This window comes from Streptomyces sp. NBRC 110035 (assembly GCF_000829695.1).
Classification (GTDB): Bacteria; Actinomycetota; Actinomycetes; order Streptomycetales; family Streptomycetaceae; genus Streptomyces.
Window position 1 is genome coordinate 1 of the sequence record NZ_BBNN01000051.1, and the last position, 43,079, is coordinate 43,079.

General features: G+C 71.1%; 41 protein-coding genes, 2 rRNA genes, 4 pseudogenes and 1 riboswitch. Of the genes and pseudogenes, 15 read left to right on the forward strand and 32 right to left on the reverse strand.

What is annotated here, in order from left to right; genetic code table 11:
* Positions 1-466: transposase (locus TU30_RS29935; RefSeq protein ID WP_199816919.1), on the reverse strand; the 466-nt coding region annotated here is incomplete at its 3' end.
* 821 nt (positions 467-1,287) lie between these two features.
* On the opposite strand from TU30_RS29935, the pseudogene TU30_RS34890 reads away from it, so the two are divergent.
* Positions 1,288-1,425: pseudogene (locus tag TU30_RS34890) on the forward strand (undecaprenyl-diphosphatase); the annotation flags it as partial.
* A gap of 110 nt (positions 1,426-1,535) precedes the next feature.
* On the forward strand, positions 1,536-1,715 hold the full coding sequence (locus tag TU30_RS29940) for a hypothetical protein (RefSeq protein ID WP_042176085.1): 180 nt from the start codon (positions 1,536-1,538) through the stop codon (positions 1,713-1,715).
* Positions 1,716-1,763: 48 nt separating this feature from the next.
* On the opposite strand, the gene TU30_RS29945 is transcribed toward TU30_RS29940, so the two are convergent.
* Complete coding sequence (locus TU30_RS29945) at positions 1,764-2,504, reverse strand: SDR family NAD(P)-dependent oxidoreductase (RefSeq protein WP_042176088.1); 741 nt, start codon at positions 2,502-2,504, stop codon at positions 1,764-1,766.
* Positions 2,505-2,668: 164 nt separating this feature from the next.
* On the opposite strand from TU30_RS29945, the gene TU30_RS29950 reads away from it, so the two are divergent.
* Together TU30_RS29950 and lnt are read left to right on the forward strand one after the other, a co-directional pair.
* Entirely contained in the window at positions 2,669-3,157 is a 489-nt protein-coding gene (locus tag TU30_RS29950) for a nuclear transport factor 2 family protein (protein ID WP_042176090.1), read from the forward strand.
* Between the two features lie 79 nt (positions 3,158-3,236).
* Positions 3,237-4,814 carry an apolipoprotein N-acyltransferase gene (gene lnt / locus TU30_RS29955; protein ID WP_042176092.1) on the forward strand — a complete coding sequence of 526 codons (1,578 nt, stop codon included), beginning with the start codon at positions 3,237-3,239 and terminating at the stop codon, positions 4,812-4,814.
* Here the strand turns inward: lnt and TU30_RS29960 are convergent.
* Positions 4,735-5,643, reverse strand: a complete 909-nt coding sequence (locus TU30_RS29960; RefSeq protein ID WP_042176093.1) for a Gfo/Idh/MocA family protein — start codon at positions 5,641-5,643, stop codon at positions 4,735-4,737. The genes lnt and TU30_RS29960 overlap by 80 nt on opposite strands.
* Positions 5,644-5,852: 209 nt before the next feature.
* Here TU30_RS29960 and TU30_RS34895 point away from each other — a divergent pair.
* Positions 5,853-5,924 (forward strand): annotated as a pseudogene (locus TU30_RS34895) (DUF664 domain-containing protein); the annotation flags it as partial.
* Positions 5,925-6,168: 244 nt separating this feature from the next.
* Entirely contained in the window at positions 6,169-6,657 is a 489-nt protein-coding gene (locus TU30_RS29970; protein WP_078878642.1) for a hypothetical protein, read from the forward strand.
* 13 nt (positions 6,658-6,670) lie between these two features.
* Here TU30_RS29970 and TU30_RS29975 read toward each other — a convergent pair whose 3' ends face one another.
* From TU30_RS29975 to fabG, 5 genes are all read right to left on the reverse strand, one after another.
* Positions 6,671-7,201, reverse strand: coding sequence for a hypothetical protein (locus TU30_RS29975; protein ID WP_042176100.1), 531 nt, complete (start codon positions 7,199-7,201; stop codon positions 6,671-6,673).
* A gap of 133 nt (positions 7,202-7,334) precedes the next feature.
* Positions 7,335-8,018 carry a uracil-DNA glycosylase gene (locus TU30_RS29980; RefSeq protein ID WP_042176102.1) on the reverse strand — a complete coding sequence of 228 codons (684 nt, stop codon included), beginning with the start codon at positions 8,016-8,018 and terminating at the stop codon, positions 7,335-7,337.
* Positions 8,019-8,096: 78 nt separating this feature from the next.
* Positions 8,097-9,692, reverse strand: a complete 1,596-nt coding sequence (locus TU30_RS29985; RefSeq protein ID WP_042176104.1) for an ABC transporter substrate-binding protein — start codon at positions 9,690-9,692, stop codon at positions 8,097-8,099.
* A gap of 243 nt (positions 9,693-9,935) precedes the next feature.
* Positions 9,936-10,694, reverse strand: a complete 759-nt coding sequence (locus TU30_RS29990; protein WP_042176106.1) for an SDR family oxidoreductase — start codon at positions 10,692-10,694, stop codon at positions 9,936-9,938.
* Between the two features lie 129 nt (positions 10,695-10,823).
* Complete coding sequence (gene fabG, locus TU30_RS29995) at positions 10,824-11,588, reverse strand: 3-oxoacyl-ACP reductase FabG (RefSeq protein ID WP_042176108.1); 765 nt, start codon at positions 11,586-11,588, stop codon at positions 10,824-10,826.
* A 306-nt stretch (positions 11,589-11,894) separates the two neighbouring features.
* Here fabG and TU30_RS30000 point away from each other — a divergent pair, with 306 nt between their 5' ends.
* Positions 11,895-12,338 carry an excalibur calcium-binding protein gene (locus tag TU30_RS30000; RefSeq protein ID WP_042176110.1) on the forward strand — a complete coding sequence of 148 codons (444 nt, stop codon included), beginning with the start codon at positions 11,895-11,897 and terminating at the stop codon, positions 12,336-12,338.
* A 148-nt stretch (positions 12,339-12,486) separates the two neighbouring features.
* Here the strand turns inward: TU30_RS30000 and TU30_RS30005 are convergent, their stop codons facing one another.
* The 3 genes from TU30_RS30005 to TU30_RS30015 form a co-directional block, all read right to left on the reverse strand.
* A complete protein-coding gene (locus TU30_RS30005; protein ID WP_042176111.1) occupies positions 12,487-12,888 on the reverse strand; it encodes a DUF3037 domain-containing protein in 402 nt (133 codons plus the stop codon).
* Positions 12,885-13,655 (reverse strand): HipA family kinase, encoded by a 771-nt coding sequence (locus TU30_RS30010; RefSeq protein ID WP_042176113.1) that lies wholly within the window; start codon positions 13,653-13,655, stop codon positions 12,885-12,887. The genes TU30_RS30005 and TU30_RS30010 overlap by 4 nt, the downstream gene beginning before the upstream one ends.
* Before the next feature lie 291 nt (positions 13,656-13,946).
* Positions 13,947-14,189 carry a DUF6411 family protein gene (locus TU30_RS30015; protein ID WP_042176115.1) on the reverse strand — a complete coding sequence of 81 codons (243 nt, stop codon included), beginning with the start codon at positions 14,187-14,189 and terminating at the stop codon, positions 13,947-13,949.
* Between the two features lie 336 nt (positions 14,190-14,525).
* Between TU30_RS30015 and TU30_RS30020 the strand changes: the two genes are divergently transcribed.
* Entirely contained in the window at positions 14,526-15,023 is a 498-nt protein-coding gene (locus TU30_RS30020; protein ID WP_042176117.1) for a Rieske (2Fe-2S) protein, read from the forward strand.
* Positions 15,024-15,318: 295 nt separating this feature from the next.
* Positions 15,319-15,786, forward strand: coding sequence for a pyridoxamine 5'-phosphate oxidase family protein (locus TU30_RS30025; RefSeq protein ID WP_042176119.1), 468 nt, complete (start codon positions 15,319-15,321; stop codon positions 15,784-15,786).
* 36 nt (positions 15,787-15,822) lie between these two features.
* On the opposite strand, the gene TU30_RS30030 is transcribed toward TU30_RS30025, so the two are convergent.
* The gene (locus TU30_RS30030; protein ID WP_042176121.1) at positions 15,823-17,160 is read right to left on the reverse strand and encodes an aminotransferase class I/II-fold pyridoxal phosphate-dependent enzyme; all 1,338 of its coding nucleotides are present in this window, start codon (positions 17,158-17,160) and stop codon (positions 15,823-15,825) included.
* A 35-nt stretch (positions 17,161-17,195) separates the two neighbouring features.
* On the opposite strand from TU30_RS30030, the gene TU30_RS30035 reads away from it, so the two are divergent.
* On the forward strand, positions 17,196-17,900 hold the full coding sequence (locus TU30_RS30035) for a pyridoxamine 5'-phosphate oxidase family protein (protein WP_042176123.1): 705 nt from the start codon (positions 17,196-17,198) through the stop codon (positions 17,898-17,900).
* 113 nt (positions 17,901-18,013) lie between these two features.
* Here TU30_RS30035 and TU30_RS30040 read toward each other — a convergent pair.
* The 4 genes and pseudogenes from TU30_RS30040 to TU30_RS34900 form a co-directional block, all read right to left on the reverse strand.
* Positions 18,014-18,965, reverse strand: a pseudogene (locus TU30_RS30040) (DMT family transporter).
* 251 nt (positions 18,966-19,216) lie between these two features.
* Positions 19,217-20,230, reverse strand: a complete 1,014-nt coding sequence (locus TU30_RS30045; protein WP_042176124.1) for a DMT family transporter — start codon at positions 20,228-20,230, stop codon at positions 19,217-19,219.
* A gap of 138 nt (positions 20,231-20,368) precedes the next feature.
* Entirely contained in the window at positions 20,369-20,929 is a 561-nt protein-coding gene (locus tag TU30_RS30050) for a Clp protease N-terminal domain-containing protein (protein WP_158719394.1), read from the reverse strand.
* A gap of 310 nt (positions 20,930-21,239) precedes the next feature.
* Positions 21,240-21,893, reverse strand: a complete 654-nt coding sequence (locus TU30_RS34900; protein WP_176726310.1) for a PadR family transcriptional regulator — start codon at positions 21,891-21,893, stop codon at positions 21,240-21,242.
* A 141-nt stretch (positions 21,894-22,034) separates the two neighbouring features.
* Between TU30_RS34900 and TU30_RS30065 the strand changes: the two genes are divergently transcribed.
* Positions 22,035-22,895: a PhzF family phenazine biosynthesis protein gene (locus TU30_RS30065; protein WP_042176131.1), complete on the forward strand. Its 861-nt coding sequence runs from the start codon at positions 22,035-22,037 to the stop codon at positions 22,893-22,895.
* A 61-nt stretch (positions 22,896-22,956) separates the two neighbouring features.
* Here TU30_RS30065 and TU30_RS30070 read toward each other — a convergent pair whose 3' ends face one another.
* Both TU30_RS30070 and TU30_RS30075 read right to left on the reverse strand, forming a co-directional pair.
* Entirely contained in the window at positions 22,957-23,757 is an 801-nt protein-coding gene (locus TU30_RS30070; RefSeq protein ID WP_042176134.1) for a CPBP family intramembrane glutamic endopeptidase, read from the reverse strand.
* 206 nt (positions 23,758-23,963) lie between these two features.
* On the reverse strand, positions 23,964-25,481 hold the full coding sequence (locus TU30_RS30075) for a glutamate-cysteine ligase family protein (RefSeq protein WP_042176137.1): 1,518 nt from the start codon (positions 25,479-25,481) through the stop codon (positions 23,964-23,966).
* A 556-nt stretch (positions 25,482-26,037) separates the two neighbouring features.
* Between TU30_RS30075 and TU30_RS30080 the strand changes: the two genes are divergently transcribed.
* Both TU30_RS30080 and TU30_RS30085 read left to right on the forward strand, forming a co-directional pair.
* Complete coding sequence (locus TU30_RS30080; protein WP_042176138.1) at positions 26,038-26,622, forward strand: hypothetical protein; 585 nt, start codon at positions 26,038-26,040, stop codon at positions 26,620-26,622.
* Between the two features lie 399 nt (positions 26,623-27,021).
* Positions 27,022-27,228, forward strand: coding sequence for a DUF5999 family protein (locus TU30_RS30085; protein ID WP_042176141.1), 207 nt, complete (start codon positions 27,022-27,024; stop codon positions 27,226-27,228).
* 174 nt (positions 27,229-27,402) lie between these two features.
* Here the strand turns inward: TU30_RS30085 and TU30_RS38455 are convergent.
* A pseudogene (locus TU30_RS38455) lies at positions 27,403-27,513 on the reverse strand (carbohydrate ABC transporter permease); the annotation flags it as partial.
* A gap of 144 nt (positions 27,514-27,657) precedes the next feature.
* On the opposite strand from TU30_RS38455, the gene TU30_RS30090 reads away from it, so the two are divergent.
* Entirely contained in the window at positions 27,658-28,053 is a 396-nt protein-coding gene (locus tag TU30_RS30090; RefSeq protein WP_042176143.1) for a molybdopterin-binding protein, read from the forward strand.
* A gap of 150 nt (positions 28,054-28,203) precedes the next feature.
* Here the strand turns inward: TU30_RS30090 and gcvP are convergent, their stop codons facing one another.
* Positions 28,204-31,089: an aminomethyl-transferring glycine dehydrogenase gene (gene gcvP / locus TU30_RS30095; protein ID WP_042176145.1), complete on the reverse strand. Its 2,886-nt coding sequence runs from the start codon at positions 31,087-31,089 to the stop codon at positions 28,204-28,206.
* Between the two features lie 171 nt (positions 31,090-31,260).
* Positions 31,261-31,357, reverse strand: a riboswitch (glycine riboswitch).
* 120 nt (positions 31,358-31,477) lie between these two features.
* On the opposite strand from gcvP, the gene TU30_RS30100 reads away from it, so the two are divergent.
* Positions 31,478-31,852, forward strand: a complete 375-nt coding sequence (locus tag TU30_RS30100; RefSeq protein ID WP_042176148.1) for a PRC-barrel domain-containing protein — start codon at positions 31,478-31,480, stop codon at positions 31,850-31,852.
* 104 nt (positions 31,853-31,956) lie between these two features.
* Here the strand turns inward: TU30_RS30100 and TU30_RS30105 are convergent, their stop codons facing one another.
* The 12 genes from TU30_RS30105 to TU30_RS30160 form a co-directional block, all read right to left on the reverse strand.
* Complete coding sequence (locus TU30_RS30105; protein WP_078878634.1) at positions 31,957-33,471, reverse strand: DNA polymerase IV; 1,515 nt, start codon at positions 33,469-33,471, stop codon at positions 31,957-31,959.
* Positions 33,472-33,578: 107 nt separating this feature from the next.
* Positions 33,579-34,265 (reverse strand): MerR family transcriptional regulator, encoded by a 687-nt coding sequence (locus TU30_RS30110; RefSeq protein ID WP_078878636.1) that lies wholly within the window; start codon positions 34,263-34,265, stop codon positions 33,579-33,581.
* A 218-nt stretch (positions 34,266-34,483) separates the two neighbouring features.
* Positions 34,484-34,957 (reverse strand): bifunctional nuclease family protein, encoded by a 474-nt coding sequence (locus tag TU30_RS30115; RefSeq protein WP_003988851.1) that lies wholly within the window; start codon positions 34,955-34,957, stop codon positions 34,484-34,486.
* Positions 34,958-35,040: 83 nt separating this feature from the next.
* A complete protein-coding gene (locus TU30_RS30120) occupies positions 35,041-35,772 on the reverse strand; it encodes a MerR family transcriptional regulator (RefSeq protein ID WP_042176153.1) in 732 nt (243 codons plus the stop codon).
* Between the two features lie 46 nt (positions 35,773-35,818).
* The gene (locus tag TU30_RS34905) at positions 35,819-36,766 is read right to left on the reverse strand and encodes an FHA domain-containing protein (protein ID WP_078878638.1); all 948 of its coding nucleotides are present in this window, start codon (positions 36,764-36,766) and stop codon (positions 35,819-35,821) included.
* Positions 36,767-36,827: 61 nt separating this feature from the next.
* On the reverse strand, positions 36,828-37,703 hold the full coding sequence (locus tag TU30_RS30130) for a DUF881 domain-containing protein (protein WP_042176170.1): 876 nt from the start codon (positions 37,701-37,703) through the stop codon (positions 36,828-36,830).
* Positions 37,704-37,831: 128 nt separating this feature from the next.
* The gene (locus TU30_RS30135) at positions 37,832-38,164 is read right to left on the reverse strand and encodes a small basic family protein (protein ID WP_030808725.1); all 333 of its coding nucleotides are present in this window, start codon (positions 38,162-38,164) and stop codon (positions 37,832-37,834) included.
* Positions 38,161-39,009, reverse strand: a complete 849-nt coding sequence (locus tag TU30_RS30140; protein ID WP_042176158.1) for a DUF881 domain-containing protein — start codon at positions 39,007-39,009, stop codon at positions 38,161-38,163. The genes TU30_RS30135 and TU30_RS30140 overlap by 4 nt, the downstream gene beginning before the upstream one ends.
* 179 nt (positions 39,010-39,188) lie before the next feature.
* On the reverse strand, positions 39,189-41,684 hold the full coding sequence (locus TU30_RS30145) for a mannose-1-phosphate guanyltransferase (protein WP_042176160.1): 2,496 nt from the start codon (positions 41,682-41,684) through the stop codon (positions 39,189-39,191).
* A gap of 114 nt (positions 41,685-41,798) precedes the next feature.
* The gene (locus tag TU30_RS30150; protein ID WP_042176162.1) at positions 41,799-42,407 is read right to left on the reverse strand and encodes a CDP-alcohol phosphatidyltransferase family protein; all 609 of its coding nucleotides are present in this window, start codon (positions 42,405-42,407) and stop codon (positions 41,799-41,801) included.
* A 109-nt stretch (positions 42,408-42,516) separates the two neighbouring features.
* Positions 42,517-42,633 (reverse strand): 5S ribosomal RNA (rrf, locus tag TU30_RS30155).
* A gap of 99 nt (positions 42,634-42,732) precedes the next feature.
* Positions 42,733-43,079 (reverse strand): 23S ribosomal RNA (locus tag TU30_RS30160); the annotation flags it as partial.

Sequence of the window (43,079 nt, forward strand, 5' to 3'; positions counted from 1 at the left end):
CCGAGTGCGCGAGGACCAGCACCCCGTCGAGGTCCACGGTCACCGACCCGCCCGCATCGGGAGCCCTGGTCCCGGCCACCTTCCAGACCCGTGCTCGGGCTTCGGCCCGGGCGGCCCGGATCGCCCCCAGAGCCTTCTCGCCGGAGGCGGCGAGAGTGTCGAGGAGACGAGAGACCGTCGGGTCGGAGGCGACCGGCCCGAACACCGCCCGCTCGGCCCGCAGCATCCCGACATCCGCCAGGCAGTCCCCGCCCGCCGCGACCGCCAACGCCACGTCGAGCAGGACCTTGCCCGGATCGTGCACCGCCCGCGGCTTCCGCCACGGCCTCAGCGCCGCCGATATCGCGGTGTCCAGACCGGCCTTGCGGACCGTCTCGACCAGCAGCACCCCGCCGGCCTGGGAGACCACCGCCCGGCCCCCACCCTCGATGCGGACACGCGGGTATGACCCGATACTCTTCTTCACCTGAGAAGTGCTTCTTTCCACGGCACGATCTGGACCCTCGACAAGTCCTATCGTTGCAGGTCAGGAGCACTTCTCGCGTTTTTGGATCACGCTTCGGACAGCCCACCTCGTGAAAGCCCGAGGCTAGCCGACGGCACCGACAACCTGAGGCGACCGTGCACCCGACCACCGGCTACACCGCCCCGTACGGGCACAAGTGCCACAGCAGCGGCGCCCCGGTACGGGATCACCCGGCGGGCAGACGCAGAAACGCGGCCAGCGCCCGCTGGAGCGCGGTGACCGCTGGAGCGCGGTGACCGCTGGAGCGCGGTGACCGCCAGGGCATGCAGGTCACCACCGCACAGCTCTTCGCGTGCCGATCAGCTCATCCGGGGCACCGCTGTCGTCCCAGTCGGCCTCATGCATCCTGCCTTGCCGAAAATCTCATCCGGGCTGGTGAGCGACCGGGGCGCGCACTGCGGCCAGTGCCTTGTTGGACAGTTTGGCCGCGGGTCGGGGGCCGGTTCCCCGCGACCACGAACGCCGGAAAGCGGCTGTACCTGGTTCGTCACGGCGGCAAGGAGTGGCTGGATGAAGATCGACACAGTCGCATCGCCGTGGAGACCCGCATGGGCCGCGAGGTCGCCGGCGTGGATGGTCTCCACTCGCACGTTGCCCTGGCCATGGAGCAGGAGATTGCCGATTCGCTGCAAAGCAGGTGGCTGCGCCGTTCGTGGTCGGCGAGGGAGGGCACTGGAAAGGCGCCATCTCCCACTGCTCTACCATTCGATCTTGAAAAGTGGTGGAAACCAGCAGGTCAAAGCCACTCAGGACACGTCGACATAGTTTCGTTCATGAAATTCATCACCACCAAGAGCTTCATGCCGTTCGTCTGGTACCGCATCGCGCTCGGCGTCGTGATCCTCGTCCTGGTGGCCACGGGCGTCCTCAGCCCGCACGCGGCGGAGTCTGCGCACTGACCCGGTGTCCGCGACCCGGCCGTCCGCGGGGGACGTGAGTGACCGAACCCATAGGTGACGGGTGGCCGTCCGGTAGCGCGCTGTCAGTGCGTGGCCCTAGGCTGTTCGGCATGTCCCCCGATTCCGTGACCCCTGGTTCCGCGCGGTCGGCCGCTGAGGTCAACGAGCGCATCCGAGCACTGTGGCTGCGCGCGGGTGGTTCCCTGTCGGCTCAGGAGCGCGCGGAGTACGAGCTTCTGGTGGTCGAGTGGGCGGCGGCGATCCGCGGCCAGGTCGTCAAGGCGGCCTGAACTCCCGCCGCCGCGTCGGCCCGCCACGCACCGGTGGCGGGCACGCGCTCAGCGCCCGCCCGCCACCCGCAGCACCGCCCCCGTCGCGTACGAGGCGTCCGGCGACATCAGCCAGGCGACGGCCGCGGCGATCTCCTCCGGCTGTCCCGGGCGGCCCAGCGGCACCGCGGCACCGGCCTGCCGGGCCCGGTCCGGGGCGCCCATGGCGGCATGCATCTCCGTGTCGATCACGCCCGGCGCGACCGCGTTGACGCGGATGCCGGCCGGACCGAGCTCCTTGGCGAGTCCCACCGTGAGGGCGTCGACGGCTGCCTTGGTCGCCGCGTAGTGGACGTACTCGCCGGGGCTGCCGAGGGTGGCCGCACCCGACGAGATGTTCACGATGGCACCTTCGCCCCGAGGCGTCATGAGCTGTGCGGCGCGGCGCGAACACAGCAGCGTCCCCGTCAGGTTGACGTCCACGACCCGGCGCAGGGTCGCGGTGCCGACATCGGTGAACCGTCCCAGCGGCCCGGTCACCGCCGCGTTGTTCACCAGCCCCGTCACCGGCCCCAGTTCCCGCTCCGCCGCGTCGAAGAGACGCTCGACGTCCGCCTCGTCGGAGGTGTCCCCCCGTACGGTGACGGCCCGGGCCCCGGCCGCACGTACTCCCTCCGCCACCCGCTCCGCCGCCGAGGCGTCCCGCACGTACCCCACCGCCACGTCGTGCCCCTCCCCCGCGAGCCGCAGGCAGACAGCGGCCCCGATCCCCCGGCCACCACCGGTCACCACAGTGACAAGCCTCTTCACATGAACCTCCGAACAACCGGCCCGTCCCGACAACCGAAGATCCACAGCCTGGCACACCCACGGCCCCGCTCCTACGTGCCGCCGGCGGGATGCACGGATTCACGCCGGGTGAATATCTGCGCGGGGCTCTTGGTTCCGGGCCCCGGATGGCCAACACTGAGCCGATGACGCAGCGTGTGGAGCTTGCGACCGTGCGGGACAGGCTGGCCGTGGACGAGATCGTCACCGAGTACGCGGTGGCGGTCGAGGACGGGGACTGGGAGGCGTACCGAGCGCTGTTCGCCCCGGGCGGGCGGGCCGACTACCGGTCGGCCGGCGGCATCGAGGGCGACGCCGGGGAGGTGGCGGCGTGGCTCGCGGAGAGCCTGCGGGTGTTCCCGGTGCGGCAGCATCTGATCGTGAACCGGCGGGTGCGCTTCGGGGTCTGGGAGCAGGACACCGGTGACACGGCCCGTGTCCAGGCCGACTACGTGAGCCCGATGGGGACGGCCGCCGACGGCGAGGGCGGGCCGGCCGCGCCGGATTTCGTGTGCGGGGGCCGGTATGCGTTCGGGATGCTGCGCACGGATGAGGGCTGGCGGTTGGACGAGCTGATCGTGTGCGAGAAGTGGCGGCGCCTTCCTGCCCGGCCCGCGGCGCCCGTGGTCGGCTGAGCCGGCGCTCCCTGTCCCGGATCCTGTCCGGGACGCACACTGGAGGCACGTACGGGTGGGGAGCGGGTAGGAGGTGCCGGTGAAGACGTTCAGCTCCTGGCTCGCCTCCCCGTGGCGGCGCTCGGCCGCCGCCACGGTCGCGGGCGCCCTGCCCGTACTGGCCTTCCCGGCGCCGTCCCTGTGGTGGTTCGCCTACGTCGCGCTGGTGCCGTGGATCGCGCTGGCGCGCACTGCTCCCACCGGCCGGCGTGCCGCGTTCGACGGATGGTGGGGCGGGTTCGGCTTCATGCTCGCGATGCACCACTGGCTGCTGCCGAACCTGCATGTGTTCACGTTCGTCCTCGCGGCCCTGCTCGGTGCGCTGTGGGCACCCTGGGGGTGGCTGGTGCGGCGACTGCTGGGCGGGGCGCCGCCGCGGGGGCGGGTCGTGGCCGCTCTGGTCGTGCTGCCGTCGGCCTGGCTGGCCGTCGAACTGGTCCGTTCCTGGGAGGCGCTGGGCGGCCCCTGGGGCGTGCTCGGCGCGAGTCAGTGGCAGGTGACGGCGGCGCTGCGGCTGGCGTCGGTCGGCGGGGTGTGGCTGCTCAGCTTCCTGGTGGTGCTCCTGAACGTCGCCGTGGCCGTGCTGCTCACGGTCCGGCGGGCGCGGGTCCCGGCCGTGACCGCTCTGGTCGCCGCGGGCGCGGTCACGGCATCCGTTTGGGCGGGCTCGCCCGTCGCGGAGGCCGACGGACGGGCGAGGATCGCGGTCGTCCAGCCGGGTGTCGTCGCCGGGCCGGACAGTGCGGACCGGCGCTTCGACCGCGAGGTACGGCTCACCCGCCGGCTCGTGGGCCAAGGCGTCGACCTGGTCGTCTGGGGCGAGAGCAGCGTCGGTTTCGACCTCGGTGCCCGGCCCGACCTGGCGCGGCGGCTCGCCGCGCTGTCCCGCACCACGGGCGCCGAGATCCTGGTCAACGTGGACGCGCGGCGCTCCGACCGGCCCGGCATCTACAAGAGTTCGGTGCTGGTCGGCCCCGACGGTCCCACCGGGGACAGATACGACAAGATGCGCCTGGTTCCGTTCGGTGAGTACATCCCGGCCCGCTCCCTGCTGGGGTGGGCGACGTCCGTGGGTGAGGCGGCGGGCGAGGACCGCAGGCGCGGTACCGGGCAGGTGGTGATGGACGCGGGGACCGGGCTGCGCATCGGTCCCATGGTGTGCTTCGAGTCCGCGTTCCCGGACATCAGCCGGAATCTGGCCGAGGACGGTGCCGATGTACTGCTCGCCCAGTCGTCGACGTCGACCTTCCAGCAGAGCTGGGCGCCCGCGCAGCACGCCTCGCTGGCCGCGCTGCGCGCCGCCGAGACCGGACGTCCGATGGTCCACGCGACGCTGACCGGTGTGTCCGCCGTCCACGGCCCGGACGGCGGACGGGCCGGGCCGTGGCTCGGTACGGACACGAGCACCACGCGGGTGTACGACGTCCCGCTCGCCCACGGCACCACGCCCTACGTCCGCTTCGGCGACTGGCCGCTGTACGCGGCGCTGCTGGTCCTGGCCGCGTGGGTGACCACCGAGACCGTACGGAGCGTACGGCTCAGGCGGCGGCCCGCTCCTGGACCTCCCGCACCACACGCTCGCACAGCTCATGGGTCGCCAGCGCGTCCCGGGCACTGAGCGTCCTGCCCTCGCCGACCGCGTCCAGGAAGGCGAGCACCGCCTGCTCGATACCGCGCTGGCGCGCCACCGGCACCCAGTCGCCGCGCCGGCGCACGGTCGGCTGGCCCTTGTGGTCGATCACCTCTGCGAGGTTGACCACCTGCCGCTTGGTGTCCTGGCCGGAGACCTCGAGGATCTCCTCGGCCGAGCCGCTGAGCCTGTTCATCACGCCGAGTGCGGTGAAGCCGTCCCCTGCGAGCTGGAGCACCACGTGGTGCAGCAGCCCGCTCCCGGTGCGGGCCCGCACGGTCACGTCGTCGACCGGGCCGGGCACCAGGAACCGCAGGGTGTCGACGACGTGGATGAAGTCGTCGAGGATCATCGTGCGCGGGTCCTCGGGCAGCCCGATCCGGTTCTTCTGCAGCAGGATCAGCTCCCGCGGGTGATCGGCGCACTGCGCATAGCCGGGGGCGAAGCGCCGGTTGAAGCCGACGGCGAGGCTCGTGCCCCGCTCCTCGGCAAGGGCGACGAGCCGTGCGGAGTCGGCGAGTTCGTAGGCGAGCGGCTTGTCGACGTACGTCGGTACGCCCGCTTCGAGCAGCCGGGTCACGATGTCCGGGTGGACCTGGGTCGGGGCGTGCACGAAGGCGGCGTCGAGGCCTTGCGCGAGCAGGGCGTCGAGATCGGCGTGCCGCTGTCCGGGCGGGAGGTGGAGGCCGTCGGCGACGCGGGCGAGCGTCGCGGGGGTGCGGGTCTGCAGGTGCAGGTCCACGCCGGGCCGGGTGGCGAGCACCGGAAGGTAGGCCTTCTGCGCGATGTCACCGAGTCCGATACAGCCGACCTTCACGGGGTGTTCTCCTCCAGCGGTTGCCTGTCAGGTGCAGGGTCAGGGGCACGGTTCCGGTCACGCACGTCGTCACCGCGGTGACCGTCACGGCTCTGGTCACTGTCGTGGCCCGCCCCGAAGAATACGGCGTCCTCCACCGGCGGACGCCAGGAGGCGACCTCGTCGAAGCTCCGCAGGAGCAGGGACGGGACGGCCTTCGAGAGCGCGGCGAGGAGTACGCGCGTCACAACGGCCACGCCGACCTGCTCCGCGAGCGCCTCGACGGCGCCACCGGCGACTGACGGCGACTGACGGCGACTGACGGCGACTGACGGCGACGCCGAACGCCGGGCCGGCCGGGTGCGCCCGGTGCCGCCCGGCATCAGTGCCGGCCCGTTTCCCTCTCCCCGCTCCGGCCGGGCCGGTCGACCGCACGTAAACCCGACGCACTCCCCTGCCCCCGTACGGGGCCGGAGATCACCCGTGCGGGGCATCCTCCGCCCGTCCACCGGTCCCCGGAGGGCCGGAGACTGCAGAGTGACGTGGGTGCATCGAAAGACGACCGCAGCAACGCTGCTGGTGACCGCGGCGGTCTCCGCCCTCACGGGCTGTGTGACGGTTCAGCGTCCCTCCGAGCCCGGCCAGCCCGCGGGCGCGGCCCGGTTGTCGGAGCCGCGCCCGGACGGCCGGACGCGGGAGGTGGTGCAGGCACCGGCACGCGAGGCCCTGGAGATGATCGCCCCGTCCCGGCCCACCGGACCGCCCGCTTCCGCCTCGCGCCGTGCCGCTCCCACGGCACCCGCACCGGAACGGACCGCGCCGTCCGACGGCCAGAACCCGCGACCGGGTGCCAACGGCCCGGCCGTCGGCACAACCGCACCACCGGCACCCGCCGCGGAGGTCTCCGAGGCCGCGGGGGCCATCCGCGACGACCTCGGCGGGCAGGCGGACGTCTGCGCCCTGGGCAAGGAGTACGGCCGCTGGCCCGCGGACAGTCCTCAGGCGGCCATCTGTGAGAAGACGTACGGGCGTTGACCGCCGCAGCGATCTACGGACGCTGCCGCGGCGGCCCCCACCCCCCGGCCGTCCCGCCCTCCTCGTCCAACCGGATCTCCATGCGCCGGATCGCGGCCCGGACCCTGTCGCCGTAGGAGTCGTCGGCAAGGGCACGGGCGGCTCCGCGGGCCCGGTGGAGGTGGGCTCGGGCGGCGTCGGGGCGGGCGAGCCGGGCGTAGTCGGCGGCGAGGTTGAGGTGCAGGGAGGGATAGAGGGCGCGCACCGCGGGCATGCCCTCGTACCCTGCGGGGCGTTCGGCGGCCGCTTCGCCCTCGGCCTCGTTCGCCGCCGCCAACGCCCTCAGGTCCCACGCGAGTTCGTCCTCGGGGTCGTCCTGGGTGTCGGCCAGGTAATGGGCCAGCGTGCAGCGGTGCAGGGCGTCGCCGTGGGCGCCGATCTCCGCCCACAGCCCGAGGAGACGATGCCGCGCCTCCTCGCGGTCCCCCGCGTGGTGCAGCATCACGACCTGCCCGATCCGCGTCAGCACGGAATCCGGCGCCACCTGCTCCTGTCGGTCCGCCACCACGCCCTCCGCACCGCTCGCCGGATCGTCCCCGCCGACGCTACGGCAGGCGGGGACGATCCGGGTCGAACCGCCTCGCGACGCACCGGACCGCCCCCGCCGGCGGGAACCGGCCCCGACCCGACGGACAGGGTCAGCCCAGGTCCGGGATGGTCCAGTCGATCGGCTCATGGCCCTGCGCGGCCACCGCCTCGTTGATCTGCGTGAACGGACGGGAGCCGAAGAACTTCTTCGCCGACAGCGGTGACGGGTGGGCTCCCTTGACCACCACATGCCGGCTCCCGTCGATCAGCGGCAGCTTCTTCTGCGCGTAGTTCCCCCACAGTACGAACACCGCCGGGTCGGGCCGGTCGGCCACGGCGCGGATCACCGCGTCGGTGAACCTCTCCCAGCCCCGTCCCTTGTGCGAGTTGGCCTCGCCGCCGCGCACCGTGAGCACCGCGTTGAGCAGCAGTACGCCCTGTTCGGCCCACGGCATCAGATAGCCGTTGTCCGGGGTCGGTGTGCCCAGCTCGGCGTGCATCTCCTTGTAGATGTTCCGCAGCGACGGCGGGATCCGCACTCCGGGCCGCACCGAGAAGCACAGGCCGTGTCCCTGCCCCTCGCCGTGGTAGGGGTCCTGACCGAGGATCAGGACCTTCACCTTGTCGTACGGCGTCGCGTCCAGCGCCGCGAAGACCTCCTCGCGGGGCGGATGGACGGGACCCTTCGCCCGCTCCTCCTCGACGAACTCCGTCAGCTCCTTGAAGTAGGGCTGCTGCAGTTCGTCGCCCAGAACCCCGCGCCAGGACTTGGGCAGCATGGCGATGTCGGTCACGTCAACGTCCTCACGATTGCGGTCACTTCCCGGCCTCAGAACCTACAGGCGACCGCTGACAACCGCCCCTCGGACCGGCTACCAGCTGGTCTTGCGGGAGAGCTGCCACAACATCATGATCGTCGACGGGTCCAGCGCCCGCTCCGCGCCCGAGATGTCCCGGCTCGTCGCGACGTACTGCCGGCCCTGCCACAGCGGCAGCAGCCGCGCGTCGTCCACGAGGATCTGCTGGGCCTCCTCGAAGTCCTTCACGACGTTGCCGCGATCGCTCTCCCGGCGGGACCGGGGCAGCAGGACATTGTTGATCTCGTTCGCCTCGTACGGCGTGCCGAGCGCGTTCCGCTCGCCGATGAACGGGGCGATGAAGTTGTCGGCATCCGGGAAGTCGGGGGACCAGCCGCGCCCGAACACCGGGTACTCGCCCTTCTGGTAGCCCTCGACGTACGTCTTCCAGGGGCGGCTCTCGAGAGTGATCTCGAACAGCCCGGAGGCCTCCAGCTGGCGCTCCAGCTCCTTGAACTCCAGCTTGGTCTCGGAGCCGTAGCGGTCCGTGGTGTACCAGAGGGTGAGCGGCACCGGCTCGGTGATGCCCGCCTCGGTGAGGATCCTCCGGGCCTTGTCGACGCTGGGGTCGCCGTAGTCGTCGAAGAAGCCGGTGGTGTGGCCGGTCAGTCCCTTGGGGACCATCGAGTACAGCGGGTCGACGGTGTCCCGGTAGATCTTGTGCGCGATCGCTCCCCGGTCGACGACCTGGGCGATGGCCTGGCGCACCGGCTTCTTGCCGGCCCACGGGTCCTTCGGGTTGAACACCAGGTAGTTGATGCTGGTGCCGACGCCCTCCACCAGCTTGATCTCCTCCTCCTTGGAGGCCTCGCCCTGGAATTTGATGACGTCGTCCGCGGCGAGACCCCGGTAGGTGAGGTCGACCCGGTCCTCCCGCAGCGACTCGACCATCTCGGCGGAGTCCTGGAAGTAGCGGACCGTCACGGCGTTGTTCCGCCGTTCGGCGTAGCCCTTGTACCGCTCGTTGCGGACGAGCCGGGCCTCGTTGCCCTCCTCGTACGACTCGAGGACGTACGGCCCGGAGCCGACGATGCCGGACTCCTCACGCAGGGCCTTGGCCGGGTAGGCCTTCGGGGAGACGATCGACAGGGCCGGGGTGGCGAGCACGAACGGGAACGTCGCGTCGGGCTTGTTGAGGTGGAAGACCACTTCGCGGCCGTTCGGCGCCTGCACCCGTTCGAGGCTGCCCAGCAGACCGGCCGGACCGCCGTTCACGTTGATCCCGCGGATCCGGTCGACGGAGTGCTTGACCGCCTTGGCGTCGAGCGTGCTGCCGTCGGAGAACGTCAGCCCCTCGCGCAGTTCGCAGCGGAACACCTGGTGGGAGCTGTCGGAGAACTCACAGCCCGCGGCGGCGTCCGGCTGGGGCGTGCTCGCGCCGACCGGGTAGCTCAGCAGCGTCTGGTAGATGTTGCGGAACAGCTCCCAGGAACTGTCCCAGGAGGCCGCGGGGTCGAGTGTGCTCGGCGGGCTGGTCGTCCCCACGACGATCGGCACGTCGTCGTCCGGAGTGTCGGACGTCAGCACACCGCACCCGGTGGACAAGGACGACATCGACGCGATGGACGCGATGGACGCCACCCCTCGCAGGCATCGGTTCCGCTTGAACACGCGCACGCTCCTCGATCTGCCGTCCCAAGAGTCGGCAGACGATACCGCGCTGTTTCCGCCCCGGCCCCCCCTTCGTACGCCCGTTGAGATCAACTCGTTGTAGATCATGTGGTTACTCTGCGTTGACTACGTTGTCATCGGTCCACCCGTCTTTGAAAACGCCGGAACGGGCGCCGTTTCGTCAACGGACGCCCGTACCGGAACAATCGTGGCCCGCGCCACATCGGCTCAGCCCACGCCGGCTCAGCCCACGCCGGCGTTCAGGAGGATGCCGCCGTCGACCACCAGGGTCTGGCCGGTGACCCAGTCCGACTGGTCCGAGGTGAGGAACGCGGCGGCGCCGCCGATGTCGGCCGGCACACCGAGCCGGCCCAGCGGGTAGGACGCGGCGACCTCCTCCTCCCGGCCCTCGTACAGCGCCTGCGCGAACTTGGTCTTCACCACCGCCGGGGCAATCGCGTTGACCCGCACCCGCGGCGCGAACTCGTGCGCCAGCTGCCCCGTCAGGTTGATCAGCGCCGCCTTGCTGACGCCGTACGCGGCGATGAAGGGCGAGGGCGCGACGCCCGCGAGGGAGGCGATGTTGACGATCGCCCCGCCGTTGTCCTTCTGCCAGGCGTGCCAGGTGCGTTGGGCGAAACCGAGCGCCGAGATCACGTTGGTCTCGAACACCTTGCGCGCCACGGCCAGGTCGAGGTCGGCGATCGGCCCGAACACCGGGTTGGTCCCGGCGTTGTTGACGAGGAAGTCGACCCGGCCGAAGGCCTCCATCGTGCGCTCGACGGCGACGGCCTGGTGGGCCTCGTCGTGTGCCTTGCCCGCCACGCCGATGACCCGGTCGGCGCCGAGCTTCTCGACGGCTTCCTCGAGGGCGTCCTCGCCCCGGCCGGTGATGCAGACGCGGTCACCGCGCGCCACCAGCGCCTCGGCGACGCCGAGCCCGATGCCGCGGCTGGCACCGGTGACCAGGGCGACCTTGCCCGAGAGTTCCACTGAAGTCATGTCCGTATTCCCTAGTCGTGCCTAGTCGTGCCTGGTCGTCCCTGGTGGTTCCTGCTCGTCGCAGTCGACCGACCGTTGCCCCGGGTCGCCCACGAGCGGTCCCCTGACCGCCCCGGGCCGCGGCGTTCCTCAGTCGAGCGGTCCGCCCGCCACGTACAGCACCTGGCCGGAGACGAATCCGGCGGCCTCACCGGTGAAGAAGGCGATGGCGTTGGCGATGTCCTCCGGCTCGCCGACCCGGGCCACCGGGATCTGGGTGGCGGCGGCGGCCTTGAAGTCGTCGAAACCCATGCCCACGCGGTCGGCGGTGGCCTTGGTCATCTCGGTGGCGATGAATCCGGGGGCGACGGAGTTGGCGGTCACGCCGAACTTGCCGAGCTCCTTGGCGAGGGTCTTGGTGAAGCCCTGCAGGCCCGCCTTGGCTGCGGAGTAGTTGACCTGGCCGCGGTTGCCGAGCGCGGAGGAGGAGGAGAGGTTGACGATGCGGCCGAAGCCGGCGTCCACCATGTGCTTCTGGCAGGCCTTCGACATCAGGAAGGCACCGCGCAGGTGCACGTTCATGACCGTGTCCCAGTCGGAGGCGCTCATCTTGAACAGCAGGTTGTCGCGCAGCACGCCCGCGTTGTTGACCAGGATGGTCGGCGCGCCGAGTTCCTCGGCGATCCTGGCGACGGCGGCCTCGACCTGCGTCTCGTCGGAGACGTCGCAGCCGACCGCGAGGGCCCTGCCACCGGCGGTGGTGATCTTCTCGACGGTGTCCTTGCAGGCTCCCTCCTCGAGGTCGATCACGGCGACCGCGCGACCCTCGGCGGCCAGTCGTACGGCGGTGGCGGCGCCGATACCGCGCGCGGCACCGGTGACGACGGCGACCCGCTGCTGCTCAGTGGTGGACATCGCTGCTTCTCCTCGACCTCGGACCTTCGGATGCGGCTCCTGCGACCCGCCCGGATGGGTGAGCGACCGCTTAGTACCTTCAGCAGAGGTGACGCTAGAAGCCCTGGCACCCGGTGTCAACGGCCCACCCTGCCGTGTGATCCGTTCCCCGGCCCGCAGGGCCCCGGGCACACCGCGTCCGCCCGGTGCCGCCCCATGCCCGGGCCCCTTGATTACCACCCGATCGGCCCATGGTTGCGCGCCCCGGCGCGGGGGCGCGCCTAGCGTCGAAGCACGAGCCACTTGTGGCCGGAAAGGAGGCGCGCCATGCGCCGACGCACCGGTGCCCTCGGCATACTCGTCGCGCTCGCCGCGACACTGCCGGTGGCCCACACCGCTCACGCCCAGGACCTGGACTGCGCGGACTTCACCTACCAGGAGGAAGCGCAAGCCCTGTTCAACCTCGACCGGAGCGACCCCAACCGGCTCGACGAGGACCAGGGCCCCGACGACAACATCGCCTGCGAGGCCCTGCCCCGCCGCGGCGACACCCTCACCTCCTCCACCAGCGCTCCCCGGGCGACGGCCACCGCCGCCGCGTCCGCGACTCCCACCGCACCCGCCACGGTCGCGCCGACGCGCGGCGTGGAGGGCGGGCTGGGCGGCTCGTCGGCCGGCGGACCGAGCGAGTGGGACACCGGAGTCGGTCTGGCCTTCGCGGCCGGCGCCCTCGCCACGACCGGGTACCTGGTGAAGCGCCGCCGCACCTGACGCGCGGACCGGCGCGCGTACGTCCGTACGCCGCGCCCCTCCCCGTTCCCGTGCCCCTGTGAGCGGCGGGCCGTCGCAGCCTTCCCCCTGCGGCGGCCCGCCGCGGTGGTTCGCCGTGCCGACCGGTGCCTGGCGCCGCCCCTCCGGGTCACCTCACCAGCAGGTCGAGCAGCCGCCGCACCTCGGCCGCCGGGTCAGCGGTGAGCCCGGTGTGCACGGGACCGGGCTGGACGATGGTGGAGCGCGGGGCGATCAGCCAGCGGAATCGCCGCCCGGCATCGTCGCCCGCGGCCTGACCCGCCTCGTTCCCGCCCGCACACACGCCCTCGACGGCACGCAGCGCGGCCCGGACGCCGGCCAGGTCCACGTGCGGGTCGAGGGCCAGCAGCCGGGACGCGTCGAGGTGGGTGCCGGCCCCGACGAACGCCTCGTGACGGCAGTACACGATCACCCCGGCGTTGACGCACTCGCCCCGTTCGACCCGCGGCACGACCCGCAGCAGCGCGTACTCGAAGACGTGCAGGTCGCTCCGGTCACTGTGGTCCCTCACTGGTTCGCCTTCTCCCCGAGGCCGTGGACCCGCTCGTGGACGGTGGCCGCACGGGCGAGCAGGGCGCGCGCGTAGGCCTGCCGGAGCTCGTCCGGCGTGTCGAATCCGGGTTCGCCGGCCAGCCATACGTCGGGGATCTCCGCGGTGACCTCGGCGAGCAGGTCCGCGGTGACGCGCGGTGCGAGTTCCGCCGCCGCGGCGGCGACGTCCGGCCCGAAGGACTTCAGGACGTGGCCGGAGGCGTCGTAGGGGCGGGCGACGGAGCGCTCCGCGCCGGGCCAGTTGTGGTGCCAGATCATGGCCGCGCCGTGGTCGATGAGCCAGAGTTCACCACGTCGGCGCAGCAGGTTGGGGTTGCGCCAGGAACGGTCGACGTTGTTCACCAGCGCGTCGAACCAGACGACCCGACCGGCCTCCTCGGGGCCGACCTCGAAGGCGAGCGGGTCGAAGCCGAGCGCCCCGGAGAGGAAGTCCATGCCCAGATTGGTGCCCCCGCTGGACTTGAGGAGCCCCTGCACCTGTTCGTCGGGCTCGCCCAGCCCCAGGACCGGGTCGAGTTCCACCGTGACCAGACGCGGCACCCGGAACCCCAGCCGCCGGGCGAGTTCCCCGCAGACGACCTCGGCGACCAGCGTCTTGCGCCCCTGCCCCGCGCCGGTGAACTTCAGAACGTAGGTGCCGAGGTCGTCGCCCTCGATCAGTCCCGGCAGCGAACCGCCCTCCCGCAGGGGCGCGATGTAGCGGATCGCGGTGACCTCGGTCAGCATTTCCCCAGGCTACGCGATCCCTTGGCCTGGTCGTCCACGCCTCTTCACGACCCCCGTGCTCCGGGGAGTCGGCTGCGGTCGCCCCCGGGGGAGAATCCGGGGAGTTCCGGCCGGCGCACTGGCCCCCTGCTCCCGAGCAGTCCGCCGGCCGAGGCGGGCCCCTCGTCCCGGCTCCCGGCCCCGGCCCCGGCGCGAAGTGAGCGCAGGAAGCAGTGCGGTTGCGGGCAGGGGCCGGGAGCCGGGACGAGGGGCCGGCCACTGTCCGAAGCGCTGCCTCTCGAACCGCCGGGATCAGAACGGCATGCGTCCCCTGGCCCGGCGGCCGGCTGAGCCGCTGCGGCCCAGAGCGCGGGAGCTGGAGCGGAAGGGCTTGCTGAACAGCCGTCCCAGCGGCCCGGGAGCCTTGGAGCCGGCTCGGGAGCCGACGCCCATGGTGCGCTGCGCACCGTTCTGTGGATGCCGCGACAGGCGGGGCACCAGGAAGGCGAGTACCGCCAGTACGACGCAGAGGGCGATGATGCCTGCGATAACCATGTCGTGTCTCCTGAGTCGGGACTTCGGGACTGTGGGCGGCCGTCACCCGTGTAGTCCCTCATGCCCCCTGCAAGGCCTCACACGCCCGGCGATTTCCTCGACTCCGCACCGCCCTGTTCACGGAATGAGTGACGGCAGGCCGGCGACGGCGTCGTACGCTCACCTCACGTCGGCTGCCTGCCGGGCAGCGGGCGCGTACTCCGACAGGGAAACGACAGCTGTGGCTTACGTCTGCCAGACCGTGTACGGGGCAAGCTCGGCAGTGCCTGAACAGCGAGGGCACGCCGACCGTACCTCTCCCCGGATCACGCAACCCCCCGGAAGGGACATCACCGCATGAGCAGCGCATCGCATCAGCTCGCATCGGGACCGGCCCGCCGAACCGTCGTGGCGGCGGCCGGAGCGGCGGGCCTCGCCGTCGCGCTGACCGCCTGCGGAGGCTCCGACGAGTCCGCCGGCTCGTCGGACTCCGCAGCCCCCGGCGACTCTCCGGACACCGGTAAGGCGACCGGCGACGGTTCGGGCGAGGCGGGCAACGAGGGCGCCGGTGCCGCGCTCGCCTCGGTCACCGACATCCCCGAGGGCGGCGGAAAGGTCTTCGCCGACAGCAAAGTGGTGGTCACCCAGCCGACGGCGGGCGAGTTCAAGGCGTTCTCCGCAACCTGCACCCACCAGGGGTGCGCGGTGAAGAGCGTCGCCGACGGGGTCATCAACTGCCCCTGCCACAACAGCAACTTCTCGATCGCCGACGGCAGTGTGCAGAGCGGCCCGGCGACCAAGCCGCTGCCCGCCATGGAGATCACCGTCAGCGGGGACTCGATCACGCTCGCGTGAGCCGACGGCGCCGGACCGTACGGCGCCGACGGCCCCTGCGGACCGGCGCCCCGGCCGTGGCCGCGAGGGTCGCGACCACGGCCGGGGCGTGACGGACCGGCGCGGGGCACGGTCACGTCGGCAAGGGCGCAGTTCGACCGCCGTACGGGCAGCCGCTCGGCCGTGCGGTTCCCCCGGGCGGCGGTGACCGGGAGGGGAGGTCGGTCGCCCTTGCGTGCGGAAGGAGGACGACTCGTCCTTTTCTGACGTGATGTCAGAGGATCTCTCTGACACGACGTGAGAGAAGAGGGGCCGCATGACCGCCACGCAGCGCCGGGGCCGGAAGATCATGATGACGCCGGGCGAACTGGACGACTTCCTCACCGCTCAGCGCACCTGCCGGGTGGCCACGGTGTCGGCCGACGGCGCACCGCATGTCAGCACGCTCTGGTTCGCCTGGGACGGCACCTCGCTGTGGCTGTACTCCGTGGTCCGCTCCAAGCGCTGGGCGGACCTGCGCCGAAACCGGCGGGTGGCGATCGTCGTGGACACCGGCGAGGAGTACGACGAGTTGCGCGGTGCCGAGCTGTCCGGGCAGGTGGAGTTCGTGGGCGAGATACCCCGCACCGGCGAGCTCTGTGCCGAACTCGACGTTCCCGAGACGCTGTTCGCGCGCAAGAACTTCGACCTCGACGAGATTCCGCACGACGGCCGGCACGCCTGGATACGGCTCACCCCGGAGAAGACCGTGTCCTGGGACTTCCGGAAACTGGGCGCGCGGTAGCGGGCGGGGCAGGGGCGCCCGGCCCTCACGCCTGCCCTAGGCAAACGTCCTGGACTCCTCCGCCCGAGGTCCGATCGCCGCGCCGACGGCCTCGCTCAAGGGCCCGATGTCGTCCGCGGCGAGCGTCGACACGGTGACGCGGATGCCGGGCGGGGCGCTCATCCGGAAACGGGCACCGGGTGCCACCGCCCAGCCCGCGTGCAGCAGCCGCGCGACGGCGCCGGTCTCGTCCGGCACGGGCACCCACACGTTCATGCCGCTGCGTCCGTGCGCCGTGATCCCCTGCCGGGCCAGCGCCCCGATCAGGGCGTTCCGGCGCCGCCCGTACCGCGCCGCCACCGCCGCCGGGTCCACCGTGCCGCCGGTCCAGAGCCGGAGCACCGCGCGCTGGACCGTGCGGCTGACCCAGCCCGGCCCGAGCCGCTGCCGTCCGCGTACCCGGTCGATGGTGACCGGGTCCCCGGTGAGCACGGCGAGCCGCAGGTCGGGGCCGTACGCCTTGGCCGCCGAGCGGACGAAGGCCCAGCTGCGGGTGGCACCGGCGAGTGGGTACAGGGGCAGGTCGACGATGTGATGCCCGTGGTCGTCCTCGATCAGCAGCGTCTCCGGGTGGTCCGCGAGCACCGCCCGCAGGGCCCGCGCACGTGCCGCGCTCAGCGCGGCACCGGTCGGGTTCTGCGCCCGGTCCGTGACGATCAGCGCGCGTGCCCCGCCTGTCAGGGCCTGCTGCACGGCGCCGGGGAGCGGCCCCTCGTCGTCGACACCGACCGGGACGGTCCGCAGGCCGAGCGCCGGAACGAGGTCGAGCACACTGCCCCATCCGGGATCCTCCACCGCCACCGCGTCGCCCTGCCGGAGGTGGGCCGCGAGCACCCGCTCCATGGCGTCGAGGGCGCCTGAGGTCACGGTGACCGGGCCGTCGGGGACGTCGTCGGCGTCCAGTCCGGCGCGGGCGAACCGGACCAGCCCGGGCTCCACGGGTGCGTGCCCGTAGAGCACCGGTTCCCGGTCGCCCTGCTCGGCCGCGGCGGCGAAGGCCTCGGCCAGCGGGGGCAGCAGCGCGGGGTCGGGGTTGCCGTCGGAGAGGTCCCGTACGCCCTGCGGGACCTCCACCCGGACGGCGTCGCGCGCCGTGGTGGCCGGTTTGGGCCGCACCCGGCTCCCCCGACGGCCTGCGGTCTCGATCACCCCGCGCTCGCGCAGGGTCCGGTACGCGGACGCGACGGTGTTGGGGTTCACCCCGAGCCGTTCCGCCAGCTCCCGCATCGGCGGAAGCAGTTCCCCCGGCCGAAGCACCCCTTCGCCCACCGCGCGCTCGATGCTCGCAGAAATCTCCGCAGCGCGCCGACCCGTGATCCGATACTCTCCTAGCACAAAGCCAAGTATGCACTAGTGCAATGGAGGACGCCATGCCGGGAATCCGGCCGCCGCAGCAGCAGCCCGCCGACACCGCCGCCCGCACCGACAGCTACCGGTCCGGCGAGCGCACGGTTCCCACCCGCTCGCCGGACCGCGCCGCGTACGACAGGGACCTGGTGCACGCGATACTCGACGAGGGCTACGTCTGCCACCTCGGTTTCGTCCGCGACGACGCGCCGGTGGTGCTGCCCACGCTGTACGCCCGGGTCGGCGAGCGTCTCTACGTGCACGGTTCGACGGGCTCGCGCCCGCTGCGCGCGGCAAGTCTGGCCGACCCGGGGCTCCCGGTCTGCCTGACCGTCACCCACGTGGACGGACTGGTGCTGGCCCGCTCGGCGTTCCACCACTCGATCAACTACCGCTCGGTGGTGGTGCACGGTCTCGCGTACGACGTGACCGACACCGAGGAGAAGCGGCAGGCGCTGGACGCCCTCGTCGACCACGTCGTCCCCGGCCGCGCCGCCGACTCCCGTCCGGCGAACAGGAAGGAACTGGCCGCCACGGCGGTGATCCGCCTCGATCTGACCGAGGTCTCCGCCAAACTCCGCACCGGCGGCGTGAACGACGAGCCCGAGGACCTCGCCCTCCCTCACTGGGCCGGCGTCGTCCCCCTGGTCCGCTCCTACGGCACCCCGCTCGCCGACCCCGCCCTGCCGGCCGGCACGCAGCCGCCGAAGTACCTGGCGACCCTGTGACGCCTCGGCGCGCGCCGAGGGCGGGGCGTGGGCCCCGCCCTCGGGCGGGGCCCACGCCAGAGGGTCGTCCGAAGGATTTCTCCCGAAGGCATCTCTCCTGAGATCCTGCGCCGTCACGCCGGCGCCGCGCCCCCCTCCGCCCTGCAGGTCCGCGCGCCCCGCGCCTCGTCGATCGCGAGCCCCGCGACCGAGCCGAGCATCAGCAGGGTGCCGGCCAGCATGGCCGGGGTGAGCCGCTCGCCGAGCAGGGCGACGGCGAGCACCGCCGCGCTCACCGGTTCGATAAGCATGATCACGGACACGGTGGCCGACCGTACGACTGCCGCGCCCGCGAAGTACAGGCCGTAGGCGAGGGCCGTCGGGACCGCTGCGACGTACACCAGGAGGCACAGCAGCAGACCGGGATCGCCGGTGTACGGCACCAGCCCTTCGACCGCGGCGAACGGCAGCAGCAGCACGCTGGTGACGGCGAACGCCCCGACGGTCGTGCGGGAGGCGTCCAGCCCGCCGTTCCGCCCCCACCGCCGGGTGAGCAGGGTCATCGTCGAGTAGCCGCCCGCGGACAGGAGCGCGAGCAGGATGCCCCACGGGTCCGCAGTCGCCTCCCCGCTGCCGAGGACGAGCACGGCGAGCCCGGCGAGCGCCCCCACGACGGCGGCGGCCCCGCCCGAGCCGCTCCCCCAGGAGCAGCCGTGCGCCGAGTGCGATCAGCACGGGTCCGGCGCCGAGGGTGACGACGGTGGCCACGGCGAGCCCCGTGGCGGCGACGGCGGCGAAGTAGGCCGTCTGGAACACGGCGAGCCCCACCCCGGTGGCCATGGCCCGCCGCGCCCGGGGGCCCGGCGCCCCGGTCACGACGGTGCGGGCTCGCGGGACCAGCATCCTGGCACCGAGCAGCAGCGCCAGGCCGGTCGCGCAGCGCCAGAAGGAGAGGGCGACCGGTCCCATGTCACTGGTCCGGTAGACCAGTGACGCAGCGGCGCCCGCGGTGCCCCAGGCGGCACCGGCGACGATCAGACAGAGCAGGCCTCGCCCGACGGGCAGGCCGGTGACGGTGTTCGACACGTGTTCTCTCCGCGGTTGCACACAGGTACGCGCGCGTACGCACCGCTCACGGAGGTGCCTGCGCTGCGCGAAAGGCCGGAAGGGGGCCCCGGATCAGGCCCGGACGGAACCGGTCCCGCGGGGCCCGCGGGCTGCGTCTGCGGGCAGCACCACGACGCCCGGCGACAGCGCGCCGGGCGTGGGGAGCTCGGGGCCCGCCTCAGACGGCGGGCGGCGGAAGAACACGTGCGCGCGCATGCATGATCAGCACCCTAGAGCGGCGTTCCCGGCGCGGACAACTCCTTTTCGGCTCCCCCGCTCGCCACCGGACGGCCGGGGCTTGTGGCCGGTGCCGAGGACTGGGCGACGAACGCACCCGCCAGGACCACCACGCCGCCGATGATCTGTGGCGCCGACAGGTGCTCGCCGAGCAGGACCCAGGCCAGCACGGTGGCGACGACGGCTTCGAGGCAGGCCACCACCCCGGCGACCTGCGGCGAGAGCCGGCGCACGGAGAGCACGCCGGTACCGTACGCGGCGACCGTGGCGACGAGGACGATCCAGGCGAGCAGCGCGAAGGCCGCGACCGGGGTGCCGTCCATGTGCGCACTGCCCGCGAGCACCGACCAGTCCATGGACCACGGACGGGCGACAACGGTGAGGACGGCGGCGCCGGCGAGCAGACCGTAGGCGGTCACACCGAGCGGGTCCGGCGCCCGGTCGCCGCGGTCGCCGCCCTGGTCGGAGAGGATGAAGTAGCCGACCTGGCAGCAGGCGGCGCCGAGCGCGAGCAGCAGTCCGACGAGGTCGAAGCCGAGGCCCGACCACACCTCCACGACACAGGCCAGTCCGCCCACCGCCAGCACCACACCGACCGCCGCCGCCCGGGTCACCGGCCGCCGCTGCACGAACCGCACCCAGCCGAGGACGAGCGCGGGCGCCAGATACTCGACGAGCAGTGCCACGCCGACGGGGATACGGGAAATGGCGGCGAAGTAGAAGGCCTGGACCCCGGCGACGGCGAACAGCCCGAACCCGGCGAGCAGCGCCGGATGGCTGCGCAGAAGTCCCCGGTGGCGCACGGCCACCGGCAGCATGACCAGGGCCGCGCCCGCCGCCCTCAGCCACACGACGTGCAGCGGGTCCAGGCCCGCCTCGATCAGCGGCTTGGCGGCGACTCCTGATCCGCCGAAGGCCACCGCGGACAGGAGCGCGAGGCCGAGCCCGACGCCCTTCCCACGGGCGGCCCGGGCGTTCCGGGTGCTGGCAGAGGTAGGCACCGGCACATGATGCCAGGTGCCGACAGGAGCGTCGCCCCTCATGACACCTGTCTCACGAGCTGGACGTGCGCCCCGGGGGCCGGGTGGGGGGGTGGGGGAGGAAATCCACTGACGGGCGGGAGCCGACCGGCCCTCACCGCATTCTCAGCCCTTCCACCTCTCGGTGAGCAGGGGGTCACCGGCCCGTGCCGCATCGAGACGGGCGAGGACGTCGCGGTGGCCGATTCCGGCGTGCTCGAGCACCTCCACCGCCCGTGCCTGCGGGTCCGCGATGATCGCCGCGAGCAGGTCCACACCGCGCGCGGGCCCGCCATGACGTGCGGCGCGTTCACGGGCGCACTCCAGGCCGGCCGCCGCCAGCGGCGAGAACCCGGTGGTCCGCACCACCACCGGAACGGAGCCGGAGTCCTCGACGGCGCTCTGCCAGCGCAGGCCGTAGGCGATGCTGCGCTGGACCAGGTAGCCGAGCAGCCGGGCGATGCGCCGGTCCTCGCCGAGGACCGCGCACACCTCGGGGTCGGACTCCAGCAGCGAGTGCAGCAGATGGGCGGTGTCGATCTGCCGGTCCTCGTCCCTGACCGCTCTGCGGCAGGCACCGCTGACCACCGCCGCCAGCTCCACGCCGAGTCCGGCACCGTGTTCCGCGCGGTGGCTGCCCCGCTCCTGGACCTGGTAGGCCGACGGCCTGGGGGTAGGGTGTTGCACGCCTCCCACCCCATCAGCCCCGCGGGTCCGGGGCATCCCCGGTGGGGAGCATCTTCCCGTCCCGCAGGAAGTGGACACCCGGGGCCGCGATCTCCTCCCTGGGAAGGAGAATCAGCCCCGATTCCCCTCGGGCCCGCCACGCCACCGCGACCCGAGCCGAAGAGACGGCCGCCCGGCCGAAGCCGGCGCGAAGGCGCGCAGACACGCAGACACACAGACACGACGGTGCCCCGTGGATCACTCCACGGGGCACCGCGCTCACACCGGCCGACCACCCGGCACCTCGGGTGCCTGCCTCGGCTCCCAGCCCTCAGTCGTCATCGGCGAGGATGAGATACAGCTTCTTGCGGGCTTCGTTGACGACGGCGAGCGCCTTCTCGCGCTGCTCCTTGGTGCCGGTCTTCCAGACCTGCCCGAACGCCTCCATCAGGCCGAACCCGGCCTGCCGGATCTCGCTCAGCGCCTCCCAGTCGACCCCGCGGGAGGCCTCCTCCCAGGGCGCCTCGGGACCTTCCTCGGCCGCCGCACGACCGGTGCCGGTGAGCGCGAACAGCTTCTTGCCACCCTCGGACTCACTGACGATCAGCCCCTCGTCCTCCAGCAGCTGGAGGGTGGGGTACACCGAGCCGGGGCTGGGCTTCCACGCCCCGCCGCTGCGCTCGGCGATCTCCTGGATCATCTCGTAGCCGTGCATCGGCCGGTCCTTCAGCAGCGCCAGGATCGATGCCCGTACGTCACCGCGCCGCGCCCTTCCCCTGGGCCCGCCGCGCCCTCGTCCGCCCCAGGGACCGTGCCCGAAGCCCGGACCGGAGCCGGGCCCCCCGGGGCCACCCGACCCACCGGGACCGAAGGGCCCGAAAGCGGCCCGCAGCCTGTCGAAGTCACCCCGGCCGCCCCTCGGACCGCCATGGCCATGCCCGCGCTCGAAACCATGGGTACGCACCGCAACCACTCTCCATTCCATCGTTGACCTGTCGCGATAACTCAACGATATATCGGAGACGAGGGCAGGGCGACCCCTGCCGTGAGGACGGCTACGGAATCCGGGCCGGCGTCCTGGGATTGGCCTTGGTCTGCGGCTTCCCCGACGCCCTGCCGCCGGGGGATGCGCATGCGAATCGTCGACGCCTTCACCGACCGGCCCTTCACCGGAAACCCGGCCGGAGTCCTGCTCCTGGACACGGACGCCTTCCCGGACGACGGCTGGCTCCGGAGTGTCGCCCTGGAGGTCAATCACGCCGAGACCGCCTTCGCGCACCCGCTGCCCGAGGGCGGGGAGGCCCACTGGGCGCTGCGCTGGTTCACCCCCGCGGCCGAGGTGGCGATGTGCGGCCACGCAACCCTCGCCACCACCCACGTCCTGCACACCACCGGTGCGCACAAGGGCCCCGTCCGGTTCTCCACCCGCAGTGGCGTTCTCGTCGCGGCGCCGGCCGAGGACGGCTCCGTGACCATGGACTTCCCCACGGCCCCGCTCACCCCGCTCGACCTGCCCGAAGGGTTCTCCGAGGCGCTGGGAACCGAGCCGCTCACGGTCTTCGACACCGGTCCGCTCGTCGGCGACCTGCTGGTCGAGGTCGCCGACGAGCGGACGGTCCACGCCCTGCGGCCCGACCTCAGGACCCTCGGCGCCCGCTCCGCGCGCGGCGTCATCGCCACCGCCCGCGCGGAGAACCCGTCCCTGGGCCACGACTTCGTCTCCCGGTGCTTCTTCCCGAACGTCGGTATCGACGAGGATCCCGTCACCGGCAGCGCTCACACCGCGCTGGCCCCCTACTGGTCCGAGCGTCTGGGACGCACCGCTCTCACCGGTCTGCAGGCCTCACCCCGCCCGGGCCGCGTCCGCACGGAACTGCGCGGCGAGCGCACCGCGCTGGGCGGACGGGCGGTGACCGTCATCGAGGGCGAGTTGCTGAGCGCCGCCCTGCCGGACGGCAGGATGGCGGGCGGCGGACCGTCGGACTGAACCGGGCCCGGTACGACGACGGGGGCGTACGGCACCACCGCACGCCCTCTTCCCGAACCGCTCACGCCGTAGGCAGCCAGTCCACCTTGCCCGCGAGCAGCGCGTACCCCACGAACGCCCCGATGTCGAGCAGCGTGTGCGCGACCACCAGGGACCCCACCCGGCCCCAGCGGCGGTAGAGGTGGACGAACACCACGCCCATCACCATGTTGCCGATGAACCCACCGATGCCCTGGTAGAGGTGGTACGAGCCGCGCAGTACCGAACTGGTCGCCATCGCGGCGCCCGGTGACCAGCCCAGTTGCTCGAGCCGACGCAGCAGATAGGCGAGGACGATGACCTCTTCGAGGATCGAGTTCTGCATCGCCGAGAGGATCAGCACGGGGAACTTCCACCACACCTCGGGCAGTGCCTCGGGCACCACGGTGAGGTTGAAGCCGAGGCCGCGCATGGCCAGGTAGAAGGCGATGCCGCTGCTGCCGATGGCCGCCGCGACCGCCGCCCCGCGGCCGAGGTCGGACCAGGGCCTGGTGCGGTCGAAGCCGAGGGTGCGCAGTCCCGCGCCCTCGCGGACCAGGAAGTGGGCGACGAGCGCGACGGGGACGAGCGCGCTGGTGATCCCGAAGAGCTGCCAGGCCAGGTCGAGCCAGGGGCGTCCCGGTGCCGCCGAGCCGTTGAGGGTGGCCGCCTGGTCCTTCAGGCCGCCCGGGCGGGTGACCGAGCCGACGAAACTGATCAGCGCGGACACCGCGCTCGCGCCGAGCGACACCGCGAGTACGAGCAGCGTCTCGTCGCGGAGCGTCTTCCGCGTGAGCCGTCGCTGGGGATACGCACCGGCTCCCGGCCCCGCCTCCGCCTGCACACCTGCCTCCACATCACCGAGCTGTCCGACCGGTTCAGTATGAAGGCACCGGTGGAGCGCCCGGCAGGCGGTCCTCAGCCGCCGGCTCCGTGGGCGGGGCCCCGCGGCCGGCCGTCCTTCCCGCTGCCCCGGACCCGCCCGCCTGCTCCGGACTCAGCGGTCTTTCCCCATGGGCGTCCGATCGGGCACAGGGGAAGGACCACCCCTCAGCCCGCGGACGGCGGCTCCGGGAGCCCCACGGGCCAGCTGTGCACGGGGTCGCCCCGCAGCATCAGCTCCCGGTAGCGCCGGGTGGTGGCCGCCAGTGCCGCCTCCCGGGACAGGCCTGCGTCCAGCGCCCGGTGGAAGGTCGCTGCCTGCCAGCTCGCCCCGTTCTGCCTGCATCGGCAGCGCTCCTCGATCACGCCGAGATACAGGTCCCGGTCCGCGCGTTCGATGCCCCACGCCTCCAGTCCCGCCTCGGCCAGCGGCAGCAGTTCCTCGCGTACGAGGGTGACCGCGTCGACCTCGGCCGTACCCCCGTAGCGCCCGCGCCGGGGCCAGGTGAAGCGGGCGTCGATGCCGTGCCGGCAGGCGGCGTCGAAGTTGGCGGCGGCGGCCTCGAAGGGCAGCCGGGTCCACACGGGGCGGCTGTCCTCGGCGAGGGCGCGGACCAGACCGTAGTAGAACGCCGCGTTGGCGACCACGTCGACGACGGTGGGTCCGGCGGGCAGGACCCGGTTCTCCACCCGCAGGTGGGGCACACCGTCGGCCACGTCGTAGACCGGGCGGTTCCAGCGGTAGACCGTGCCGTTGTGCAGGACGAGTTCCGCGAGCGAGGGGGTGGCGCCCCGGTCCAGCACGTCGAGCGGGTCCTCGTCGTCACAGATCGGCAGGAGTGCCGGGTAGTAGCGCAGATTCTCCTCGAAGAGGTCGAGCGCCGAGTCGACCCAGCGCTCACCGAACCAGGTGCGCGGCCGCACTCCCTGTGCCTGGAGCTCGGGCGGACGGGTGTCGGTGGACTGCTGGAACAGCGGCGGCCGGGACTCGCGCCACAGCTCACGTCCGAACAGGAAGGGCGAATTGGCGCCGACGGCGATCTGGGCGGCGGCGACCGCCTGGGCCGCGTTCCACACGTCGGCGAAGCGGGCCGGAGTGACCTGGAGGTGCAGTTGGACCGAGGTGCAGGCGGCCTCCGGCGCGATGGACTTGGAGGTGCAGCTGAGATGTTCCACCCCCTCGATGTCGAGAGTGAAGTCCTCCCCGCGGGCGGCCACGATCTGGTCGTTGAGCAGGGTGTAGCGATCGACGGCGGAGAGGTTCGAGGAGACCAGGTCGTCGCGGTCCAGCGTCGGCAGAATGCCGATCATCACGATTCCGGCGTCCACCTCGGCGGCTTTCCGATCCGCGTACGCGAGGGACGTGCGCAGTTCCTCGGCGAGCCGGTCGAATACCCGGCCGCCCAAACGGTGTGGAGCAATGTTGACTTCCAGGTTGAACATGGCGAGTTCCGTCTGGAAGTCGCGGCTCGCAATCCGTTCCAGGACTTGCCCGTTCAACATTTTGGGCATGCCGTCGACGCCCGTCAGATTCAATTCGATCTCCAGCCCCATCAGGTTCCTGGGGCGGTCGAACCGCTTCTCCGCCAGGAGTCGTTCCAAGCCCGTCAGACACCTGCGGAGCTTGTCGCGGTAGCGCTGGCGATCGGACAGGTCGAACCCGCCTGCCACCACCTTCTCCCCCATCGAAGCGTTCCTCCTCCTCGGATGGACGGTCCGATGATCGGCCGCCGGGGTTCTGGTCCACAGAGGAGGATGCCCAGCGGATGCGATCGATAACGCCCCGAACCGCTCTGCAGGCCGCTACCCTGGTCGAGGGTAACCAGTGGCACATTCACGCGGCATGGCCGACGGTGCACGTTACAAGGCGACGGCGAACTCGTGAAAAACGCCGACGACAATAGGCCTACCACTGCGCGGCCATGTGTCGAGGTCATCGCCGTATCCCCGGCCGAGAATCGGGATGATTCCCCCGTTTCGCCGTCCAGAAATATCCTTGTTTCGCGGTTCGAAAACGGCTAGCGGAAACATGGTCCGACCATGCGTCGTATAAACTCCGTGGACAAGGCAGAAGGTTGGCGCCCACGGTCGAGTGATCCAGCCGACGAGGTGACGTGCGGCACTCCTCACCCCCCACCTCTCGTACTCAGACCCCCGGCCCCTGCCTTCCGCCTTCGCGAGCTGACAGCGCCGTCCGCCCCGCCCTCGTGCCACCGTGCCTTCGAATGAGAGGCGACCCACCATGCCCCTGCATGTCCCCCCGGCCCCCGCGCCCGCACTGCGTTCCGTCCTGACCGCACTCTCCTCCCCCACCGCGGTCAGCGAGGCCCGAACCCCCTCCCTCCTCGGTGCCGAGGGGCCCGCTTCGCCAGAACTGCCGCTGCCCGTGCACGTCCTGGACCGGGTCACCGCCGAGGGCGTGTCCGCGACGCGGCTGGCCGGCTGGCGCTTCCTGATCCGCTGCGGCGACCGGGCGGTGGCCGCGGCGGACACCGTGCTCACCCCCGACGGCTGGGCCTTCTCCCGCTTCTTCGAAGGCCCCTACATCACCTCCACCGAACTGGCCCTGCGCCAGGCCGAGGCCCTGCCGCAGCCGTACCAGCCCCGGCTGCTGTCGGTGCCCGGCCTCTACATGCTGGCTCTCTGGCTGCACGGCGACCGCAGCGCGGACGGCGCCACCGGCCATCCCGCCGCCACCGACCTGCTCGTCCCCCTCGCCCCGGCGCCGCCGGGCATCGCGGCCCACCGGCCGCACCGGGCCTCCGAACTGCTCCCGGTGCTGACCCATCGGGTCGCCCCCGACCGGCTGCTCGGCTCACCCGCCTGACACCTGCCACATCTCCCGCCTCGCGCGAACGCTCTCGCACGCCCCTGCCGCCGGACCACCGGCGGCGGGGGCGTGCATGCCACGAGGAAGGCCGACATGCCTCACCGCACCCGCAGCAACCAGGGCCGCGGACCGGACTAGCCATATCCGGCTACGCCGAACCACCCGAAGTGACAGTCCCGTTGAACTGAACCGTCCGCCCGGGTGACGCGTCATCAACCGGTGAGGGGCGGTGCCGCGAAATTCCTGCGGATCGCCCTCCCAAGGGCAACACTTGTTTCCGACCGGCCCGTCCCGACGGGCCTACCACAACGGGGGGCGGCCATGAACGAGGCTTCACGCCGCGGAACTGAACCGACAGCCAGTCCACAGGTCACGCCAGAGCGAAAGATCCCATCCATGTGCCAGCACCAGTCACCGTGCCCCTCAGCCGATTCCGCCGACCGGGAGTCCGCCCGTCTCGTGGCGCACCGTCCGGAGCAGGGCTGGAGCCTGCTGTGCAACGGTGTCGTGCTCTTCGAGGACACCGGCGAGCTCCTGCCCGACGGCAGCTGCATCGCCCCACAGCACCCCCGGGGCGCCGTCCGGGCGATGACCACCGCCTAGTGGGTCCTGTGGTGAAAGCGGCGCCTGCCGCTTTCACCACAGGACCCAGTTCTTCCGGGCGGAGCAGGGCCCGCCCGCGGAACACCGGGGGCCGGACCGCGGGACCCTCCGCGAACCGGCCCCGACGCACGTCCAGGGTTCGTCACGCGGGGTGACGCCCTGCCCGTGCGGGCGTCACCCCTTGGCCGCGCCCGCGGTCAGGCCGCCGAGGCGCCGTCGCTCGGCGACCGGGCGGAAGGCGAGCGCGGGAACCATGGCCAGGACCAGAGGGGCGAAGACCCGCGCGGTGCCCGACGTACGAAACTTTCGTATTGTTCAGCGAACCTTGCGACCGGGTCCGACGCACCTGTCGATCGGAGGGCACCGGGACCGCTCCCCCTCGTCACCCCCGCGCCCTCCGGCTCCACCACCCGCCCTATCGTGATCGGCATGCAGTCCTACACGATCGGCCAGGCGGCTCGACTGCTCGGCGTCAGTCCGGACACCGCCCGCCGCTGGGCGGACGCGGGCCGGGTCACCACCCACCGCGACGAAGGCGGACGGCGGCTCATCGACGGACGGGACCTGGCGGCATTCTCTGTCGATCTCGCGAAGGCCGGTGCGACCGAGGAGGGCACGCCGTACACCTCGACGCGCAACGCCTTTCCCGGCATCGTCACCGCGATCAAGCTCGGCGACGTGGCCGCTCAGGTCGAGATCCAGGCGGGCCCGCACCGACTGGTCTCGCTGCTGACCCGCGAGGCCGTCGAGGAACTCGGGCTGGAGGTCGGCATGGAGGCCACAGCCCGAGTGAAGTCGACGAACGTTCATATCGACCGCGTCTGACACGCGGAAGCGGTCCCGGCCGCCCATACTCCGGCCCGGTCCCACAGGGCAGGTGGGAGGTACGTACGGGAGGTACGGCGAAGGGCCCCGCCCGGCCATCCGGCCGAAGCAGGGCCCTTCCGCTCCCCGGCAGGAGGTTCTCCCGCCGCGTCAGTCCTCGTAGGCGTCCAGCGGCGGGCAGGAGCACACCAGGTTGCGGTCGCCGAAGGCCTGGTCGACCCGGCGGACCGGCGGCCAGTACTTGTCGGTGGTGCTCACTCCGGTCGGGAAGACGGCTTCCTGACGGCTGTACGCGTGCTCCCACTCCCCGCCGAGCGCGGCGGCGGTGTGCGGGGCGTTGCACAGGGGGTTGTCGTCCGCGGGCCACTCACCGGAGCCGACCTTCTCGATCTCCGCGCGAATCGCGATCATCGTCTCGCAGAACCGGTCGAGTTCGGCCAGGTCCTCGGACTCGGTCGGCTCGATCATCAGCGTCCCGGCCACCGGGAACGACATCGTCGGCGCGTGGAAGCCGTAGTCGATCAGCCGCTTCGCCACGTCGTCCACGCTCACGCCGGTCGCCTTGGTCAGGGGGCGCAGGTCGATGATGCACTCGTGCGCGACCAGCCCGCCGGGACCGGTGTACAGCACCGGATAGTGCGGCTCGAGGCGCTTGGCGATGTAGTTGGCGCTGAGTACCGCCACCTGGGTGGCCCGCTTGAGCCCCTCACCGCCCATCAGCCGGACGTACGCCCACGAGATGGGCAGGATTCCCGCAGAGCCCCACGGCGCCGCCGAGATGGGCCCGATCCCGGTCTCCGGCCCTGCCTCGGGCTGCAGCGGATGGTTGGGCAGGTACGGCGCCAGGTGCGCCCGCACGCCGACCGGGCCGACGCCGGGACCACCGCCGCCGTGCGGGATGCAGAAGGTCTTGTGCAGGTTCAGGTGCGAGACGTCCCCGCCGAAGTGTCCGGGCTTGGCCAGCCCGACCAGCGCGTTGAGGTTCGCGCCGTCCACGTACACCTGGCCGCCGGCCTCGTGCACGGCCGCGCAGATGTCGGCGACATGCTCCTCGAACACACCGTGCGTGGAGGGGTAGGTGATCATCAGCACCGACAGCTCGTCGCGGTACCGCTCGATCTTCGCGCGCAGGTCGTCGATGTCGACCTCGCCGTCCTCGGCGGTCTTCACGACGACGACCTTCATGCCGGCCATGACGGCGCTGGCGGCGTTGGTTCCGTGCGCGGAGGACGGGATGAGGCAGACGGTGCGCTGCTCGTCGCCGTTGGCCCGGTGGTAGCCGCGTACCGCGAGCAGCCCGGCCAGTTCGCCCTGGGAGCCCGCGTTGGGCTGGAGGCTCACCCTGTCGTAGCCGGTGACCTCCGCGAGCCGGTCCTCCAACTCGTGGATGAGGGTGAGGTAGCCCCGGGCCTGCCCGGCCGGAGCGAAGGGATGCAACTGCCCGAACTCGGGCCAGGTGATGGGCTCCATCTCCGCGGTCGCGTTGAGCTTCATGGTGCAGGAGCCCAGCGGGATCATGCCGCGGTCCAGCGCGTAGTCGCGGTCGGCGAGCCTGCGCAGGTAGCGCAGCATCGCGGTCTCGGAGCGGTGCTGGTGGAAGACGGGGTGCGCCAGGTACTCGTCGGTGCGCAGCAGGGCGTCCGGGAGGGTGGTGCGCGCGGCCGCGTCCAGGGACTCGACGCCACCCTCGACACCGAAGGCGCTCCACACGGCGGCGAGCCGGTCGCGCGTGGTGGTCTCGTCGCAGGCGATCGAGACGAGGTCGGCGTCGACGAGGTGCAGGTTGACCCCGTTGTCCCGGGCGGTGGCCACGACCTCGGCGGCCCGCCCGGGAACCCGTACGGTCAGTGTGTCGAAGTAGGCGCCGTGGACGATCTCCACGCCGCCGGCCCGCAGTCCTTCGGCGAGGACCGTCGCGTAGCGGTGGGTGCGCCACGCGATGGTCCGCAGCCCCTCGGGGCCGTGGTGGACGGCGTACATGCCGGCCATGACGGCGAGCAGCACCTGGGCGGTACAGATGTTGCTGGTGGCCTTCTCACGGCGGATGTGCTGTTCACGGGTCTGGAGGGCGAGCCGGTAGGCCTTGTGCCCGTCCGCGTCCACGGAGACGCCGACGAGCCGGCCGGGCAGACTGCGCGCCATCTTCTCCTGTACGGCCATGTATCCGGCGTGCGGTCCGCCGAAGCCCATCGGCACGCCGAAGCGCTGCGTCGTGCCGACGGCGATGTCCGCGCCGAGTTCGCCGGGGGACGTCAGCAGCGTGAGGGCGAGCAGATCGGCGGCCACGGTGACGAGCGCGCCCAGCTCGTGCGCCTGGTCGATCACCGGTTTGATGTCGCGTACGGCACCGGAGGCGCCCGGGTACTGGATCAGCACGCCGTTGATCTCGCGCCCGGCCACCTCGGCGGGGATGCCCTCGCTCAGGTCGGCGACCACGACCTCGACGCCGGCCGGCTCGGCCCGGGTCTCGATGACGGCGACGGTCTGCGGCAGCGCGTCCGCGTCCACCAGGAACAGGCCGTTCTTGTTCTTGCCCATACGGCGGGACAGCGCCATCGCCTCGGCGGCCGCGGTGCCCTCGTCGAGCAGGGAGGCACCGGAGGTCGGCAGGCCGGTGAGTTCGGCGACCATGGTCTGGAAGTTCAGCAGCGCTTCGAGCCGTCCCTGCGAGATTTCCGGCTGGTACGGCGTGTACGCCGTGTACCAGGCGGGGTTCTCCATCACGTTCCGAAGGATGACGGGCGGCGTGAAGGTCCCGTAGTACCCCAGCCCGATCATGGAGCCGAGCACCTCGTTGCGGTCGGCCAGCGATCGCAGTTCGGCCAGCGTTTCGGGCTCGGTCCGGGCGCCCGGCAGGTCCAGCGCGTCAGCGTTCTTGATCACATCCGGGACCGCGGCGGCCGTCAGCTCGTCGAGCGAGCCGTAGCCGACCTGCGCGAGCATCTTGGCGCGGGCCTCGTGGTCGGGGCCGATGTGACGCTGCTCGAAGGGCGTTCCCTGTTCGAGCTCGGAGAGGGAAATGCGATGGACGGTCATGTGCGGAGGCCTCCTGGTCTGACGACCTTCGAGGGGCACCGTGACGGGTGCCCGGACGGCCTCCCCCTCTGTCATCTCAACCTGAGAGCTTCACCGGCTGCCCGGGGCAGCCGGCTTTCACCGTCGGTGAGAGCGGAAGCCGTGGACACCCGCTCTGCTTTCCAGAGTGACCTCGTCCATGCGGTACGTGGGCCTGAGAGATTCCGGGGAGGATTTGCTCCTTCGGCGCCCTCCGATGGCGCCTGGAGGACTCTCCCGCACGGGGTCAGCAGCCGCTGCCAGCGTACCAGCGAGGGCAAGACCCGGACGTTCGAGTGGCCGCCGGACCGATTGTGCCGTTTTGTAGTGCTGACGAGTGGTGTGCGCAATTGCGACCAGTGGAGGGCCCGTGCAGACCGACATCGATCCGCGCAACCTGATCGGCCGCAAGGCATTCGACCGCAACGGCACCCGGATCGGCACGATCGACGAGGTCTATCTCGACGACGCCACCGGAGTGCCGGAGTGGGCGGCGATACGCACCGGCCTGTTCAGCAGGGACGCCTTCGTTCCTCTGGAGCCGAGCGAACTGATCGACGGCGTCCTCCACATCCCCTTCGAACGCGCCCTGATCAAGGACGCCCCCGACTTCGGCGTGGGCCGTCATCTCTCCCCGGAGCAGGAACTCCAGCTCTACCACCACTACGGCCTGGACACCGCCGCCCCTCCCTCACTCCCGGACCACGACTTCGGCAAACTCGCCGGCAGCGACGACTCCGCCTGACGCCCTGGCCCCCACCCGCCGTCGCGGTACCGCCGTCCGGCCTCTGCGGGGCACGGCCCGCACGCTCCTCGTCCCTGTTCCACGTCCGGGGCAGTCCTGTTGGCCTACCCTCCCGCGGGCCCTGGACCCGAGGCACCCGCCGTCGCCGCCGCGCCAGCCGCTGACTCCTGGCTGCCCCGGGCCTCCCGGCCGCCCTGGCTGCCCTCACCGTCCCGCCCCTCACCGTCCCGGTCGTCCTTGCCGCTCGGGCCGTCCGCGCTCTCCCTGCCGACCCCGGGTCTTCGCTCCGACAACGGCAGCGGATCCGCGGGGTGCAGGGCCGGGTCCCCGGTCCGGAAGGTCCGCACCCGCCCCGGCGCCGACCCGGGGGTCTCGAACCGCACGGTGACCCGCCCCAGGCCGCTGCCCTGGACCCACCCATGGCCGTACTCACTGTGCCGTACGTCGTGCCCGGCCGGCCAGCGCCGCTCGGCGTCCGCCCGCTGCTGTTCCTCCGAGGACGCGGCCTCCTTCGCCTCCCCGCCCGGCAGCTCCTTCTCCCGCTCCCCCGCCGCCTGCGCGAACAGGTCCTCCTGCGTGTAGTCCGCGAGCCCGCTGACCCCGACACCCAGCAGGCGCACGCCGCCCGTCGTGTCGACCGAGCCCAGCAGCCGCGCCGCGGCCTCGCGCACCACCGCGGGATCGTCCGTGGGCCCTCGCAGGGTCTCGGAGCGGGTGAGCGTCGAGAAGTCGTACCGGCGCACCTTCAGCACGATGGTCCGGCCCGACAGTCCCGCCGTCCTCAGCCGGCGCACACAGCGGTCGGCGAGGCGCCGCACCTCCACTCCCACCCGCACCCGGTCGTGGATGTCCACGTCGTAGGTGTCCTCGACCGAGACCGACTTCGTCTCCCGCTCGGCCACCACGGATCGTTCGTCCCGCGCCAGGGACATGGCGTGCAGGGCGTGTCCGTGCGCCTTGCCGAGCAGGCGTACCAGCTCGTCCTCCCCCGCCTCGGCGAGTTCCCCGACCGTGTGGATCCCGGCACGCCGCAGGTGGTCACCGGTGGCCGGCCCGACACCCGGCAGAGTCCGGACCGGCAGCGGCGCCAGCAGGGCCCGCTCGGTTCCCGGCTCGATCAGCACCAGGCCGTCCGGCTTGGCCTGCTCCGAGGCGATCTTCGCCAGCATCTTGGAGGCCGCCAGCCCCACCGATCCGGTGAGCCCCGTGACCGCCCGGATGTCCGCGCGCAGCTTCGCCCCAACGAGGCGCGCGGACCGCTCGTCCCAGGCCGCCCCGCCGGCTTCCAGATCCACGAACGCCTCGTCGAGGCTCAGCGGCTCCACCAACGGTGACAGCGCCCGCAGCAGTGCCATCACCTGGTCGCTGATCGACCGGTAGAACGCGAAGCGGGGCACCAGATACGCCGCGTTCGGCGCGAGCCTCCGCGCCTGCGCCATGGGCAGTGCGGAATGGACACCGAAGATCCGGGCCTCGTACGAGGCGGTGGCGACCACACCGCGCGGCCCGAGCCCGCCCACGACCACGGCCTTCCCACGCAGGCTCGGCTTGGACGCCTGCTCCACCGAGGCGAAGAAGGCGTCCATGTCGAGGTGCAGGACGGTGGGCGCGGATCTCACATCTCCGATGCTGCCCTACGCCACTGACAACGCCCCACCCCGCGCCGCCGGCCGCCCCCACCGCACGGGCGGCCCGGCGGGGCCGACCACCCGTGCGCCGCGGCGGCTCATACGGCGCGGTTGCGCCGTCTTGCCAGCTCGTCCGCCGGATTGGGGCCGATCAGGGTCTCTCCGGTGTCGATGCGCTCCCCGTGCAGCTGTGACAGCGCGCTCTCGACGTCCCGCCACACCACACCCACGGCGATCCCGAAGATTCCCTGGCCGCCCTGGAGCAGGGCATGGACCTCGTCGGGCGTGGAGCACTCGTAGACCGTGGCGCCGTCGCTCATCAGCGTCATGCGCTCCAGGTCCTGGGAGCCCCCCTCCCGCAGGTGCCGGACGGTGGTCCGGATGTTCTGCAGCGAGACACCGGTGTCCAGGAACCGCTTGACGATCTTCAGGACGACAACGTCCCGAAAGCTGTACAGCCGCTGGGTCCCCGAACCATGGGCGGGCCGCACACTCGGCTCGACCAGTCCCGTGCGAGCCCAGTAGTCCAGTTGCCGGTAGGTGATGCCGGCGGCCGCGCAGGCCGTGGGGCCGCGGTAGCCAATCTCCTCGGACGCCATGGACGTCGCCGCCCCTCCGCTGCTCGGCACGGCCGCCGGTCGCTGCGGAGCAGGATCGGCCGGGCTGCCGTGATGGGCATAGGCCCCGCTCGCGCGGAGCTGAGAGCCTGGGGGAGGGTACGGACCGCTCACCCCGAGACCGTGTCCGGGGGCACCCCCAGCCGTACCGTCGCCGGTGCTTCTCACGCCGACCTCCGTCCTTGACCTGCCTCCTCGACGGTAGGCAGTCACCAAGGGTGCGTCAACGATCGCCACACTCGGCACGCCGAGTGATAATCACCCTAAGAGTGGTTTCCCGTGCCCCACCGCGGGGAAAGGCTAGCCGAATGCCCTCCGCACGAGCCTCGCAAGGCTCTCACGCACCAGGTTCCCGAGCGGAGTTCCGGCGGAACGACCGGCACCCCTCACTGGCTGCTGGAGCCGAAATCCTCCGGCGAGATCTGGTCGAGGAACTCGCGGAACTTCTCCACCTCGTCCTCCTGCTCGTCCGGGATGGCGATCCCCGCGTCGTCGAGCACCGTGTCGCTGCCGTAGATCGGCGTACCGGTGCGCAGTGCCAGCGCTATGGCGTCGGACGGCCGGGCGCTCACCTCGACACCGCTGGCGAAGACCAGCTCCGCGTAGAAGACCCCTTCGCGCAGGTCCGTGATGCGTACTTCCGTGAGCTCTTGGCCGACGGCTTCCAGCACGTCCTTGAAGAGGTCGTGGGTCAGCGGGCGCGCGGGAGCCATGCCCTGCTGGGCGAAGGCGATGGCCGTCGCCTCCCCCGGTCCGATCCAAATGGGGAGGTACCGGTCGCCTCCCACTTCACGCAGCAGCACGATCGGTTGGTTCGAGGGCATTTCGACCCGGACACCTACGACATCGAGCTCGTTCACACAGCAACCCTAGGCCGTGCCCGGGACGTTTGGGTAGTCGGGCCCGGATCGGGCGGCCGATCCGGGCCTCCGCGCCCTCGTCCTCAGGGCAGCCGCACCCCGAGCGCCGAGCCGACCAGCGCGGCGTGGAGCTTCGCCGTGAGACCGGCGAGCTCCTTCGTGCGCTCCTGCGCGTGCGCCCTGGTCTGCGGGTTGCGGTGGCGCTTGAGCGGGGCGACGACCTGGTCGACCAGCCCGGCCTCCCGGTCGGCGGCGGCCTTCATCGCTCTCAGATGCCGCGGCTCGATCCCGAACCGCCCCAGTTCGGTGATGAGGCCGGCGACGGTGACCGCCTCGGCGTCGTACACCTCGTCCTCGACCGGCGCGAGCAGCCCGTACGACTCCCACTCCGCTAGCTGACGCTGGTCGACGCCGGCCGCCGCCAGCAGCTGCGCCCGCCCGATCCGGGCCGCTGTGGCGGGCGGGTCGGGGCCGGGTTCCCCGTCCCGCTGCCGGGACAGCGCCGGAAGCGGGGCGGCCTCGCCGCGCTCCATGGCGTCCAGGTGTTCGCGGATCACCTTGAGCGGCAGATAGTGGTCCCGCTGCATCCTCAGAACATGGCCGAGGCGCTCCACGTCCCCGGCGCTGAACTTGCGGTACCCCGAGGGGCTCCGCTGCGGCTCGATGAGTCCCTCCGACTCCAGGAAACGGATCTTGGAGATGGTGACTTCGGGGAATTCCTCGCGCAGCACGTTCAGCACCGTGCCGATGCTCATCAGTCCAGTTTCCGCGGCGGCGGTACCGTGCCCGGCACCGCCGCTCGGTGTGTGAAGCATGGACCTTCCCTGGGGTCAGGGTGCCCCGGACGGAGTCCGGGAAGGGTCAGTAGCCCCGCTGGCTCGCATAGAAGACCAGCCGGTACTTGCCGATCTGCACCTCGTCACCGTTCGACAGACCGACCTGGTCGATCCGCTCACGGTTGACGTACGTGCCGTTCAGGCTGCCCACGTCGGCCACCGTGAAGGAACCGTCCTGGCCGCGGCGGAACTCCACGTGCCGGCGGGAAACCGTCACGTCGTCCAGGAAGATGTCGCTCTGCGGGTGGCGGCCGGCCGTGGTCAGATCACCGTCCAGCAGGAAACGGCTGCCCGAGTTCGGCCCGCGGCGCACGACCAGGAGCGCGGAACCCATCGGCAGCGCGTCGACGGCCGCCTGCGCCTCCGGGGAGAGCGCCGGGACCTGCGTCTGGCCCGTGACCTCGGCGTCGTACGCCTCGAGACCGGAGATGGAGATGGTGGACGTCGTCTCGGAGGGGCGCTCCGGGACGACTCCGGGCCTGAGCGGGGCACCGCAGTTCGAACAGAATCGGCTGTTCTCCGCGTTGCGGTTACCGCACCTCGTACACACCAAGGCCGACATGGACGGATCCTCCTGCCCACCGGGGGCCTGGGACGCATACGGGGCGGAAAACCCTCCACCCGCACCTGAGGTTGACGGTTGCCCGAAACCTATGCCGCTCGACTGCGCAGGGTCAACCGACGACGCGCCCTGGCCTCCCGCCACGTTCTCGCCGGGATCACCGACCTGATCCCGGTACAGCGGACGCGACGCCTCCGCGTCGGGCTGTGCGCGATGGCGAGCGGTCGCACTGTCGCGGCCTTCTCGCGCGCTCTTGCCGAACAACTTCCCAAACAACTTCACGGGCGATTCCCCTTGACCGAAACAGACCCGCCCGTGGGGCAGGACGAACCCTGACTGAACACACTGGCCGACCCGGACATCCTCACAACGTCCGTATCCACCAGACAGTTTCCACCACGCACCACCCATTCGGTGCGCCGACCCCCCGCAACCTCCTGCTCTTGCCGGTCGCCCTTCATACACCCCCGGTTCACTGCGAGGACGACCGAGCGTAGCCAGGCTGCTTCGCCGGTCGCAAGGCATCCACGACGATCTTGGTCGACCTCTCCACCAAGGCGGTGGCCTGTTCCTTCTCGAGAGTCTGCACCACTCCTCCAGGGATGTTGAGCGCCGGCTCGAGGTCCTGCGGCTTGCCGATGACCTTGAAACGATAGGGTGCGGTGATCTTGTTCCCGTCGACGCTCACTCCGTCACCGGAATCCGACAGGTAGGTGCCCGCCACGACCCGTATGCCGTTCACCTGAATGGCCTCGGCGCCGGCCGCGCGCAGCTCCTGGACCGCATCGAGCAGCATGTTCGACTCGACCATCCCCCCCGGGTCCTCGACGACCAGTGTGATGCCGGGGCCCTGTGCGGCCACCGTGCCCGCCAGAATGCCGAGTTGGCGTTCCCTTTCCAGCGTCTGCCGACGAGCCTCCTCGGCCTGGTCCGAGCTGTTCTCGAGCTCGTCGCGCTGCTCCTCGAGTCCCTGCTTCTCGTCCTCGAGACGCTCTGTCCGGTCGTCGAGTTCATCGAGAATGCGGACGAGGTCTTCCTGCCGGGCACCACGCAGGGCACTGTCGCCGTCGCTGTTCGAGGCCACCTGGACGGCCAGGCCGAAGCCCAGGCCGAACAGCAGGAGAGCGACGATGAGTTGGGCCCGGGTGATCCGAGGCGGCCACAGGCTGTTCACCAGCCGCTGCCGTCCGGACAGACCGGGTCCGGACCGATCCGGCGGCGCCTCCCCCTCCGTGGGCGCGGACTCCGCGGACACGCTCGCGCGCGCGGGCACCTCGTCGGGCAGTTCCTTCCGGAACCCCCCACCGGATGCCGCAGCGGGACGCGGCGCGGCAGCAGGGGGCGGCACCGAGGCGGGGTGGGGCCGGGACGCCCGGTGGGTTCCGGGGGCCGCGCGCGGTCCGGGCTGCGGCTCGGGCGTCGCCCTGTCGTCCTGACGGGGGTGCTCGGGCTCGTGGTTCTGCTCGCTCATCGGCCTCACGCCCGGAACACGTGCCGACGGATCGCCGCGGCGTTGGAGAAGATCCGGATACCGAGGACGACCACCACACCCGTGGACAGTTGGGCACCCACGCCCAACTCGTCGCCGAGGAAGACGATCAGCGCGGCGACGACCACGTTCGACAGGAACGACACCACGAAGACCTTGTCGTCGAAGATGCCGTCGAGCATGGCCCGCAGCCCGCCGAAGACGGCGTCGAGCGCCGCCACGACGGCGATCGGCAGGTACGGCTCGACGACCGCCGGAACCTCGGGCCGGACCAACAGGCCGGCCACGACTCCCACGACGAGGCCCAGTACGGCGATCACGATGTGCCTTTCTCAGGTGCGGTCTCGGTTATCGGTTGCGCGGTTCGTACGATCACACTCGGCGCGGCGGGCAGCCGGAGGTCGTCCTCCACCGAGAGAGCGGTGCGGATGCCGTAGTTCTCCTGCAGGGCATGCAGGTACAGCCCGTCCGAGCTGTTCTGGAACCGGCTGCTCAGCTCCGGGCCGTCCCCCACGGCGAAGACGGTGTACGGCGGTACCAGCGGCCTGTTGTCGACCAGTATCGCGTCCCCCGCGGCCCTGATCGCAGAAAGAGCGGTCAGCCGCTGCCCGTTGATGGAGATCGCCTCGGCTCCGGACTCCCACAGGCCGTTGACCACCCGCTGCATGTCCCGGTCGCGGACCCGCCCGGTGTCGGAGAACCCGGTGGTCGACCGGGCGTCGCCGTCTCCTCCGGCGCTCGTGTCCTTGGCGTCGTCGACCGCGAGCTTCACGCCGGGGCCGTGCACCGCGACGGCGCCCGCCAGGATGCCCACCAGGTCGGCGCGGTCGCTCCCGCCGCTCTGCCTGAGCGCCTCGCGCTGCCGTGCGCTCACGTCGGCACGCAGGGTGTCGATACCGTCCTCGAGCTTGTCCGCCGCCTCGGTCTCCCGGTCGATCCTCTCGATCAGCTCCTCGCGCTCCTTGGCGACGACCGGAGCCTCCACTCTGGCCTGCGCGGCCCCGACGGTCACCACCAGGGCCGCGAGCACCAGACCGCCGGCGAGCCCCAGTTTCGCCCTGAGGGTCTTCGGCATACCTCCGCCGCCGGTGGCCTGCTTCCGCGCGGCAGCCTCGGCGTATCCCTCGTCGAGGCTGTGGTCCATCACGTTGGTGATCAACGACATGGACGCGTCCGGGCGCGGTAGCCGCCGGGGGGTGCTCCGAACGGGGGGTTGCTGCGGCATGCCGCACATCGTCGCATGCCGGGGGCACTGCCTCCGAACGGGCCTACCGGTGTGCCGGACAGGCCCCGTTGGGGACGCCTGTCCGGCACACACGTGTACGGCTCGTTCGGAGGTTTTGGCTACTGTCCGGCGCTGTCCACGACCGATGCCCACTCGTCGAGCAGAGCCTGGGCAGAGGCGTCGTCGGGGCCCTCGGCCCACAGGTGGGTGACCGCCTCGGCCGGGTCCGGCAGCACCATCACCCAGCGGCCGTCGGCCTCCACCACACGCACACCGTCGGTGGTGTCCACGAAACGGTCACCGGCCTCCTCGACGACCCGCCGCATCACGAGCCCCTTGACCGCCCACGGGGTGGCCAGGTCACGCTTGAGCACGTGCGCACGCGGGATACGCGCATCGATCTGGCTGAGCGTGAGCTGCGTCCTCGCCACCAGGCCTATGAGCCGGACGAAGGCCGCTGTGCCGTCGTAGACCCTGCTGAACTCCGGAACGATGAAGCCGCCCTTGCCGTCACCGCCGAAGATCGTGCCCTCCTCACCCCCGACGCGGGTGAGGTCGTCGGGCGAGGTGGTTGTCCATTCCACCTGGGTACCGTGGTAGGCCGCCACCTGCTCGGCGATCCTGGTGGTGGTCACCGGAAGCGCGACCCGGCCACTGCGCCGCTCGGCCGCGATGAGGTCGAGCAGGACGAGCAGTGCCCGGTCGTCCTCGATGATCCTCCCCTTCTCGTCGACAAGGGAGAGCCGTTCGCCGACCGGGTCGAACCGCACACCGAACGCGGCACCGGAGGACGCCACCATCTCACCGAGCCGCACCAGCCCAGACCGCCGGACATCCGCCGTCTCGGTCGGCCTGGACTCGTCGAGCCCCGGGTTGATGGTCAGCGAGTCCACTCCGAGCTTGCCGAGCAGGCTCGGCAGCACGAGCCCCGCGCTGCCGTTCGACGCGTCCACGACCACCTTCAGCCCGGACTCCGCGATTCCCGTGATGTCGACGTTCCGCAGCAGCGAGCCGGTGTACGAGTCGAAGACGCTCGCCGGGAAGTGCAGATCACCGATCTCCCCCGGGAACGCGCGCCGGTACTCCTGCCGCGCGAACACCCGGTCCAGTTTGCGCTGGCTGCCCTGTGAGAGGTCGGCGCCCTGGCCGTCGAAGAACATGATGTCGACGGAGTCCGGCACGCCGAGGGTCGTCCGGATCATGATGCCGCCCGCGCTGCCCCGCGCGGTCTGCTGCCGGGCCACGGGCAGCGGTACGTTCTCCAGGTCCCGTACGTCGATGGCGCTGGCCTGCAGCGCGGAGATGACCGCACGCTTCAGGGCACGGGCACCACGGGAATGGTCCCGGGCCGTGGTGACCGTCGATCCCTTCTTCAGCGTCGTCGCATAGGCGCCGGCCAGCCGAACGGCGAGTTCCGGCGTGATCTCGACGTTCAGGATTCCCGACACCCCACGGGCGCCGAAGAGGTGCGCCTGTCCTCTGGACTCCCAGATGACCGAGGTGTTGACGAACGCGCCCGCCTCGATCGTCTTGAACGGGTACACCCGTACGTTGCCCTGGACGATCGATTCCTCACCGATCAGGCACTCGTCGCCGATGACGGCGCCGTCCTCGATCCGCGCCGCGCGCATGACGTCGGTGTTCCTGCCGAGCACACACCCCCGCAGGTTGCTGTGCGGCCCGACGTACACGTTGTCGTGCACGACGGCCTTGTGCAGGAAGGCCCCGCTCTTCACCACGACATTGGAGCCCAGGACCGTGTGCTCACGAATCTCGGCGCCGGCTTCGACCTTGGCGTAGTCGCCGATGTAGAGCGGCCCGCGCAGCACGGCATCGGGATGCACTTCGGCTCCCTCCGCGACCCATACGCCCGGGGAGATCTCGAAGCCGTCGATATCGACGTCGACCTTGCGCTCCAGGACGTCTGCCTGAGCCTTCACATAGCTCTCGTGCGTGCCGACATCCTCCCAGTAGCCCTCGGCGATGAAGCCGTAGATGGGCTTGCCTTCCTTCATCAGCTGGGGGAAGACGTCTCCGGACCAGTCGACGGGCACGTCGGCCTCGACATAGTCGAAGACCTCGGGCTCCATGACGTAGATACCGGTGTTCACCGTGTCGGAGAAGACCTGGCCCCAGGTCGGCTTCTCCAGGAAACGCTCGACCTTGCCTTCCTCGTCCACGATGGTGATGCCGAACTCCAGCGGATTGGGCACCCGGGTCAGACAGACCGTGACCAGCGCACCCTTCTCCTTGTGGAAATTGATCAGCTCGGTGAGATCGAAATCCGTCAGCGCGTCACCGGAGATGACGAGGAAGGCATCGTCCTTCAGTGCCTCCTCGGCGTTCTTGACGCTTCCTGCGGTACCGAGTGGCTTCTCCTCATTGGCATAGGTGAGCTCCATTCCGAGCTCTTCGCCGTCACCGAAGTAGTTCTTGACGAGCGAAGCCAGGAACTGGACGGTCACAACGGTTTCGTTGAGCCCGTGCCTTTTGAGCAGCCGCAGAACATGCTCCATGATCGGCTGATTGACTACCGGCAGGAGCGGTTTGGGCATGCTTGAGGTCATGGGACGAAGGCGCGTGCCTTCACCCCCGGCCATCACGACGGCCTTCATGTCGGAAGCGTCCTCCTCATGAGATGACGGTCTAGCCGACTTCCCCCGCCAAGATTGTCCCGCATTTTTCCACTGCGGGCCATCGCGCGACGTTGCGCGTGCCACTCAGCGAGGTCAACCGGCCATGGCGTCCGCACGAACCAGGCGGCGGACCTGCACCACGTAGAGGACTCCTGCCCACCAATAGAGCGTTGTACCCCATCCGGCGAACGCCCATCCGAAAATAGCAGCGAGTGACGAGATCCAACCGCTCCCGTCACTGAGCAGGAGCAACGGGAAGGCGTACATCAAGTTGAAGGTGGCCGCCTTCCCAAGGAAGTTCACCTGCGGCGGCGGATAGCCGTGACGCCGGAGGATACCCACCATCACCAGCAGAACCAGCTCACGGGCCAGCAGTACGGCCGTCAACCAAACCGGGAGAATCTCGCGCCAGGTGAGCCCGACAAGGGTCGAAAGAATGTAGAGCCGGTCCGCCGCGGGATCCAGGAGCCGGCCGAGGCTGCTGATCTGGTTCCATCGCCGCGCGAGCTTGCCGTCCAGATAATCACTGACACCACTCAGAGCCAGCACCAGGAGCGCCCAGCCGTCACTCTTCGGCCCGCCGAACTCCGGCCTGAGGATCAGCCACAGGAAGAGGGGGACACCGAGAAGTCGCGCCATGCTGAGGATGTTCGGGATGGTGAGGACACGGTCCGTCTGGACTCGAGTCTCCTGGACCTCCACCCGGGGACCTCCTGTGGGAAACGTGCCGACGATGCTCACTGACCTTACCTCAAAGCAAAAAAGCTCTGGCTCTCGGGCTGCGTGCCCAAGAGCCAGAGCTCTAAAAGGAGTTCGGCGGCGTCCTACTCTCCCACAGGGTCCCCCCTGCAGTACCATCGGCGCTGTAAGGCTTAGCTTCCGGGTTCGGAATGTAACCGGGCGTTTCCCCTACGCCATGACCACCGAAACACTATGAAACAGACAACCGCACCGCACCCCGCCGAAAAAACGGCGGAACACGGGGTCGTTCGTGGTTTCAGAACCAACACAGTGGACGCGAGCAACTGAGGACAAGCCCTCGGCCTATTAGTACCGGTCAACTCCACACGTTACCGTGCTTCCATATCCGGCCTATCAACCCAGTCGTCTACTGGGAGCCTTACCCTCTCATGGAGGTGGGAGTCCTCATCTCGAAGCAGGCTTCCCGCTTAGATGCTTTCAGCGGTTATCCCTCCCGAACGTAGCCAACCAGCCATGCCCTTGGCAGGACAACTGGCACACCAGAGGTTCGTCCGTCCCGGTCCTCTCGTACTAGGGACAGCCCTTCTCAAGACTCCTACGCGCACAGCGGATAGGGACCGAACTGTCTCACGACGTTCTAAACCCAGCTCGCGTACCGCTTTAATGGGCGAA

Bases quoted from the DNA above. Each gene is read 5' to 3' on its own strand.
- TU30_RS34905 (WP_078878638.1), bottom strand. From the start codon at position 36,766: ATGGGTGGTGCGTGGTGGAAACTGTCTGGTGGATACGGACGTTGTGAG.
- TU30_RS30075 (WP_042176137.1), bottom strand. From the start codon at position 25,481: ATGGGGGAGAAGGTGGTGGCAGGCGGGTTCGACCTGTCCGATCGCCAG.
- TU30_RS30010 (WP_042176113.1), bottom strand. From the start codon at position 13,655: ATGCTGACCGAGGTCACCGCGATCCGCTACATCGCGCCCCTGCGGGAG.
- TU30_RS29950 (WP_042176090.1), top strand. From the start codon at position 2,669: ATGACGCAGCGTGTGGAGCTTGCGACCGTGCGGGACAGGCTGGCCGTG.
- TU30_RS30090 (WP_042176143.1), top strand. From the start codon at position 27,658: ATGCAGTCCTACACGATCGGCCAGGCGGCTCGACTGCTCGGCGTCAGT.
- TU30_RS30120 (WP_042176153.1), bottom strand. From the start codon at position 35,772: ATGCTTCACACACCGAGCGGCGGTGCCGGGCACGGTACCGCCGCCGCG.
- TU30_RS30140 (WP_042176158.1), bottom strand. From the start codon at position 39,009: ATGTCGTTGATCACCAACGTGATGGACCACAGCCTCGACGAGGGATAC.
- TU30_RS30145 (WP_042176160.1), bottom strand. From the start codon at position 41,684: ATGAAGGCCGTCGTGATGGCCGGGGGTGAAGGCACGCGCCTTCGTCCC.
- TU30_RS29940 (WP_042176085.1), top strand. From the start codon at position 1,536: ATGTCCCCCGATTCCGTGACCCCTGGTTCCGCGCGGTCGGCCGCTGAG.
- TU30_RS30000 (WP_042176110.1), top strand. From the start codon at position 11,895: ATGCGCCGACGCACCGGTGCCCTCGGCATACTCGTCGCGCTCGCCGCG.
- TU30_RS30080 (WP_042176138.1), top strand. From the start codon at position 26,038: ATGCCCCTGCATGTCCCCCCGGCCCCCGCGCCCGCACTGCGTTCCGTC.
- TU30_RS30065 (WP_042176131.1), top strand. From the start codon at position 22,035: ATGCGCATGCGAATCGTCGACGCCTTCACCGACCGGCCCTTCACCGGA.
- fabG (WP_042176108.1), bottom strand. From the start codon at position 11,588: ATGTCCACCACTGAGCAGCAGCGGGTCGCCGTCGTCACCGGTGCCGCG.
- TU30_RS30020 (WP_042176117.1), top strand. From the start codon at position 14,526: ATGAGCAGCGCATCGCATCAGCTCGCATCGGGACCGGCCCGCCGAACC.
- TU30_RS30085 (WP_042176141.1), top strand. From the start codon at position 27,022: ATGTGCCAGCACCAGTCACCGTGCCCCTCAGCCGATTCCGCCGACCGG.
- TU30_RS29990 (WP_042176106.1), bottom strand. From the start codon at position 10,694: ATGACTTCAGTGGAACTCTCGGGCAAGGTCGCCCTGGTCACCGGTGCC.
- TU30_RS30015 (WP_042176115.1), bottom strand. From the start codon at position 14,189: ATGGTTATCGCAGGCATCATCGCCCTCTGCGTCGTACTGGCGGTACTC.
- TU30_RS30025 (WP_042176119.1), top strand. From the start codon at position 15,319: ATGACCGCCACGCAGCGCCGGGGCCGGAAGATCATGATGACGCCGGGC.
- TU30_RS30035 (WP_042176123.1), top strand. From the start codon at position 17,196: ATGCCGGGAATCCGGCCGCCGCAGCAGCAGCCCGCCGACACCGCCGCC.
- TU30_RS34900 (WP_176726310.1), bottom strand. From the start codon at position 21,893: ATGGAATGGAGAGTGGTTGCGGTGCGTACCCATGGTTTCGAGCGCGGG.
- gcvP (WP_042176145.1), bottom strand. From the start codon at position 31,089: ATGACCGTCCATCGCATTTCCCTCTCCGAGCTCGAACAGGGAACGCCC.